This is a genomic window from Crystallibacter degradans, from assembly GCF_012952295.1.
Lineage (GTDB): Bacteria > Actinomycetota > Actinomycetes > Actinomycetales > Micrococcaceae > Crystallibacter > Crystallibacter degradans.
Genome location: NZ_JABBCH010000004.1, coordinates 228,589 through 282,889, shown reverse-complemented (window position 1 = coordinate 282,889; position 54,301 = coordinate 228,589). Strand labels below are relative to the sequence as shown.

The following is a 54,301-nucleotide window of genomic DNA, read 5'->3' as shown; positions in this document are numbered from 1 at the left end:
TGTGGGTGACCATCAGGGTGGTCAACTGGTGCCGTTCCACAACCTCCGCGGTCAAACGGCTCACGAGGTCAGCCCGTTGCGGATCCAGCGCGGCCGTATGCTCATCCAGCAGCAGGATTTTCGGGCTGCTGAAGGTGGCCATGAGCAGTGAGAGCGCCTGGCGCTGCCCTCCGGAGAGGAGGCCCACTTTGGCTTTGAGCCGGTTCTCCAAGCCCAGTTCGAGCGATTTGAGCTCCTCCTGGAAAAATTCCCGCTTCTTCTTCGTGACACCGGGGCCCAGGCCTCGCGTCTTACCGCGCTCGTAAGCCATTGACATGTTCTGTTCGATCGTCATGTCCGGGGAGGTCCCGGCCATTGGATCCTGGAAGACCCGACCAATGAATTTTGCCCGCTGGTGGTCCGCCAGTTTGGTCACATCGTTGCCGTCGATCCTGACCGTACCGGTGTCCGGTCGGAGCTTGCCCGAAGTGATGTTCAGAACCGTCGATTTCCCGGCGCCGTTGCTGCCAATCACCGTGACGAACTCGCCCGGCGTGAGCGAGAGGTTGATCTCCTTCAGCGCCACCCGCTCATTGACGGTGCCGGCGAAAAAGGTCTTGTGCACATTAGTTATATCCAGCATGTCAGCCCTTAGCTCCCGCCCCGGTCAACGACTTCCTCATGTTGGCCAGTCCGCCGATCCGTTTGAAGAACTTCCATTGTGGCAGCACTAAGGCGGTGACCACCAGCACTGCGGAGATCAGCTTCATATCGTTCGGGTTCAGACCCGCCTGGAGGGCAAGCTGGATGACCACGCGGTACAAAACGGAGCCGAGAACTACGGCCAGCGAGGCAATGATGATGAGCCTCGAGCCGAAGATCGCCTGACCGATGATGACTGACGCCAGACCAGCCAGAATCAGGCCGATACCCATGCCGATGTCGGCGAACCCCTGGTACTGGGCAATGAGTGCGCCGCACAGGCCGACCAGCCCGTTGGAAAGCGCGAGACCCAGGATTTTCATCCGGTCGGTGCTCACGCCGAAGCTGCGGATCATTTCTTCGTTGTCACCGGTGGCCTGCATGGCCAGACCGACGTCTGTGTGCAGGAACCAGTCGATGACGAACTTGACCGCCAAGGCAAACAGCGAGAAGACCACCACGGCCATGGCAGTGCCAAGCAGACCGGCGTCGCGCAGGGGCGTAATGAGGGTTTCTTCGCGCAGCAGGGGCAGGTTTGCCCTGCCCATGATGCGCAGATTTATCGAATACAGGGCGATCATGGTCAGAATGCCGGCCAGCAATCCGTTGATCTTGCCCTTGGTATGCAGTATTCCGGTAATCCAGCCCGCAACCAGTCCTGCACCGAAAGCAGCGATGGTGGAGACCACGGGCGAGAAGCCGTTGATGATCATGATCGAGGCGACGGCAGCTCCGGTGGTGAAGCTGCCGTCAACCGTCAGATCGGGAAAATTCAGAATGCGGAAGGTCAGGTAGACCCCCAGGGCCATGATCGCGTAGATCAGGCCCAGCTCAACCGCGACAATCATGTGTCGGTATCCTCAGGTTCTACTCGATGACGCGGTCGGCGGATTCCAGCAGGGAAGCCGGAATCTCGACGCCCATGCGCTCAGCGGCTGCGGGGTTGACGACAACTTCCAGTTCGGAGGCCGTCTGGATCGGCATCGTTGCCGGGTCAGCGCCTTCGAGAACCTCGATGGCCATCATGCCCGTCTGGTAGCCCAGGTCCTCGTAGTTGATGCCCTCGGTAGCGACGGCACCGCCTTCTACGCTGGCGGCATCCGAGGCGACTACCGGAATCTTCTTGGATTCCGCAACGCCGATGAGCGACTTCAGGGCAGAGACAACATTGTTGTCCGTCGGTACATAGAACGCGTCGACATCCAGGGACTGCGCGGCCTGCTGGACCTCGCTGGAGTTGCTGACCGTGGCTTCCTTGATTTCCAGCCCCATCTCGGCGGCGACCTTCTTCGCCAGGTCAACCTGGACCTGTGAGTTCACCTCGCCTGAGCTGTAGACGATGCCCACACTCTTGGCGTCCGGGACCAGTTCCTTCAGCAGGCCCAGCTGTTCCTTGACCGGATTGAGGTCGCTTGTCCCGGTGATGTTGCCGCCGGGTGCCTCAAGTGATTCGACCAGACCAGCCTCGACCGGATCAGTAACGGCGGTGATGAGGATGGGGATGTCCTGGATGGCCTGGGCTGCTGCCTGGGCAGTCGGAGTGGCGATCGCGAGGACAAGGTCCTTCTGGTCGGTAGCGAACTTGCCGGCAATCGAGGTCGCGGTAGCCTGGTCCCCCTGTGCGTTCTGCTCGTCGTAGGTGACATTTTCACCCTCGGTGTAGCCGTTCTCGGCCAGCGCCTTCTTGAAACCCTCCCGCGACGCATCCAGCGAGGGGTGGGAAACAATCTGCGTGATGCCGATTTCGGTCATTTCGCCGGCTGCCCCGCTCTCGCCGGATCCGGCCTCGCCGCCGCCGTTGCCGCACGCTGTCATCAGCAGTGCCGAGGCGAATAGCGAGGCGCCCATGGTTGTGTATGTTGACCGTTTCATGCCAGTGATTCCTTTCAAATCGCAAACGTGCCGGATGCTCCCGGCCCGCTCCCCCAAGTCACATCCGTCCATGCGCTCCACTGTTGCTAACGGTGGAATATGCCACTTGCCGGCGGCGTCATTACCCGGCTGCGGACACGGACAGTCGTTCCCTGCGGAAAGTCCTCTCTGATAGTACCTGTGAACAGCGTCACATTGTCTAATCTTCAGTACAGGCTTAGGACAAGAGTCCACTCATACTGGCTTAAGAATGGACGATCCGTATCGAAATGACAGTTCGTCTGGGGTTCTGTCCATGGATGTGTGGGTGCTTGGGAACCGATAAACTGGTGCGCAATCATGACACTGAAAATCACCTATCCCGAGATGTTGCCGGTTTCGGAACGGCGGGATGACATCATGGCGGCCATTGCCGCCAACCAGGTCACCATCATTGCCGGCGAAACCGGCTCGGGGAAGACCACCCAGATTCCCAAAATGTGCCTTGAGCTGGGGCTCGCGGAGAAGGGCCTGATCGGCCATACCCAGCCTCGCAGGCTCGCCGCCCGCACCGTTGCCGAGCGGATTGCGGAAGAACTTGACGTCAAGCTGGGCGAGGTAGTCGGCTTCCAGGTCCGATTCACCGGTCAAGTCGGCCGCAGCACCCGGATCAAACTCATGACTGACGGCATTCTGCTCGCCGAAATCCAGCATGACAAACTGCTGAAGAAATACAGCACCATCATCATCGACGAGGCGCATGAGCGAAGCCTCAACATCGACTTCATTCTGGGCTACCTCAAGCGGATCCTGCCGCAGCGCCCGGATCTGAAAGTCATCATCACCTCCGCCACCATTGATCCGGAGCGCTTCGCCAAGCATTTCGGCGACGATGAGCCGGCTCCGATCATCGAGGTCTCGGGCCGCACCTACCCCGTGGAAATCAGGTACCGTCCGCTCAACATGCCGGCCGGCACCATCGACTCGGACGACGAACTGGAAGAGGACCGCGATCCCTTGGACGCGGTCTGCGACGCGGTGGACGAACTGGCCGGCGAAGCCCACGGGGACATCCTCGTCTTCTTCTCCGGGGAGCGGGAGATCCGCGACGCCGCGGACGCACTGCGGTCGCGGGTGCAAACCAACCGCCGGTTGGCGGGAACCGAGATCCTGCCGCTCTACGCCCGGCTCTCCCTGGCCGAACAGCACCGGGTCTTTTCGCCCGGTTCCGGCGGCAAGCGGCGGATCGTCCTGGCCACCAACGTCGCGGAAACCTCCCTGACCGTACCGGGGATCAAATACGTCATCGATACCGGCACGGCCCGTATCTCGAGGTATTCGCACCGGACCAAGGTCCAGCGTTTGCCCATCGAGCGGATCTCCCAGGCCTCCGCCAACCAGCGCTCCGGCCGCTGCGGCCGAGTCAGCGACGGCATCGCAATCAGGCTGTATTCGGAAGAGGATTTCGAAGCCCGGCGCGAGTTCACCGATCCCGAAATCCTGCGCACCAACTTGGCCGCCGTCATCCTCCAGATGACAGCCATGGGTGTGGCCCGCAGCCCGAAGGACATCGAGAATTTCCCGTTCGTCGAGCCGCCGGAGACCCGGGCGATTAACGACGGCGTCAACCTCCTCCGCGAGCTCGGCGCCTTGGCTGACCCGGGCAATCCGGCGGACGCGGTCCGCGAACCGCAAGCTTCGGGCCGCGGCGGTGGCCGCGGCCCGCGTCGCGAACCCGGCCTTACCGCCGTCGGGCACCAGCTTGCCCAGTTGCCGGTGGATCCCCGTCTGGGCCGCATGATTGTCGAAGCCGGCAAACGCGGGTGCGTCCGCGAGGTCATGATCCTCGCTGCGGCGCTGACCATCCAGGATCCGCGTGAACGACCGTCTGCGGACAGCGGCAGCAAGCAACAGCAAGCCGCCGAACTGCACAAGCGCTTCGTGGACGAGAACTCGGACTTCACGGGCATCCTGAACCTGTGGCGCTACGTGCAGGACAAACAGAAGGAACTTTCCTCCACCCAGTTCCGCAGGCTGTGCCGCACCGAGTTCATCAACTACCTGCGGATCCGCGAATGGCAGGACCTGTTTGCCCAGCTGAGGCAGCTCGCCAAGCCGCTGGGCATCACGCTCTCTGCCGGCAGCGAAGTAGATCCTGTTGGCAAGCATGACGACATCCACAAGAGCCTGCTGGCTGGTCTCCTTAGCCACATCGGCGCGTACGAGGAGCGCAAACGCGAATACGCCGGTGCCCGTGGCACCCGCTTCGCGATTTTCCCCGGTTCTGCCTTGTTCAAGAAGTCACCGGAATGGGTCATGGCGGCCGAGCTGGTGGAGACGTCCCGGCTGTGGGCCCGGGTAGCTGCCCGGTTCGATCCCGTGTGGGCCGAGGAAATCGCCCCGCAGCTGCTCAAACGGACCTATTCCGAGCCGCACTGGTCCCGTCGCCTGGGTTCCGTTATGGCCTATGAGAAGGTCACGCTCTACGGCGTCCCGATCATCCCGCAACGGCGCATCCAGTACGGCAGGATCGACCGTGAACTTAGCCGGGACCTGTTTATCCGCCATGCCCTGGTTGAAGGTGACTGGCGCACGCACCACAAGTTCTTCCACCGCAACCGCGCCCTGCTGGCCGAGGTCGAAGAGCTGGAAACGCGTACCCGCCGTCGCGGCCTGCGCGTGGATGATGAGACGCTTTTCGAGTTCTACGATCAGCGCATCGGCGAGAACGTGGTCTCCGAGCGCCACTTCGACAAATGGTGGAAGGCGGCACGGCAGGAAAATTCCACGCTGCTGGACTTCGACCCCGATGCGCTTCTGACCGAGGAAGCCGAAGAGCTCGATGCAGGCGCCTTCCCGAAAATTTGGCGCCAAGGCTCCTTCGAGCTGCCGCTGAGCTATGAATTTTCGCCGGTGGCCCCCGGCGGGACACCCAATCCCTCGGACGGTGTCACGGCGGAAGTGCCAGTGCTGTTCCTGAACCAGCTCGATCCGGCGCCCTTCCGCTGGCAGATTCCCGGCCTGCGAGCCGACCTGGTCACGGCCTTGATCAAGTCCCTGCCCAAGCAGGTGCGCAAGAACTTCGTGCCGGCCCCCGATGTGGCCCGTACGGCTGCCGCGGCTCTTGCCGAGGAGTTTGTTCCGGAAGAAGACGAGCTGGAGCCCTCGCTGGAGCTGGTGCTCCGCCGGCTCAAAGGACACGTTGTCCCGCCTGGTTCATGGAACTGGGAGGTAGTGCCGCCGCACCTGCGGATGACGTTCCGTGTGGTGGACTCGCGCGGAAAAGTCCTCGGCGAAGACAAGGACCTGGCCCGGCTGCAGGAAGAACTTGCACCCCAGACCCGCCGCGCCATCGCCGAATCACTCGGTGCCACCCCCAAGACGGCCAAGCCGGCAAAGCAGGCGAAGGCATCGACACCTGCTGCTCCTCAGACCACGGGGATCAGGGAACAGACAGGGCTGACCGAGTGGACGGGCGGCACGCTTGAACGCGAGGTCAAGCGGTTGGTAGCGGGCCACACAGTCACGGGCTATCCGGCATTCGTGGATGAAGGCCAGACGGTCGCGCAGCGGATCTATCCCAATGCCGCGGAGCAGGAGTCCGCCATGCGCTCCGGCGTCATCCGGTTGCTGGCGCTTCGGGTGCCGTCCCCGCAGCGCTACGTGCTGGACCATTTGAACAACACCGAGAAACTCACCTTCAGCCAGAACCCGCACGGCTCCGTCGCCTCGTTGATCGATGACTGTACGCTGGCGGCCATCGACAAGCTGGTGCCGCAGGATCTGCCCTGGTCCAAGGAAGAATTCGACCGCCTGTATGAGGTGGTCCGTGCGGAACTGATCGACACCGTCTTCTCCGTGACCGCCGTCGTCGAAAAGATTCTCTCCAGCAACCGGCGGATCCAGAAATCGCTCAAGTCCAGCACGAGCCTGGCCCTGATCAGCGCGCTGAACGATATCAAGAGCCAACTTGAGCAGCTGGTCTACCCCGGTTTCGTCGCCCGCACGGGCTATGCCCAGCTGAGCCATCTCCCCCGCTATCTGGCCGCGATCGAGCGCAGGCTGGAGAAGCTCCCAACCAACGTGGCGCGGGACGGCCAGCAGATGGCGGCCGTGCAAAAGCTTGAAGACGAGTACGACGACGCCGTGGCGGCTTTGCGTCCCGGCTCGCGGCATCCCGGGGCGCTGCGTAAGGTGCGGTGGATGCTCGAGGAACTGAGGGTCAGCTTCTTCGCCCAGGAACTGGGAACGGCCTATTCCATTTCGGAGAAGCGCGTGCGTGCCGCCCTGAACGAGGCCCTCAGCCAGTGACGCCGGACGAACGGCCCGGCGTCACTGGTTAATCCGCCGGGACGAATTCGCCGTAGCCGGCGTCGCGCAGTCCCGCGCGCAGTTGCCGCGCGTTGTTCTCCATCCGTTCGGGATCCGGGTTCTGCTCTGCCCGCTTGAAATCGAATTCGGCTTCCGAGCTTGCCGGCCACACATGGAGGTGGAGGTGGTCCACCTCGAACCCGGCGATAATCATGCCTGCCCGCGGCACACCGAACACCTCAACCTGTACCTTGCCGATGGTCTGGGCAACGGCCGTCACCTTCTGCCAAAGCTCCGCCGGCGCGTCCGTCCAGCGGTCCACTTCCTTACGCGGAACCACCAGCGTGTGGCCCTCGGCCAGCGGGCCGATGCTGAGGAAAGCAACGACGTCGTCGTCCTTCCACACGAATTTGCCGGGGATCTCACCGTTGATGATTTTCGTGAACAGGGTGCTCATGCTGTCTCCTTCACAGATGCTATATCCAGGACAAACCGGTACTGCACATCACCGGCAACCATGCGGTCGTACGCGTCATTGAGCTGGTCGGCGGTGACCATTTCAATATCGGAAGTGATGTTGTGTTCGGCGCAGAAATCCAGCATCTCCTGGGTCTCTGCGATCCCGCCGATCATGGAGCCGCCGTAGGCGATGCGCTTGCGGATGAGCGCACCAACCGGAACCGGTGGCATGTCATCCGGTGGCAACCCCAGCTGGATCAGCGCGCCATCCCTGCGGATGGTCCGCAGGTAGGGACCGAGATCGTGGGCAGCGGCGACGGTGTCGATGATCAGGTCCATGCTGTCCCGGACGTGCGCCATCGCGGCGCGGTCCGAGGAGAGGACTACCCGGTCTGCCCCCAGTACGCGGGCTGCCTCGGCCTTGCCTTCCGACGTAGTGAACACCGTGACCTCGGCGCCCATGGCCTTGGCGAGCTTAACGGCCATGTGCCCGAGGCCGCCCAGACCCACAACACCCACCGAGTCACCGGCCTCCACGCCGAAGTACCTCATGGGTGAGTAGACGGTGATGCCGGCACACAGCAGCGGGGCGGTGGCCGCCGGGTCGAGGCTCTCCGGAACGCGCAGACAGTAATTTTCGTCGACGACGATCGAGGTGGCGTAGCCGCCCTGGGTAGGCTCGCCACCGTGCCGCCGATCGGGCACACCGTACGTACCGGTGGAACCGTTCTCGCAGTACTGTTCCAGGCCCTCTTCGCAGCTGACGCATTCGCGGCAGGAATCCACCAGACAGCCCACGCCCACCAGATCGCCGATCGCGTGGAGCGTCACGTCCTGTCCAATCCCCGTCACCCGTCCGACGATCTCGTGGCCGGGCACCAGCGGATACCGCGATGGCCGCCACTCGCTGCGCACAGCATGCACATCCGAATGGCACAGTCCGCAGAAGGCAATCGCGATTTCCACGTCGTGGGGTTCGGGCTCACGCCGCTCGATCTGCAGGGGAAGAAGCCCCGACGTCGGCGATGTCGCGGCATAGGCCTGCGCGGTGCTCATGGGTCTCCTTGGATTCGGCGTTGGCAGGGGCTGGCCCAACGGCGGCGGTTGGGGGCGGCCAAGACTCATACAGCGACGCTACCCTGTTGCCGCATCAGCCTGCCAGTTGCGAACGCGGCGCTGTCCCTGGTTCAGGGGTGGCGTCTACCGCGTGCCCGCCCGGCTCGCTTCCCAAAGCCACGGGCAGTTCCGAACGCTGCGACCACTGCGACCAGGAACCGGGGAATAAGGCGGCCTCGAGGCCGGCGTGGGCCAGCGCGGCAACTTCGTGCGCGGCTGTAACGCCTGACCCGCAGTAGACTCCAATCGCCCGGCCGGGCAACACACCCAGCTCGCCGAACCTGGCGGCCAGCCGTTCCGGGGGCAGGAACCTGCCCGCTGCATCCAGATTGGCGCCGGCCGGAGCGTTGATGGCGCAGGGGATATGACCCGCCTTCGGATCCACCGGTTCGTTTTCGCCGCGGTACCGCTCCGGCGCCCTGGCATCCAGCAGCAGCCCGTAGCTCGTAAACCCCGTGACTTCGTCGAGCTCCAGCACGGACATGTGGCCCGGCTTCAAGGTGACGCAGCCGAGGCTTGGCATTTCGTCGCCGCGATCGGTTTCAAAGCCCGCATCCCGCCAGGCTGCCAGTCCGCCGTCGAGCAGGAAGACGTTGTCAAAGCCGCCGTCTTTGAGCAGCCACCACAGCCGCGCGGCGGATAGCCCGCCCACATTGTCATAGGCGACCACAATATCCCCGTTGTTGATTCCCCATTCCCGTGCTGCTTCCACGAAAGCGGCTGCGTCCGGCAGCGGATGGCGCCCGGCCCGCGGGGACGGCGGTGCGGCCAACTGCGTTTCCAGATCGACGTAGATAGCGCCGGGAATGTGCTCGCCAAGATAGTGTTCGCGGCCGTGGGGGTCGCCCAGCGCCCAGCGGACATCGAGTACAACCGTGCGGAGGCCGGAGGTCATCCGGTCCTGCAGGGTCCGTACGTCCATCAGAGTCCTCATGAGATCTCCTCCTGAACTGTTGCCGGCCCCGTTGCCGGCGGATGTGCTGCTGCCCAAGGGTTCGGGCAGCTGGGTTTTCACAATGTGACGCTCTGCCCCGGCTCCAGATGCTCGTAGCGCGTGCCGTACCGTTCGCCGAAGGACTTCACATGTTTTTCGACAATACCCTTGCCCGCACTGTTCAGCAGGCCGTCATGAATCGGAAACGCCCGTTCTGCCCGCATTGCGGTGACAAAATCGATCACCTCGCCGATTTTGGACCAGGGGGCATGGATCGGCACCAGTACCGTTGAAACCTGCAGGCCGTGGGGGACGATGAAGGAATCCCCCGGGTGGTACACCTCGTCATTAATCAGGTAACCGATGTTGGCCACCATGGGAATGTGTGGGTGGATCAGGGCGTGCTGCCCGCCAAACGTGCGGATGTCGAAGCCGGGGATCGAAAACCGGGTTCCGGAGTCCGAAGCATGGATTCGCGCGGCAGCCTCGGGCACCAGCGCACGCAGTTCCTCCGCCACACCTGACGGGGCGTAGACCTCCAGTTCCGGCATGGCAAGGATGGCCGAAGGCAGCCGCTCCCGGTCGACATGGTCCTCATGTTCGTGCGTAATCAGGACGGTGCCGGCACCGTCCAGAGCCTGGTCAACTTCGGAGAGGTTTCCGGGATCGAGGACCAGCACCTGGCCGTCGCGCTCAAGCCTGACGCATGCGTGGGTGTACTTGGTTAGCAGCATGGTCCCAGCCTACCCAGCCGGTGCCATCCGGCAACCGGTCCCGGGCCGGCTGATAGGCTGGAGGTCAGCCTTCAGGCCGCACCACCAGCTGTCAAGGAGACCTCCCACGCAATGTCGACCCCCTCTGCCGATTCCCAGGCACCCCGCCGCGGTTCCGAGCAACGAGTGACCCGGCAGCGGCTCGCCGTCAGTGGCGCACTGGACAGCCTCGACGATTTCGTCAGTACCCAGGAACTGCACCGGCTGCTGCATGGCCGCGGTGACTCCGTCTCGCTGGCTACCACGTATCGGATTCTGCAGTCCATGGCCGAGGACGGGCAGGTGGATGTGCTGCGCAAGGACGACGGCGAGGCCGTGTACCGGCGCTGCGCCGTTGAACACCACCATCACCACCTGCTCTGCAGGGACTGCGGCAAGGCCGTGGAGATCGAGGCGCCGGCAGTGGAACAGTGGGCCTCCCGTGTTGCGGCTGAACACGGCTACACGCAGGTCGCACACACCGTGGAAATGTACGGGCTCTGCCCGGAATGCAGCGCTAAGCGGCAGTAACTTTCACCGCAGCGATGTCCGGGGAAGCGCTTCGACGTGTCCTGCCCAGCTTGTCGCGCCGTGCACCGATCAACCGGCAGACCACGTAGATCAGGAACGAGATCGTGGTGACGTAGGGGCTGATCGGAATCCGCCCACCCAAAGCCAGCAGAATGCCGCCCACCACGGAAACCAACGCGAAGATTACGCTCAGGCCGACCACCAGGCGGGGCGAAGCGGTGACCCGAAGTGCGGCAGCAGACGGTGTGATGACCAACGCCAGCACCAGCAGCGCGCCCACTATCTGGATGGACAGGGCGACCGCCAGGCCCAGCAGGAACATGAACCCGATGGCCAGTTTACCCACGGGCACTCCCCGGGCTTCGGCAAGATCCGGATCCGCGCTGGCAAACGTCAGGGGCCGCCAGATCGCCAGCAGGGCCACGATGACGAACAGCGAGCACCCCAGCATCACATTCAGCTGCACGGTGTCCACCGAGACAATCTGCCCGGTGAGCAGGCCGAACTTATTCGCGGACCTGCCCTCGTACAAGGACAGGAAAAGAATGCCCAGGCCCAGGCCGAACGGCATGATGACCCCGATGATGGAGTTCCTGTCCCGTGCCCGCATGCCCATGACGCCGAGGATGACAGCGGCAACCACGGAGCCCAGCAGCGAGCCGAAAACCACGTTGGCGCCGATGAGCAGCGCGAAAGCGGCGCCGGCGAAAGACAGTTCGGCGATGCCGTGGACGGCGAAGGCCAGATCCCGCATCATGACGAAGGTTCCGATGAGCCCGCCGACCAGTCCGAGCACGGCTCCGGCGATGAGCGAGTTGGTCACCAGCGGAAGCAGCTGGGAGTAGTCTTCGAAATTGAAGACCGCGTTCATGAACTCATTGAGGTCCATGCTCAGTCCTCCTCGCCGTGGTGGTGGGTGGTGGCGTCCGGCAATCCGACCACGATGATGCGGCCCTCGTTATGGATGACTTCGACGTGGCTGTTGTACATGTCCGACAGGACTTCGGTGGTCATAACGTCTTCGGGCGCCCCGACCCGGAACTGGCCGCCCGCCAAATACAGCACCCGGTCCACGTAATCGATGATCGGGTTGATTTCGTGCGTCACGAACACCACGGCGCTGTTCTGCTCATGGCATTGCGTATTGATCAATGCACTGACTGCCTGCTGATGGTGCAGGTCCAGCGACAGCAACGGCTCATCGCACAGCAGCACCTTGGGATCCGTAGCCAGCGCCTGGGCGGCCCGCAGCCGCTGTTGCTCGCCGCCGGAGAGCAAGCCGACCGGAGCCTCAGCATAGGACGAGGCACCCACCAAATCCAGCAGTTCGTCCACGCGCCGACGGTGCCTGCGCCCATTGAGCCGGACACCCCAGCGATGACCGTCCAGGCCGAGACCGACAAGGTCCCTGGCGCGCAGGGGCGTGCCTGAGACAAATGACTTCTGCTGCGGAATGTAGCCGATATCGCGGCTCCCCCGCGCAACCGAACTGCCGTTGATACGCGCACTTCCGTGCGTCAGCGGCTGCAGCCCGAGCAGTACCCGCAGGAAACTCGTCTTGCCGGACCCGTTCGGCCCGAGCACCGCAAAGAACTCGCCCGGATTGATCTCGAGGTCCAGGTCATGCCACAGCACGCGGTTGCCAAAGGAAAGGGAGGCCCCCTGCAGGCTGACGGCGGGTGTTGTCACACGGTTCCTTGTACTCGGTCCGGTTGGCTGGGACAAGTCAATCACAGTAGTGCTGGTCATGGTCGTCACTTAGGCCGCGAGCACGGTGGAAATATTGTCCAGGTTGCTGCCCATCCACGACACATAGTCCTGGCCTTCGGGCAGCGTTTCAGTGAAAACAACGACGGCGACGCCGGCCTCTTCCGCCAAGGCACGCAGCTGCTGTGTCTGGGGGCCTTCTGTCTGCTCGTTGTAGGCCACGAAGCTGACGGTTCCCCCGCTGATCAAGTCCTGGGTTTCCTTGACGGCAACGGGCGCGGCATCGCTGCCCTCTTCGACCGCCTGCAGGAAGTCGGCCGGAGTCTCGTTGTGCAGACCGAGCGCTTCAAGCAAATAATGCGGCACGGGATCGGTGGCCGCCACGTCGGCATTGCCAGCGCGTTTGGCCAGCGCATCGCGCTCCTGCACCAAGGCGTCGATGTCCTCGTTGAAGGCGGCGCTGTTGGTCTCAAACGTCGCGGCATTGGCCGGATCCAACTCGCTGAGCTTCTCGGCGACGACGGCGGCCATCTTGCCCATGGTTTCGAAGTCATACCAGACGTGTTCGTTCAGGCCTTCAACATGTCCGTGGCCTGCGTGCTCGTCGCCGGCTTCCGGCGGGGCAGATTCCCCGGTCTGACCGCCCAAACCGGAGACGTCCACGGCGGTGACGACGTAGTCGTGGTCCTTGTCGGTTTCATCGACCAGACCGTGCAGGAAGGGATCATATCCGCCACCGTTTTCGATGACGACATCCGCTTCGGACACGGCGAGCTTGTCTCTGGCGGTTGCCTCGTAGGAGTGGGGGTCCTGCGAGAGCTTGTTGATGATGGAGGTCACCTCCACCGCCTCCCCGCCGATGGTGGCCGCCAAGTCGCCGTAGACATCGGTGGATGCCACAATCTGGACCTTTCCGGCTTCCCCGCCATCCGTCCCACTGGATTCGGAGCTACCTTGGCCGCAGGCCGAAAGCATCAGTGCGAGTCCGGCGACACCGGAAATAGCAGTCAGACCACGAAACGGCCGCATGGACACCTCGATCTACTCATAATGAGAATCAATACCAACAAGGAACTTTTCCAGTGTAACGTAACGCGAACCGTTCGCATTACCATCGCTGCCTACTGCCTGCTGTCTGCTGCGGCCCGGAGCCGTGACGCTCCGGGCCGGAGTCCCCGGATCAGGCGCCCAGCCGGCGCACACCCTGATTCTGGGTGGTGTCCCGGATTTCCCCCACCAGTTCCTCAAGCACGTCCTCAAGGAAAAGCACTCCGTGGGTCTGGCCGTCCGGCCCAATCACGCGGGCTAGATGGGAACCGGTGCGCTGCATGACAGCCAGGGCGTCCTCGATTTCCTCATCGCGCGACAGGTTGGCCAGCGTGCGCACCTTGGTCACCGGAATGGCTGTCGAATACCGCTCCTCGGGAATCGTCATGATGTCCTTCAGATGCAGGTACCCGGTGAGGTTAGCGTCGCCGTCGGCAACCGCGAAGCGGGAGAAACCTGTCCGGCCCACTACCCGTTCGAACTCCGCAGGCGTGGTGTCTACGCCGATGGTGACCAGCTCACCCAGCGGAACCATGATGCTTTCCGCTGTCTGGCCGGAGAACTCCAGCGAGCTGGAGATCAACCCTGCTTCGTCCTCCACCAGGCCGTGGCGGGTGGATTCCTGCACGATGGACTGGACTTCCTCCAGGGTGAAGGTGGAGGTCACCTCGTCCTTCGGCTCGATGCGGATCGCACGCAGAATGTGGTTCGCGGACCAGTTCAGGACAACGATCACCGGTTTGACGATCTTGCCGACAAAGACCAGCGGCGGGGCCAGCAGCAGGGCCGCCTTATCCGCGGTGGACACCGAGATGTTCTTCGGCACCATCTCGCCGAAGGTCACGTGCAGGAACGTCACCAGCAGGAGGGCGATCACGAACGAAATTCCGTAGGAGACGTCGTGCGGTATCCCGATCCAGCGCTCCAGCGGAATCAGCAGGAGTTCCTTGATGGCCGGCTCGGCGACATTGAGGATGAGCAAGGAACAGACGGTAATGCCCAATTGCGCACAGGCCAGCATCAGGGAAACGTTTTCCATTGCCCACAGCGTGGTTTTGGCCCGCTTCGATCCTGCTTCGGCCAATGGTTCGATCTGGCTCCGCCGGGCCGACATGACTGCAAATTCGGCACCGACAAAGAAGGCATTGCCAAGCAGCAGCACAACAAGCCAGAAGATGCCCATACCCGCGCTCATCGGACGCCACCTTCGGCAGCCGCGGTCCCGGGCGTCGTCGTGCTGCCGCCCTCGCCGGCCACCGGAGCCGGAATGAACCGGACCCGGTCCACCCGGCGTCCGTCCATGCGCTCCACTTCCAGCACGCCGCCGGGTACGTCGACGCGGTCGCCGGCAGCAGCTATGCGGCCCAGCTCGCTCATGATGAATCCGCCGACGGTCTCATAGCCTGCTTCGTCCGGAACAGTGAGCAGCGGGATCTGTTCGGAGACCTCGTCCGGGCGCATCAACCCGGGGAAGTACCAGTTGCCCGCGGCACTCTGCAGCACGCCGGGCTTGACCCGGTCGTGCTCATCGGAGACCTCGCCGACGATTTCTTCCACCAGGTCCTCGAGAGTGACGACTCCCGCTGTGCCACCGTATTCATCGAGAACGACGGCGAACTGCAGGTTTGACGCGCGCAGCTCCGACAGCAGCGAATCCAGGTGCACGGTCTCGGGCACCCGCAGCGCATCGGACATGATCGTTGCGGCGGCCAGCTCCGACCGTTTCCAACGCGGCACTCCAATGGCCTTTTTGATGTGGACAACACCGCGGACATCGTCCGGCGAGTCGCCCAGGATAGGGAACCTTGAAAAGCCGGTTCTCCGGGCAGCCGCCACGATGTCTTCTACGGTGTCGTCGGCGTCGATGAACTCGACGCGGATACGCGGGGTCATCACATCGGCGGCCGAACGGCCGGAAAACCTCAAGGTCCGGGACAGGAAGTTTGCGGTACCGGCATCCAGCGTGCCCATGTCGGCGGATCGGCGCACCAGGGAGGCCAGCTCGGACGGCGTCCGGGCGCCGGAGAGTTCTTCCTTGGCTTCCAGGCCGAACAGATGAAGCACCTTGTTGGAAAAGCCGTTAAGGACGACAATCGCCGGTTTGAATACTGCGGTGAACAGCAACTGCGGCCGGGCAACGGCCTTGCCGACTGCCATGGGCAGGGCGATGGAGGCATTTTTCGGAACCAACTCGCCGATCAGCATCGAGAGCAGGGTTGCCACCGTCATTGCGATGACCACGCCGGCGGTCTGGATGATGGCTTCGGGCAAGGCCAGCATCGCCAGCGGCGCACGAAGCAGGCTGCTGATGGCCGGCTCCAGCAGGAAACCGGTCAGCAAAGTGGTTATGGTAATGCCCAGCTGGCAGCTGGAGAGTTGGGTGGAAAGGGACTTCAGGCACTTCATCACCGCAACGGCGCCCTTGTCGCCCTTGTCAATGGCCCGCTGCACGGTGGCCTGGTCCAGCGCCACGAGGGCGAATTCAACCGCCACGAAGAAGCCGGTTCCGAAGATCAACAGCATGCCGGCGGCAATCTGGATCCACTCCATCAGAGGACCACCACCGCACGCGGTGAAGTTATGAGCGCAGACTGCGCCGGCGGGGGCTTGTCGTCAGAGCCCGGACTGGAAGGCTCCTGTCCGGCCGCCGGGGCGTCAGGAAGTGAATGATGGGCATGTGTACGGGGTCTGCCGGTGCTGTGTGAGCCATCCGATTGCGTTGCCACTGCTGCAATCGTGCCCACGGACCGGCGCCTAGAATAGCTGTCCATTATTCGTTAAGCGTAGCAGGCGCTACCAGCTTTGCGGCAGCGGCCGGCCTTCCTCATAACCGGCCGCGGACTGCACCCCGACGATGGCCCGCTCACGGAATTCGGCCAGATTGGTCGCTCCCGCATAGGTCATGGAACTGCGCAGTCCCGACGTGATTTCGTCCAGCAGGTCTTCGACGCCGGGGCGGGCGGGTTCAAGATACATCTTCGACGAGGAAATGCCTTCCTCAAACAGGCCCTTGCGTGCACGCTCAAACGCCCCTTCGCGCTGCGTCCGGTACTGCACTGCACGCGCGGAGGCCATGCCGAAGCTCTCCTTGTACTGCCGGCCATTGCTGTCGGTCATCAGGTCCCCCGGGCTTTCATAGGTCCCGGCGAACCAGGAACCGATCATGACCTGGCTGGCGCCTGCAGCGAGAGCCAGAGCCACGTCCCGGGGGTAACGGACCCCGCCGTCGGCCCAGACATGGGCGCCGAGCTCACGGGCGGCCGCCGCGCATTCGTACACGGCGGAAAACTGCGGCCGGCCGACGGCGGTCATCATCCGCGTGGTGCACATCGCGCCGGGGCCCACGCCGACCTTGACGATGTCCGCACCTGCTGCGACCAGATCGCGTACCCCTTCCGCGCTGACCACGTTCCCGGCCACCACCGGGACGGCAGGATCCAGCCCCCGTACAGCCCGCAGGGCGTCGAACATCTTCTGCTGGTGCCCGTGGGCAGTGTCGACAACAAGAACGTCGACGCCGGCCTCGAGCAAGGCGGCGGCTTTGGCCTGGACGTCTCCGTTGATCCCGACGGCGGCTGCCACCCGGAGCCGCCCCTCGTCGTCCACGGCAGGGCGATAGATCGTTGAGCGCAGCGCACCGGTGCGGGTCAGCGCCCCGAGGAGGAAGCCCTCGTCGTCGACGACCGGCGCGAAGCCGACCCCGGCGCCGTCGAAAAGCTCGAAGGCCTTCCGAAGCGCAGGCTGGAGTTCACCGGAAAACATCGATGCCTGCAACGTCAGCGGGTGCTCGCGCATGACCGATTCCAGCGAGGCGAACCTGTCCACGCCTTCACATTCGTCAGCCCGGACCACCCCGAGGCAACGCCCTTCGCCGTCGACAATCGCAACGGCTCCATGAGCGCGCTTGTTCATCAGGTGCAGCGCGTCGATGACGGTGTTCGAGGGCTGCAGTTTCAACGGGGTTTCGTAGACCGCATGGCGTGCCTTGACCCAGCCGGTGACTTCGGCCAGCACGTCGAGGGGAACATCCTGGGGCAGGACCGCCAGACCACCGCGGCGGGAAATCGTCTCCACCATCCGGCGACCGGTCACGGCGGTCATGTTCGCCACAACCAGCGGGATCGTGGTCCCTGTGCCGTCCCCCGAGGCCAAGTCCACGTCCAGCCGTGAGACCACTTCCGACCTCGATGGAACCAGAAAAACGTCCGAGTAAGTCAGGTCCGTCTGCGGCTGATTGATGAACTGCATGTTCTGCTCCTGAAATCGACGTGCAGGCAACGACAGCATGAGTCTACGACGCCGGGCCAAATCACCGCCGCACCGCTTCTGAAGGGGACCGTTGGTGCTTCGTCACATTGGTTTCAAAACAATCGTATGAGATTGGCCTGCACAGCGGATGTGTCATTAGACTGGCTAGAGGTCCAGACCCGGTGCGTCCAAACGCACCTCACGCGCCCGTGACGACTGCAGCAGGTTATTCATGGGCCGCAGCGTGTGGTCTGCAGGGCAAGCGGCAACACATGGAAGAGGCGTATAACAAGTGCCAGAGCATCCCAATCTTCGTCTACCCGAGGAATTCGGCGGTAACGAATGGCTCGTCGACGAAATTTACGAGCAGTACCTCCAGGACAAGAATTCGGTGGACAAGAAATGGTGGAGCATTTTCGAGTCGGCCGGCGCCGGCTCAGCTCAAACCGCTAATGGCAATGCGCCGCGCGCCGAAAGGGAGGAAACCGACCCCCAGACGCGCCAACTGCCGGTAGTCAAGGAGCCCAAGGGCACCCCTGCGGCCTCCGCCGAAACCACCGCGGACAACCGCAGGGCGGAAAAGCGCATCCCCGCGGATGCCGAGCCTGCACCCAACACTTCCAAGGACAAGGCAGTGCCCGCCGCCGCTGCCGATGCGGCCAGCAAGTCCGAGCCGAAGACGGCTCCCATCCCGGCCCAGCTGCCGAAGTCTTCGCCCAACTCCCAGACCGAGGATGACAAGGTCACGGTCCTGCGCGGTCCGGCCAAGGCCATCGCCACCAACATGGACCAGAGCCTGACCGTACCGACGGCTACGACGGTGCGCGCTGTACCCGCGAAACTGCTGATCGACAACCGCGTGGTCATCAATTCGAATCTGGCCCGCGCCCGCGGTGGCAAGGTCTCCTTCACCCACCTCATCGGCTATGCAGTCATCAAGGCACTGGGCCAGTTCCCCAGCCAGAACGTGCACTACGACGAGGTCGATGGGAAGCCCGTAGCGGTCCAGCCGGCCCACGTCAACTTCGGCATTGCCATCGACATGCCGAAACCCGACGGTAGCCGCCTCCTTGTTGTTCCCAACATCAAGAAGGCTGAAACCATGAACTTCGCGGAGTTCTGGCATAACTACGAGGACCTCATCAAGCGCGCCCGCGCCGGCAAGCTGACTGCCGACGATTATTCGGGCACCACGTCCTCGCTGACCAACCCGGGTGGCATCGGTACCGTCCACTCCGTGCCCCGCCTGTCCAAGGGCCAGGCGACCATCGTCGGCGTCGGCGCCCTCGAATACCCCGCCGAATTCCGTGGGGCAAGCGAGAAGACCATCGCCGCGCAGGGCGTTGGCAAGATCATCACGCTGACCTCCACGTATGACCACCGCGTCATCCAGGGCGCCGGTTCCGGCGAGTTCCTGAGGCTCGTAGAGTCACTGCTGCTCGGCGAGCAGGACTTCTACGACGAGATCTTCGAAGCCCTGCGGATCCCGTACGAGCCGGTTCGCTGGCGTCCGGATAACCAGGTTGACGTAGAACTGCAGGTCAACAAGATTGCCCGCATCCAACAGCTCATTCACGCTTACCGGGTCCGCGGACACCTCATGGCGGACACCAACCCGCTGGAGTACGTCCAGCGCAAGCACCCTGACCTGGACATCCTCACTTACGGGCTGACCATGTGGGATCTGGACCGCGAGTGGGTCACGGGTGGATTCGGCGGCAAGTCCCGGCTGAAACTGCGCGACATCCTCGGCGTGCTCCGCGATGCCTACTGCCGCACCACCGGCATCGAGTACATGCACATTCAGGATCCTGAAGAACGTAAATGGTTCCAGGACGAGCTGGAGCGCCCGTACGCGAAGCCCAGCCGCGAAGAGCAGCTGCGCGTCCTGGGCAAGCTCAACGCCGCCGAGGCATTCGAAACGTTCCTGCAGACCAAGTTTGTGGGCCAGAAGCGCTTTTCGCTGGAAGGCGGCGAATCCCTGATTCCGCTGCTGGACGCAGTGATCTCTGACGCCGCCGACGACGGGCTGGACGAAGTGGCCATCGGCATGGCCCACCGCGGCCGTTTGAACGTGCTGACCAACATTGCCGGCAAGACCTACGCGCAGGTGTTCCGCGAGTTCGAGGGGACGCAGGATCCGCGCAGCGTTCAGGGCTCGGGTGATGTGAAGTACCACCTGGGCACCGAGGGTACCTTCACTTCCGACAACGGCAATGAGACCAAGGTCTACCTCGCAGCCAACCCCTCCCACCTTGAAGCCGTTGACCCGGTCGTTGAAGGCATCGTGCGTGCCAAGCAGGACCGTCTCGACCAGGGCGACGGTGCGTTCGGTGTGCTCCCCATCATCATCCACGGCGATGCTGCATTCGCAGGCCAGGGCGTGGTTGCGGAGACGCTCAACCTGTCCCAGCTGCGCGGCTACCGCACTGGCGGTACGGTGCATGTCGTCGTCAATAACCAGGTCGGCTTCACCACCTCGCCGCACGCCTCGCGCTCCTCGGTGTACTCCACCGACGTAGCCAAGATGATCCAGGCGCCGGTGTTCCACGTCAACGGGGATGATCCCGAAGCCGTTGTCCGGGTGGCACAGCTTGCGTACGACTACCGCCAGCGTTTCCACAAGGACGTTGTCATCGACATGGTCTGCTACCGTCGGCGCGGTCACAACGAGGGCGACGACCCCTCGATGACCCAGCCGATGATGTACAACCTGATCGAAGCCAAGCGCTCCACCCGCAAGCTGTACACCGAAGCCCTCGTCGGCCGCGGCGACATCACCCAGGACGAGGCGGACCAGGCACTGCGCGACTATCAGGAACGGCTGGAACGGGTCTTCGCCGAAACGCATGCCGCCCAGACCTCGCCGATTCCGGTTGTCACCAAGGACGCGGCCGCCGTCTCGGACATCGAACGCCCGCTGTCCCAGCAGGCCGAAGACGAGGTCCGCGTACCGACCAGCACCGCTGTCAGCACCGAGGTCCTCGCCCAGATCGGCAAGGCGCACGTCAGCATCCCCGAAGGCTTCACCGTGCACCCGAAGCTCAAGGCCCTGCTGGAGAAGCGCGAGCAGATGTCGCGTGAAGGCGGCATCGACTGGGGCTTCGGCGAAATTGCCGCCTTCGGCAGCCTGCTGATGGAAGGCGTACCGGTCCGTCTGGCCGGCCAGGACTCGCGCCGCGGTACATTCGTCCAGCGCCACGCCGTCTTCCATGACCGGTCATCCGGTAAGGAATGGGCACCGCTGACGCAGCTGTCCGAAGACCAGGCGAAGTTCTGGATCTATGACTCGCTGCTCTCCGAATACGCGGCCATGGGCTTCGAATACGGTTACTCGGTGGAGCGGCCGGATGCGCTGGTCATCTGGGAGGCGCAGTTCGGCGACTTCGTCAACGGCGCACAGACCGTAATCGACGAGTTCATCTCCTCGGCCGAACAGAAATGGGGACAGCGTTCCTCGCTGGTCCTCATGCTGCCGCACGGCTATGAAGGCCAGGGGCCGGACCACTCTTCCGCACGCATCGAACGCTTCCTGCAGATGTGCGCTGAAGACAACATGATCGTGGCCAACCCGACCACCCCCGCGTCGCACTTCCATCTGTTGCGGCGCCAGGCTTACAGCCGTCCGCGCAAACCGTTGATCATCTTCACACCCAAGCAGCTGCTGCGCCTCAAGGCTGCCGCCGCCAACGTCGAGGACTTCACGGAGGGCCGCTTCCAGCCGGTCATCCCGGAGGTCCAGGAACTGAACGCAGGGGAAGTCGACCGGGTGGTCCTGGTATCGGGCCGACTGTACTACGATCTGCTGGCTGCCCGTCAGAAGAACGGCGACACCAAGACGGCTCTGGTCCGGGTCGAGCAGCTATACCCGCTGCCAGCCCAGGAAATCGAGGCCGAACTGGCCAAGTATCCGAACGCCGAGGTGGTCTGGGCCCAGGACGAGCCCGCCAACCAGGGACCGTGGCCGGTTATTGGAATGATGCTGCCGCAGAGGGTGGACACAAGCCTTCGTCTGGTTTCGCGTCCCGCGTCCGCCGCTACCTCAACAGGTTCCGCCAAACGGCACGCTGTCGAGCAAGACGTCCTTGTGAAAAAGGTGTTTGAGCGTAAATAAGTAAGATGTTGGGTGGGGTGCACAGACGCCCCACCCACTTCTTTTTTAACCAGACGCCTGCCCTAACCAACCAGAAAGCATCTTGTGGAGCAACGCAAAATCAGGATCGCCGCAGTCGGCGATGAACTCCTTGCCGGTACCGGTGATCAGCGCGCCCTCGGTTGGCTCGGACGGACTCTGGCCCGTACCAATCCCGCGCCGGCCAGCCTCGAATCGTTCACACTGGCATCCCCCAACGAGGGCACAGAGGAGCTTGCCGGACGCTGGCTGCAGGAGGCAGGACGGCGGTTTGATGACGGCTACGAAAACCGGCTCGTTATCGGGCTGTCCGACCGCGACCTGGATCTGGAGCTGACGACGGCCCGGAGCCGGCTGAATCTGGCCAACATTCTTGATGGTGCAGCACAGTTAAGCGTCAAGGCTTTCGTCGTAGGTCCGCCGCCCGGCCTCGATGCAGAGCGCAACCAACGCCTTGCCGAACTGTCGGCCGCATTCGGCGATGTCACGACCCGGCGCAAACATGTCTACGTTGATACCTTCACTCCCCTACTCAACCACGAACAGTGGCGCACCGATCTTGCCGCTAACGGCGGCGCTCCCGGACAGGCCGGCTACGGATTGATCGCTTGGTTGGTCCTCCACCGCGGCTGGTACAGCTGGCTGGAACTGCCCGAGCCCGCCTGACTCCCATCCCCCGGCCGAGGTCCGCCCGTCAAACCGGTTCAGTAGCCGTCACCGGTTAGGCCTGCATGGGCGGATGTGGGAGACTGGTACGCAGTTCTTTTTCATCCAGGTAAGGAGGCAGCTATGAGCAAGCGAGCACGCAAGCGTCGTGACCGTAAGCGCGGCGGCGCAAACCACGGTAAGCGCCCCAACACCTAAGCAACCGGTTTTTCCGGTATGGCTTACGGGTCACCCGCCAGCTGAATAAAGCAGGAACCCCCGCAGACCGTCAGGTTTGCGGGGGTTCCTGCTTTATCTATTCCGGCAGGCAGTTCTAGGCGTCGGCCTGTACCGGGTCAGCGGCTTCGAGATGCCCGATCCGGTCCAGAATCCGTTCCTTCAGTGTCTGCGGTGCAGCCTCTTGGCACGACCTCTTGACCACGCTTCGGATCAGGCACTCCAGGCTGTGTTCCTGGGCGCATTCCTCGCAGCCGTCCAGATGCTGTTTGATCTCGTTGAGGTCCTCGCGGGACAACGCGCCGTCAACGTACTCATAGATCCGCTTCATGCGGTCGTCTTCGCAGTCGCCCAAGCCGTGGCAGTCGCTCATTTGCCGTTCTCCTGTTTTGTCCCCACTGTGGTTTTGTCCGTCTTTTTGCCCATTCCGCGTTCGTGCGCGTAGTCGGCCAGCAGATCGCGCAATAGCTTGCGTCCGCGGTGGAGGCGGGACATAACCGTTCCGATCGGGGTGTTCATGATTTCCGATATTTCTTTGTAGGCAAAGCCTTCTACATCTGAAAAGTAGACGGCCAGCCTGAACTCCTCCGGGATTGCCTGGAGGGCTTCCTTGACGTCCGAATCCGGCAGGTGGTCCAATGCCTCCGCTTCGGCGGAACGAAGCCCCGTCGAGGTGTGTGAAGCTGCTTGGAACATCTGCCAGTCCTCAACCTGGTCCGTGTTGGACTGGAGCGGTTCGCGCTGCCGTTTGCGGTACAGGTTGATGTAGGTGTTGGTCAGGATCCGGTAGAGCCATGCCTTGAGGTTGGTCCCCGGCTTGTACTGATGGAAGGCCGAAAACGCCTTCGTGTACGCCTCCTGGACCAGATCTTCGGCATCGCTGGGGTTGCGGGCCATACGCATGGCAGCTGAGTAGAGCTGGTCCACATACTGCATGGCGTCGCGCTCGAAGCGGGCGCTGCGTTCTTCTGGTGTCTCGGTGTCAGCGGCCGCTGCCGGCGCGGATTCCTCCGCAGCCTCCAGGGGGGCAGCCTCATCGGATTTGTCTGTTGTCATCGGCACCAAGTCTACGCTGGAGGTCTTCCGGGCAGGGCCCAACCGTAGCTGCTGGCCCGCAGCAGGTTGGAGGGTTGCTAATGGCACTGGTTGTCCTTTCGACACGTTGGCGCCGGCGCTATGTTCGAGAACCCGCACCTATTGCTCTTCTTCACAACGATGCAGGCACTGTCCTTATTCCAGCTGCGGTCATCTCGGACGAACGACGTTGCGCACGCAGGATGTACACTGCACGCAAAAGTGCCAGACTAGAGAACAGCGTCACCAGCAGCCCTAGAAACAGCTTCCGCATTGCGGACAGCGCCAGCCAGGAGGTACTTATGACCATCGTTCGCTTTGTTGCCCGCCCGATGCTTGCCGCAACGTTTGTGGCTTCGGGAGTCGATCGTTTGCGAAACGTGCAGGACACCGCGGACCAGCTTCAGCCGGCACTGCGGCAGGTCCAGACCATGGTCCCCTCCGCAGCACCGGTAACAGGCAACGAAAAGCTGGTTGCCCAGGTCATTGGTGCCACTCAGGTTGGGGCCGGCGTTTTGCTGGGGATCGGCAAATTCCCGCGCATCGCGGCACTGCTTCTGGCAGGAACGGCAGCGGCGAACGCACTGGTGGAATTCAACGCCGCGGACGCTACCTCGCCTGAATCCCGCCGGACCCGGCGTAACCAGTTGCTCAAGAACGTGTCCCTCATCGGCGGCGTTCTGCTGGCGGCCGTCGATACCAACGGCCGCCCCGGACTGGTCTGGCGTGCCGAACATCTCGCCTCTGACGCGCGCAAAAACGTGCAGTCCTTCAGCAAGGATGCCCGCAAGAACGCCAGCACCCTGAGCAAGGATGCCCGCAAGCAGCTGCAGAAGGCTGAGCGGACCGTGCGTGCAGCCGCCTCCGATGTGGTGGGTTCCTAGTTTTCATGACTGAGCAAGCAAGCACCGGCAGCAACAGCACTAACTGGCCCGCACCTTTCGCCCAGGGGCCGGTCGATGCCACCGTTTACGTACCGGCCTCGAAATCCCTGACCAACCGCTACCTTGTGCTCGCTGCCCTGGCGGACGGACCGTCGCGGCTGCGGGCACCGCTGCACTCGCGTGATTCGGTTCTCATGATCCAAGCGCTGCGTGCGCTCGGGGCCCGTGTCGAGGAAACGCCGGGCGAGGGCCGGTTCGGTCCCGACCTGCTGGTCACCCCTATTGAGCAGGACCGGGAGCTGGGCGAGACGCGCGTGGATTGCGGGCTGGCCGGTACGGTGATGCGCTTCGTGCCGCCCTTGGCAGCACTGTGCACGGGAACCGTCACCTTCGACGGCGATCCGCAGGCAAGGCAGCGGCCAATGGGCAGCACCATCGACGCTCTGCGTGGCCTCGACGTTCCGCTGGACGACGGCGGCAACCGCTCGCTGCCTTTCACGCTGGCCGCTTCCGGCGACGTCGACGGCGGGCATCTGGTCATCGACTCCGGAGCCTCCTCCCAGTTCGTCTCGGCACTGCTGCTGGTCGGCGCCAGATTCGGCAACGGGCTGCACCTCGAACATGCCGGCCAGAGCGTCCCCAGCCTGGACCACGTTGCCATGACCGTGGCGGTACTGCGCAGCGTCGGAGTGGAGGTGGACGATTCCCGGCAGAACCACTGGGTGGTCCGGCCCGGACGGATCAAGGCCTTCGACCTCACCGTCGAGCAGGACCTTTCCAACGCCGGCCCCTTCCTCGCGGCGGCACTGGCCACGAAGGGAACGGTTCGGATCCCGGGCTGGCCGGCGGAAACCACTCAGGTAGGTGACAAGTGGCGCAGCATCCTGACGCAACTCGGCGCCACCGTCAGCTACGAGAACGGCACTCTCACCGTGACCGGCGGGGCAGAGATCACCGGGGCGCAGCTCGCCGACACCAGCGAGCTTGCCCCCACCACGGCGGCGCTCTGCGCCTTGGCCGGCAGCGAATCCAGACTCACCGGAATTGCCCATTTGCGCGGACATGAAACGGACCGGCTGGCGGCTCTGGTCGCGGAGATCAACGCCCTGGGCGGCGACGCCGAGGAAACCGAGGACGGGTTGATCATCCGTCCGACACCGCTGCATGGCGGGGTCTTCCATACGTATGAGGACCACCGGATGGCTACGGCAGGAGCCATTATCGGGCTGGCAGTCGAGGGCGTGGAAGTCGAAGATATCGGCACCACGGCCAAGACCATGCCCGAGTTCCCCCGGCTTTGGCAGGAGCTGTTCGAAACTTCCGTCCGCCAGTCCGAGGCGGGAGCGCTCTAAGGTGGTGCGCGGCAACCGTACGTGGGACGAGTCCGATGTCCGCATCCGTCCCAACAAGCGCGGCTCGCGTCCGCGCACCAAGGAACGGCCTGCCCACGAAGACGCCGTGATCGGCCGGATCATCACCGTCGACCGCGGCCGCTACACTGCGGTCGTCGATGAAGATACCTCCCAGGAACGGGTGGTTGTCGCCGCCCGTGCCCGGGAGCTTCGGCGCAGTCCGGTAGTGGCCGGCGACTTCGTGGCTCTGGTTGGAGACATCACCGGAGAACCGGACACCTTGGCGCGGCTGGTGCGGATCGAGGAACGCAGGACGCTGCTGCGCCGCAGCGCTGACGACACAGACCCGGTAGAGCGCGTAGTCGTCGCGAATGCGGACCAACTGGTCATCGTTGTGGCCGCCGCCAATCCGGAGCCGCGCACCGGTTTTATCGACCGCGCCCTGGTCGCGGCGTACGACGCCGGTATCAGCCCGCTGCTCTGCGTCACCAAAGCGGATGTGAAGGATCCCGAGGAGCTGCTCTCCAATTACCGGCACCTCGATCTGCCCGTCATCGTCAGCCGGACCGCCGGCACGGAGGGCTTCGGGATTGATGCGCGGTCCGCCGACGGGCTTTCGGCCCGTCTCGACCGTGACGCCGTGGCCGAGCTGAAGGGCTATCTGGACGGAATGGTCAGCGTCATGCTCGGCCATTCCGGCGTCGGCAAGTCCACCATGGTTAATGCGCTCACGGGCGCGGAACGCGCCACGGGCGGCGTCAACGCCGTGACCGGGCGGGGACGGCATACGTCCTCCTCGGCGCTGGCCCTGAAGCTGACCGATGCCCCGGCCGGCAGCTGGATCATCGACACGCCCGGCATCCGTTCTTTCGGACTTGCCCATGTGGACCCGGACCGGATCATTTCCGCCTTTCCCGATCTGGAGCCCGGGACCGCCGACTGCGAGCGGGGCTGCAAGCACGACGACCACGCCGTCAACTGCGGCGTGGACGCGTGGGTGGCTTCCGGGCAGGCCGGCGAATCAGGCCCGGCACGGCTGGCGTCGCTGCGCCGTTTGCTGGGAACGGAAGAACGCGCCCAGGCGAAGGAACTCGGGTTCCAGTAGCGCCGCCGTCGTCGGTTAAGGACTTCACATCCCGCATCCGGCGGCCAAATAAGGATAAGTTGAAGCCTATGACCCGTGACGTTCAAAGCTATAACGACGATCTGCGCCTGGCCCATGTGATGGCCGATTCCGTGGATTCGCAGACCATGGCCCGCTTCAAGGCGCTGGACCTGAAAATCGAGACCAAACCGGATCTCACCCCTGTCACGGATGCGGACCGCGCCGCCGAAGAGGCCATCCGCGGCCAGCTCTCCCGGGCGCGGCCACGCGACGCAGTCCTCGGCGAAGAGTACGGCAGCAGCGGCCACGGCTCCCGCCGCTGGATCATCGATCCCATTGACGGCACGAAGAACTTCGTCCGCGGCGTGCCGGTCTGGGCCACCCTGATCGCACTGGTGGACGAGGACCGGCCCGTTGTCGGGCTGGTGAGCGCGCCCGCCTTGGGCAAGCGGTGGTGGGCCGCGACCGGAACCGGCGCCTACATGGGACGTTCGCTGTCCGCGGCCACCCGGCTCCGGGTATCCGATGTCAACCGGCTCGAGGACGCGTCCCTCTCCTATTCCAGCCTTACCGGCTGGCAGGAACGGGGCAACTTCCCGGAGTTCCTCGGCCTCACCGAGTCCGTCTGGCGCACCCGAGCCTACGGGGACTTCTGGTCCTACTGCATGGTGGCCGAGGGCGCCGTCGACATTGCCTGCGAACCGGAACTCAACCTCTACGACATGGCCGCACTGGTTCCGATCGTCACCGAAGCCGGCGGACGGTTCAGCTCGCTCGAGGGCGAGAACGGCCCGTTCGGCGGCAATGCGCTGGCCACCAACGGCACGCTCCACGACGAGGTGCTCTACCGGCTCAATCCTGCGTTGCGTGGCCAGCGTCCGGCCGCCCATCCGCAGGAGGCGCCCGTGCCGGAAACCGCTCCGGAGGCCTCCGTGGAGGCGGACGGCAGGCGCTGACACTGCCTTTGTGACGAATTACGACGGCGGCCGTCCCCTTTTCCGGGGATGGCCGCCTTTTCGTTCCCGTAACAAAGATGCGGCGGCTCCGGCCGGATAATAATCTCGATGGCAGGTCACGAGTGCCAGCGCTAAACCCCGGTTTGCTGGCCGGCAACCCTCCTACCGCGGCGGGGTGCCCCGGGTGACGACCTGGCCGTTCCGGACTGGTTCGGCAAGCGCGGATCCGCTCTGCCATGGGCACGGATCCCTCACCAGATGAGGTCACATGAGCACCACCGTTATCGAATCCGCCCTGTCCCCCGAACTGTTGGCAGCGGAACAACCGTTCCAGGAAGTTGCGGGCGCAGAACTCGCCGCTCCCCTGCTGGACGGCGGCACCATCCGCTATGCCAATCTGGACTACGCCGCGTCGGCGCCCGCCTTGGCTTCTGTCGCGGCCTATCTGGAACAGCTGCTCCCCTATTACGCGAGCGTCCACCGTGGAGCCGGCTATGCGTCCCAGGTCTCCACCTCCGTTTACGAGCATTCACGCGAGGTCCTGCGTACGTTTGTGGGCGGGCGGACCGATGACCTGGTCATCTTCACCCGTAACACCACCGATTCCCTGAACCTGCTGGCCGGCTGCATCCCGGACAGCGGCGAAGTGCTCTACCTGGACATCGAGCACCACGCCAACCTGCTGCCCTGGCAGGCGGTGCCGCATCGCAGCGTGGTAGCCCGGCCGAGTGTTGCCGCCACACTCGAGGCAATCGAGGCCGAGCTGGCCGGAGGACAGGTGGCGCTCGTAGCCATCACCGGAGCGTCGAATGTTACCGGCGAGATCTTCCCGATTGCCGAAACCGCTCGGCTTGCCCACCGCCATGGTGCCCGGGTAGTGGTGGATGCGGCGCAGCTCGCCCCGCACCGGCGGCTCGACATCGCCCGGGACAACATTGACTATGTGGTCCTCTCCGGGCACAAGCTCTACGCCCCCTTTGGTGCGGGAGCTATCATCGGCCGGGCCGACTGGTTGGATTCCGGCACACCGCATCTGGCTGGCGGCGGCGCGGTGAAACAGGTCCGGCTGGACAGCGTGGTCTGGACAACGGGGCCGGCCCGGCACGAGGCCGGTTCGCCCAACGTGCTCGGTGCGGCCACTTTGGCCCGGGCTGCCGAGCACATTGCACAGCTGGATGAGGCCGCCTGGCAGCAGCATGAGTCAGTGTTGCGTGGGTACCTCACGGAGCGGCTGGAGGCGGTGGACTCGGTCACCGTGCACCGGATCTTCAGCGAGGAGACCACCCCGCTGGATGCCATCGGCGTCGTTAATTTTTCGGTGGCCGGCTACGATGCTGGCCTCGTGGCCGCGTATCTTTCGGCCGAGCACGGCGTCGGTGTGCGGGACGGCAAGTTCTGCGCCCATCCCTTGCTCAACCGCCTCGGGCTGCCGTCCGGTTCGCTCCGTGCCAGCTTCGGACTGGGTTCCCGTCTGGAGGACGCGGCGCGAGTCGCGGACGGCGTGGCAGCACTGGTCCGCGACGGCCTGTGCCACGACTACGTCGTCGAGAGCGGACGCTGGGTTCCAGCGGTTGAAACACGGGCCTTCCCCGAGTGGGCACCGGCGACCCCGGGAACCGCCGGGGCGGCACCGTGCTCCTTGGGTTAGGAACGTATCCCTGCACGCCGGATGGAGCATGATCTAATTGACCCGTCGTTGCGAAGCCGCCTGTTCAGTGGCACAGGCAGCTGGCGGCGTCAATGACAGCGTCAGCGACAGCGACAGATCAGTGACTGAGTGATGTGGGTGCACGAGGAGTGTGGCAGTGGTTCGCGGCGGACCCCGGATGGACGACGAACGGCGCCGGGAGTTCGGCAGCAGCTTCCAGCAGGGTGGCGCGCATTATGACCGGGTCCGTCCCGGCTACCCTGATGACGCCGTCGATTGGCTGGTGCCGCCGTCGGCACGGGACGCCGCGGATGTAGGCGCCGGTACCGGAAAATATACGGCCGCGTTGCTCGCCCGGGGTCTGCGGGTGACCGCCGTGGATCCTTCGGCCGACATGCTGGAGCAACTGGCAACCAATTATCCCGCGGCCCGCATCCTGATGGGAACGGCCGAACACACCGCTATCGCAGATGCCGCCGTCGATCTGGTCACCGTGGCGCAGGCCTGGCACTGGGTGGATCAGGCCGCTGCCAGTGCGGAGGCTGCCCGGATCCTGAGGCCAGGGGGAACGCTGGGGTTGATCTGGAACCAGCTCGATGTCTCCATTCCCTGGGTCCACCGGCTCTCCCGGATCATGCATGCCGGTGACGTCTACAGGCCGGACTTCCGCCCCTTCATCGGCCCTGAGTTCATCCGGCATGAGGGCCACGAAACCCACTGGGCGGATCCGCTCACGCCCGCCGACTTGCTGGAACTGGTCAAGTCGCGCAGCTACTATCTGCGCGCCAACGAACAGACGCGTGCAAAAGTGCTGGGAAACCTTGACTGGTACTTGCATGAACATCTGGGCCATGCCCGGGAAGAGATTATCCGGCTCCCCTACCTGACCCTGACCTGGCGCGCAGTGAAGGCTGACCGCTAGGAAGGCTGACTGCTAGGTTCGGAGTCTTCTGCGTCGACTTGTCGGCATTCTGCGCCCGCTCCGCTCCGTGACTTCCGTGCCGCTCCGCCAGGTAACGTGCAGAAATTTTTGCCGCACCCTATTATTCCGGTGCAGCTTTGCGATAAATTTAGGCATGCCGAAAAAACTGTGGTCCGTGGTGCTGGCCGTCTTGTCGCTGAGCATGCTGACGGCCTGCGGTCCCGTGGGCAACGGTTCGGCCGCCGTACCGGAGCCGTCCGACGAGCGGCCCATGGTGCTCACCACTTTCACGGTGCTTGCGGATCTGGTGCGCCAAGTCGCCGGCGAGCACGTGCGGGTGGAATCGATCACCAAGGTGGGCGCGGAGATCCACGGCTACCAGCCCACTCCTTCGGATCTTGTCGGTGCCCAGGAAGCGGACCTGATTCTCGACAACGGCCTGGGCCTGGAACGTTGGTTCGCGCGGTTTGTGACGGCGGTTCCGGCCCCGCACGCCGTCCTGTCCGAGGGGATCGACCCTGTGGATATCCGCTCCGGAAACTATGAGGGCAAGCCCAATCCGCATGCCTGGATGTCGCCGGAGGCCGCCAAGGTCTATGTCGACAACACCGTGGTTGCCCTGAGCGAACTGGATCCGGTGCATGCCGCGGACTTCCGTGCCAACGGCGAGCGGTACAAGGACCAACTGGACGGTGTCATGCAGGAACTGAAGGACGCGTTCCGTGACACCGGCTCCGTTGCCGCCCTTGTTACGTGCGAGGGCGCTTTCTCCTACCTGGCCAGGGACGCCGGCCTGAAAGAAGCTTTCCTGTGGCCGGTAAACTCCGATGCCGAAGGCACACCCCGGCAGATCAAAGACACGATCGCCTTTGTGCAGCAGAACCAGGTTCCGGCCGTGTTCTGCGAATCCACGGTGAATCCGGGCGCCATGGAACAGGTTGCCGCAGCTACCGGCACCGAGCTCATCACCCCGCTCTACGTGGATTCGCTGTCCGGCCCCGAGGGCCCGGTGCCGAGCCACCTGGACCTTATCCGGCATGACATCGCCCTGATCAAAGAAGGACTGGCCTCATGAGTGTGCATGAACTTCCCACCGGCGCCGACGCCATTACCGTGAGGTCGCTGCACGTGGCGTACAACGAGGTCATAGCGCTGGACGGCGTGACGCTGACCATCCGGCCGCAGACCATTTGTGGGCTGATCGGCGTCAACGGATCCGGCAAGTCCACGCTGTTCAAATCCCTCATGGGCCTCGTCCAGGCGACCAAAGGCGACGTGCGTCTGTTCGGCGTCGAGCCCAAGGACGCGCGGAAGCTCAATGTCGTCTCCTACGTGCCGCAGTCCGAAGATGTGGACTGGACATTTCCCGTATCCGTCCGCGACGTCGTCATGATGGGCCGTTATGGCAGGCTGGGACGGGCCCGCCGCGCGCATCGCGCCGACCGGGAGGCTGTGGCGGCAGCACTGGAACGTGTTGGCCTGTCGGAGCTCCAGCACCGGCAGATCGGCGAGCTCTCGGGCGGTCAGCGGAAGCGGGCCTTCGTGGCGCGGGGAATTGCCCAGGATGCCGGGCTGCTGCTGCTCGATGAGCCGTTTGCCGGTGTCGACAAGGGCTCCGAGAGTGCCCTGATCACCCTGTTCAAGGAGCTGCGGGACGAAGGCCGGACCGTGTTGGTCTCGACCCATGACCTGGCCGGCATCCCCCAGCTCTGCGATGAAGCTGTCTTGCTCCACCAGCGGGTGCTCGCCCACGGCAAACCCGAAGCGGTCCTGACCAACGAGAACCTCGCCCGGGCTTTCGGAACCGCCCTCGCCACCGCCCCGGAAGGAGCGCATCATGGACGTCATTAATTGGGTACTGGAGCCGCTGCAGTACGGCTTCTTGACCCGCGCGCTGCTAGTGACGCTGGCGGCGGCCGTGGTCTCCGCAGTGCTGTCCTGCTGGCTGATCCTGATGGGCTGGTCGCTCATGGGCGACGCCGTATCCCACGCGGTGCTGCCCGGCGTCGCGCTGGCGTACATTGTCGGTCTGCCGTTCTCGCTGGGCGCCTTCATCTTCGGCGCCGGTGCGGTAGCGCTGATCGGCGCCGTCCGGTCCACCACGAAACTCAAAGCGGACACAGCCATCGGCGTCGTTTTTACCGGGCTTTTTGCCCTGGGTCTGGCCATCATTTCCAAGACTCCGAGCCAAACGGATCTGCAGCACATCCTGTTCGGCAACGTCCTCGGTGTGAACACCGCCGAACTGTTCCAGGTCCTCGTCCTGGGCGCCATTACGCTGGCCGTGCTGCTCTACAAACGGCGCGACCTGACGCTGCTCGCGTTCGACCGGATCCATGCCCACGCCATCGGGCTGAACACCCGCTGGCTTTCCGCCCTGATGCTGGGCCTGCTGGCCCTGACCGTTGTGGTGGGCCTGCAAGCGGTCGGCATTATCCTGATGGTGGCCATGCTGATCACACCCGGCGCCACCGCATTCCTGTTGACCCGCAGCTTTGACACGATGCTGCTGATCGCCGCGTCGATAACGGCATCGGCCGCGGTTGCCGGCATCTACGCCAGCTACTACCTGGACATTTCCACCGGCGCCTCCGTGGTCCTGGCCCAGTCCGTGGTCTTCGTCGTCGTCTACCTGTTCGCCCGGCGCAACGGGGTAGTCTGGCAATGGCAGCGGCGGCGCAGCGCCAGGCGCCGGGTCTCCGAACAGCCGAGCATCCCCACGTCCGTCTAGAGAACAAGATGCCTCCTAACAAGCACAGTCCCGCCCTTAGCAGCGGCTCCGCCAGTGTCCAGGACTACGTCAAGGTGATCTACTCCTTCACCGAGTGGCAGGACGAACCCATCAGCTCGTCCCAGCTGGCCAACAGGCTGGGCGTCGCCAACTCCTCGGTGTCGGAGATGGTGCGCAAGCTCGTCGAGCTTGGCCTCGCCATCCACGAGCCGTACAGTGCCGTGGAACTGAGCGACGAGGGCCGCCGGCTTGCTCTGGCCATGGTCCGCCGGCACCGGCTGCTGGAGACTTTCCTGGTCCAGGAACTCGACTATGCCTGGGACGAGGTCCACGACGAGGCCGAACTGCTCGAGCACACCGTTTCGGACACTTTCATCGAGCGGCTGTCAGCCAAACTCGGCTATCCCCACCGCGACCCGCACGGCGATCCGATTCCGGATGCGCACGGCACCGTGGACATCCCGCAGGCGCACCAGCTGGCGATTTTGGATGCTGGCCATACGGGCCGGATCACCCGCATCAGCGACTCGAACCCAGCACTCCTGAGGTTCCTCAGCGCCGAGGACATCGGCCTGGATGACCATGTGGAGGTCATTGGCCGAAAGCCGTTCGGCGGCCCCGTGGTAGTCCGCGTCGGCACCGCCGGGCGGGACCGGGAGCTGGACCTGGGCGATGAGGCCGCATCGGCACTGTGGGTTTTCAGCGACAAACCGCACGCCGGCTGCGCACTCGCCACATGAGAACGACGCCGGGGGCGCACCTCGAGCGGTCGGGGAAACCTCCGCTGCCGCCTGCCACCGCATGGATGGCCGTGGCTGTTGGCGGACTGCTCGGCACCGAGGCGCGCTACGGCCTGGGACTGGTCTTTCCCGAAGACGGCGGCGGTCTCCCCTGGACCACCCTGGCCATCAATATCGCGGGCAGCCTCCTGCTGGGGCTGCTCACCTCCTTCTGGGCGGAACGGGCGGCCGCTCCGTCCTGGCTCCAAGCCGGCCTCGGCCCTGGGCTGCTCGGCTCCTTCACCACCTTTTCGGCAGTGGTCATCGCCATCGACCAACTCGCCGCTGCCGGCAGTCACCATGTGTGGATGGCGTATCTGGGCCTGTCCCTCGCTGCCGGGCTCGCCGCAGCCGTGGCCGGTTTGGTACTCGGCCACGTGCTCGGCAGGCGCTCGGCCGGGTTAGCGGGTGGACAATCGTGACGGCTTTGGCCGCGCTGCTGGTAGGTGTCTTCGGCATGGCAGGGGCGCTGGCAAGATTCGCCGCTGATACCCTGTTCAGCCGTGCCGCTGCCTCCGGGACGGCGCGTACAGCCTGGCCCTGGTCAACCTTGCTGGTCAACGTGGTCGGCTCGTTCATCATCGGGCTGGCCTGTTCAGTGACCGCACAGAATTCGCTGGCGGAGCCATGGAGTACTTCGGTGGCGACTGGACTGGCCGGAGGCCTCACCACGTTCAGCTCCTGGACGGTTGCCACCGTAAGACTGTGGGCAGAACGGCGGCCGGTTGGCGCCGTCGTCAATCTTGCTGCCAACCTGTCCCTGGGTCTGGGAGCGGCGGCACTGGGACTGCTGCTGTTCAGATGAGAGGGCTGTCATCAGCACACTGATTATTTGGGTAAGCTCAAGTTTGTCCGCTTCAGGCCAGGGAAGGGCGCTTAATGGCAACGCTGGGAATTGAGGAAGAGTACCTGCTGCTCAATCCGGTCACGGGACTGCCAGAGGCAGTCGCAGACAAGGTGGCCCAGAACCTGGAGTCCCTGCAGGTGGCCCGCGGGGATATCCAGCGGGAGCTGCTCAATTGCCAAATCGAGACCGCCACGGCCGTTTGCTCAACGCTGACCGAGGCCGAAGAATCGCTGCTGAACTTCCGCCGCCAGCTGGACACCGCAGCACGGAAGGCGGGCGTCCGCGCCGCGGCCACCGGCACTGCTGCACGGATCCGCGAAGACTACCCGGAGGTGACAGACAAGCGGCGCTACCATGACCTCAAGGCCAGCGCCAAGGGGATTGTCGCGGACCAGTTCGTCAACGGCCAACACGTCCATGTCTCCGTCCCCGACAAGGAGTCGGGTGTGCAGGCTCTGAACCGGGTCCGGCCCTGGCTGCCCGTCATCGTGGCACTGAGCGCGAATTCCCCGTTCTGGCTGGACCGCGACAGCGGGTTCGCCAGCTGGCGGATTGTGCACTACCGCCGTTGGCCGGTCCAGGGCTGTCCGCCGCGGTTCGCTGATGCCGCCGATTACGAGCGGCGGATCCAGCGGCTGGTGGACACCGGAGTGGTTATCGATCGCGGCGTCCTTACCTGGCTGGCACGCCTTTCCGACCGCTACCCCACCTTGGAAGTGAGGGCGGCCGACGTACAGCTGGAGGCCCAGGACGCAGTCCTCATCGCCGCCCTGATCCGTGGTCTGGTGGTCACGGCCCTCGCCGAAGCGCAGGCTGGCAAGGACTTTCCCGATCTCGACGCCGAACTGCTCGATGCGGCTGTCTGGCAAGCCGGACGGCAAGGGCTGGCCGATAAGCTGATAGACCCGTTCTCCGGACTCCTCCTGCCCGCACGCGATGTGGTCAACCTGCTGGTTCGGCGCATCCGGCCTGCCCTTGAGGAAGCCGGCGACGCTGAGTGGGTGGACGCTTCCCTGAAGCGTTTATGGACCAACGGCATCGGGGCCGAACGCCAACGGCGGGTCATGGCCGCTGGCGGAATGCCGGCGCTGATGGACCTCTACGCTGATTCGTTGACCGCCGAGGCCTGAACGGCTGTGCTATCCGCGACCCCCGCTCCGCCCTAACTGCTGCTCGCCATCCGATCCCTCCAAAAGCGAACTGATCAAGTCCGAAATGATAGCCGAGGGGGCAACACCGAATTCCTGGCGCAGCCTGATCCGGAAGGACTGGTAGGCCCGCAGGGCTTCCGCATTGTTTCCCTCCGCCAGGTAGCACTGGAGCAGTAACCGCTGTGCACTCTCGCGTAGGGGCTCTATGGTCGTCGCTGCGCGTGCCGCTTCCATCGCCGGATCGATCCTGCCCAACAGCAGAAACTGCTTGGCCAGCCGTTCAAGCACCGACAGCCGCAGTCGCTGCCACCTCTCCTGCTCGGAGATGACCCAGTCTTCGTACCAGCCCGGCAACAATTCAGCATCCTGCACCGCATGCAACAGGCTCTGCTGGAGGCCGGGATTGGCATGTTCCTCCAGGCGGGCTGCCTGCGCCCTGAGATCGCGGACGTCAACGCTGACGTGCTCGTCCAAGTCCAGCGAATCCTGAGTCGATGACAGGAGCTGCGGCAATGTCCGATTAACTAGGAAAACACTCTCCCGAAGACTGCCCGCTGCCTGATGCTCGGAGCTGTCCGGCCACAGCAATCCGGCCAAAAAAGTACGGGACTGCCTGCCGTACATTGCCAAGGCCGCAATAAGGCGCTGCTGGCGCAGTGCTACCTTCACAGGCGGACCCCCGCGATGCAGTTGCCAGCCCCCCACAAGCCGCAAATCCCAAGGTTGATCGGTAGCCATATCGCAGTGATCCCCACAGTCCACTCCCCACAGAGCCAGCCGGACCCTCCGGCCGGCTCTCCTCGCGGGCCCCACCGCTTGGAGTCTTCAGGATCGCTAATGCGCGCGGCAGTGTCAATGAATTGTGCAATCGGTTTCAGGAAAGCCCAAGGTTCCACCCCGGAACGGCGGAGTTTCGTTAGTGCGGCAGTAACGAAAGATTACAGCCGCTGCACTCAACTGAAGCTGTCACCTAGGAGGCGTCATGGAACGACAACCGGCCCTCGGCAAGGCCCATATCGTCGACGTCGACCGGCGGCGGCTCCGCACGGTCCTGCGCCGCGGGGAAATACCCCTTGTGGCTGGTTTCCAGGGCAAGGGACTGAAGTCCAAGGAAACTACGACCTGGGGTCGAGGCGGTTCCGACCTCACCCCCATTGTGCTGGCCGCCGCCCTCGGCGCCAGCGTGTGCGAGATCTACACGGATGTCGACGGCGTGTACAGCGCCGACCTCCGGATCGTGCCGACGCCCGGAAGATCGACGTAATCTCAAGTGCCGAAATGCTGGAACTCGCTGCCTGCGGTGCGAAGGTACTCCAAGCCCGCTGCGCGGAGTGTGCTCGCTTCACCGAGTGCCCGGTTATTTCCGCCGTCGCATACGAAAACAGCACGGCCAGTATCCGGTGGAATCGGTTCCGGAAATTCCGGGCAAGGCCGCCCAGATCATCGCCGCCCAGTCTGCCGTTGGCGCCAGCGCCGACATGGTTGCCCAGAGTGTCGCGGCCGTACCGGCTGCACGGATATGTCCCTGGCGCTGCCGGCGGCCGAGGCGACGGCAGCGTGCAATGCCCTCCCAAGCAGCAGCACAGACCATAGGCTTCAGCCCCCTGCACTGCGACGAGCGTATGGGCATGCTCTCCCCAACCGGCTCTGGGATGCGGCTCGGCCCGGAAATTTCCTACCGGTTCTTCAGAGCACTGGCGGAGGCGGAGATCCCCATCAGCCTCATTCCACCTATGACTTCAAACTGAGCGTGCTGACACGCTCCGAACTGCTCGATGCTGCCGTTCTGGCTATCCGCAGGACTTTCGGCTGGGAAATCCGTAGACGCGGCGCAACGACGCTCAGCTCGGATGTCATGGTCGGAGTGGGCGGTTTCGTGCACTACGGCGTGACCATGCATGACGGTTCCGTATTGGACGCCGACGCGTTCCTCATGAAGAGCAGCAAGGTTCCTGCCGGGGGCCGCTACAGCGGCAACCCTGCCCGGGAAATCGAGATTCCCCACTGCCACCGGCGTATCGTGATCGCTCTGGAACCGACCCTACCGGGATCAGCGTGTTCCGCGGATTGTTTCGAATCGGCGCTAGTGGCGGCGTTGGCCTATTGTTGATGACGATGATTACCAGACGAGATGCAGCCCTGGCCCTTGACATTCCGCTTGAGATGGCGCGGCGGCACGGTATACCTTCGCGGCTTACCGAAGAGGACCTCGCCGAGATTGTGGCAAATCCGCCACAGTGGCTGCTACAGTCCCGCGCCAACCGCACAGGCAAGCGACCGGTATGGGTTGAATTGCGGTGCTATGTCTGCGGCTTTTCGGAGGCAGCACGGCCAAAGAAATGGTGGCCTGAGTTCACCTATGTCATCTGCGAATTCCATGATCCACAAGAGTTGCCCGAACTCGGGGCCGGCATGCGCCGGAGCGAATTCGATGGTGTGGGCAGCCGCTTCATCGGCATAGTCGAGGATCCTGTAGAAGGTTCCTGACGCCGTCCTGATCAGCGGCCAACACGCTTAAACGACAAACAGGCCGGAAGCGTTACGCCTCCGGCCTGTTTCCGTTGGTGGAGATGGGGGGAATTGAACCCCCGTCCGATGTTGCGTTGCCAGGACTTCTCCGGGCGCAGTTTGCTTCGGGATTTCTCGGCCCCAGCCATCCTGCAAACAAGTGGCTGACCCAGGCCCAGCCGTCTAAAAGTCCCGGACACTCCAACGGCGAAAGTGTCCAGCAGTGGCCCTCTAAATGACGCCAGAAGCCGGGTCGAGAGCGTACCCGGGCTGACGGACTATGCCCGCTGCTTAGGCAGCGAGAGCGAAGTCGTGCTGTTTAGAATCAGCAGTTATTTTTTTGCAGAGAGCGTTAACGAGATAGCCCTGCATCCTCGGCCCGCTTCTCCTGGCGCGACTAACATCGTCGAAACCTGTCATCCCCATATTGAATTACCAAACCGGTTCACACCGGACTATCTATTCTAACCACAACATCTGCGAATGTATTCCCCTAGGTCCCTGATGTCATGTGGCCTTCCGGCCGCGGGCAGATTTGCGCTGTATTTAAGCTCGTCAGCGGCCGCCGTGACCGCGTCGGCCGCCTCGCTGAGCCCAGGAGCTTCTCATGCTTGCGTTCGGGATCGAAGAAGAAATTCTGCTGATGGATCCTGCTACAGGACGGCCCCGTCTGGGGGCCACAGATCCGTGCCCGGCTGTCCCTGCGGAGGGACCTGGCAGGGGCCGCTACTCAGCTTGGTTCTTGGCGGCCGGCATCGGATCCACCTTCGATCCGGGCAACACGCCAGCGGTCGTCACAGATACCGAAGCTACCAGGGCACGCTCCCTGATGAACGCCGATCAGGCAGAACGGCGGTTGCGCTCACGCATGACACGCAGCGCTTCGCGCTTGTCCTGCTGTTCGCGCAATGTCTGACGCTTGTCGTAGTCCTTCTTGCCTCGGGCGATCGCAATTTCGACCTTGGCCCGGCCATCATTGAAGTAAAGCTGAAGCGGCACAATTGTGAAGCCGGATTCGCGGATCTTGTGCGAGATCTTGTTCAGCTCTTCGCGGTGCAGCAGGAGTTTCCGCCGACGCCGGGCAGAGTGATTGGTCCAGCTGCCATTGAGATACTCCGGGATATAGACGGCTTCCAGATACAGCTCATCGTTATAGAAAACGCAAAATCCGTCTACTAGGGATGCTCTGCCCTCGCGCAGCGATTTGACCTCGGTACCCATGAGCGCCATGCCGGCCTCAAAGGTATCCATAATGTGATAGTCATGCCGGGCCTTGCGATTGGTGGCCACTACCTTCCGGCCACTTTCCCTGGGCACGGGGCGACTCCTTCTGGTTCAAATCCTCTTAGGTGGAAACATCTAGTATACCGGCGCGGGACAAATCCCTCGTTGGCTACAGCAGACCCATAGGGTTGACCAGCGAGCCGTTCAGGATCGTTTCAAAGTGTAGATGGCATCCGGTCGAGTTGCCGGTTGTTCCAACGTAACCGATGACATCCCCTTGGCTGACCCTCTGGCCAACGGACACCGCGGACCGCGTTAAGTGGAAGTAATTCGTCGCCAAGGCACTGCCGGAAACTACCCCGTGGCTGATCACCACCATGTTTCCGGCGGCACCGCCCCACCCGGATGTCCAAACTTCGCCGCTGGCAGGCGCGCGCACCGGGGTCCCGCAGGCTGACCCATAGTCCAGTCCGGTGTGCATGTAACCGCCGGAACCGCCAAAATCGATCGTCCCTGCCGGTGTAGCCCTCCATCCGTATCCGGAGGTCACCGGACCGGACACCGGCGAGGCCAGACCGAACGAGGACGACTGGCTCGGCGCGGCGGGCGGCGGTTCGACGGTGGGGACAATCTGCGGGACCGGCTGGTTGGCTGCCGCGGCAGCCGCCTTCGCGGCCTTGATCCGCGCTTGTTCCTTCTCCCAGGCCGCTTGGGCCGCCTTACGCTCGGCTTCTTCCTTCTTGCGGCGTTCTTCGGCTTCGCGTCGGAGCCTTTCCTGCCGTTCGGCGATATCGGCCTGCACTTGCTGGTGCTGCTCTTCAACCTCAGCCAGCTGCTGCTGGATCTTCGGTTTCTGGGCCTGCAGTTTATCCGAAAGGGCGGAGGTATCCGCGATCAATGCGTCCACCTTCTCCTTCTCCGCTGCAGCCTCATCGCGGGCTGTCTGCTCGGCAGCCAATGCCTCTTCGGCCTGCTGCTTGAGGTCCCGGATTTCTTCCTCGACCGCCTCAAGACGGGCCTTCGAGTTCACGTTCGTGGCGTTCTGCTGGGAAAGCTTGTTCAATGCAGCGTTCTGGCTGCGCAGGGCCTGGTCCGCCAGACCGATGGTATCGGCCAGGCCAGAGTCGCCCTCCGAGCCAAAGAAGAGGGTCAGGTTAGACGGAACTCCGCCCTGCTTGTAGGCCTGGGTGGCGATCTGACCTATGATCTCCCGGGTTTCCGCGAGCTCTTCCTTGTCGTCATCGAGCTGCTTATTGATGTTGTCCTTGGTCTGCAACGCCATGTCCACGCGTTGGGCCAGAGCGGCGACCTTGTTCGCCGCTTCCTCGACCCGCCCCTGCGCATCTGCCAGTTTCTGCTGGGCCGCGGGCAACTGGCTCTGGTACTCCTTGAGCTGCTTGACCGTCTCTATGATGTCGGCGTCCAGGAACTCCAGGGAATGCTCAACTTCGGCCATTTCCTGCTCGAGCGCTTCTTTGCGATCGTCCAGCTGATCCGCTTGTACCGGACCTGCGGTGCCGAGGGAAAACGCCAAGAAGGCGGCCAGCGCGGCGCTGATAATCCCCTGCGGCAGACACGACTTCCTACCCGCGTGTAAACGGTTCACTGTCCGGTTCCCCAACCTGTTGTTCTGCTCAGTAGACATGATTCTAGACCTTCAAATAGCGTCGGAGGGTAAGAAGAGAGGAAATTCCTGCCAGCACGGTACCGAGCAGGATCAGCGCAGGTGCGATCAGGAGCACCGATCCCTCCGATATGAAGGCCGTATCCGGATATTGCTGTGCAAGCCAGTCGCCGATAAAGAACCGCGCCACTGCCCACAACGTGACCGAGGCCAGCAGCGCGCCGATGACCGCGGCAATGACGCCTTCCAGCACAAACGGCAGCTGGATCACCGCCTTCGAAGCTCCTACCAGACGCATGATGCCCGTCTCGCGACGTCGGCTAAACGCCGAGAGACGGATGGTCGTCGCGATCAGCAGGATTGCACAGACAATCATTATGGCGGCGATACTGACCGCCACGAGTGAGGCTATATTCATCACGCTGAAGACCCGTTCCAGGATCTCCCGCTGGTCTACAACGACTTCGACGCCGGGCAACGAGGAGAAGATCTCGTTAATAACCTCGTACTTTTCCGGGTCCACGAGGCTGACACGGAAGGACTCCGGCAGCTGATCCGCCGTTACGGAATCTACAATCGGCGAGTTTGCGAACTGGTCGCGGAAGTGTCCCAACGCGTCCTCTTGCGACTCGTACAGGTAGGTGTCCACGTACTGAGCGACAGCAGGCGAGTCAAGCGTGTTTTTGATTTCCGCCCGCTGCTCGTCAGTGACCGGCCCGGAGGCGCAGCTGGCCGCCGTCGACGTATCGACGCAAAGGAAGACCGCGACCTGGACCTTGTCGTACCAGTAGCCCTTCATCTGGTTGATCTGTAGCTGGAGCATGCCGGCGGCACCGACGAATGTCAGAGAAATGAAAGTCACCAGGATGACGGAGACGACCATGGAAAGGTTCCGGCGCAACCCCGAACCAATTTCACCGAGAATGAATGCGAGTCTCATTTGCTATCACCTAGGGCGCCGATGTAGATGCCTTCGGCTTCGTCACGGACCAGTACGCCGTCGACCAGTTCGATCACCCGTTTGCGCATGTCGTTCACGATCACATTGTCGTGCGTGGCCATGACCACGGTGGTGCCGTTTTGATTGATGCGGTCCAGGACCTTCATGATGCCCATCGAGGTGGTGGGATCAAGGTTTCCGGTCGGCTCGTCGGCCAGCAGGATACCCGGCTTATTCACGATCGCCCGGGCAATAGCCACACGTTGCTGTTCGCCGCCGGAGAGCTCATGGGGCATCCGGTGGTCCTTGCCTTCCAGACCGACCGTCTTGAGTACTTCGGGAACCGTCTCGCGGATCATCGCCCGGCTCTTGCCGATCACCTGCATGGCGAAGGCTACGTTGCCGGCCACGGTTTTATTCGGCAGCAGCCGGAAATCCTGGAAAACAACGCCGATGCCGCGGCGCAACTTGGGCACCCGCCAGCTGGGAATGTTGGCCACGTTCTGGCCAGCCACGTACACAGAGCCTCGGGTAGCCCGATCCTCCTTGAGGACCAGCCGGATGAAGGTGGACTTCCCAGACCCGGAGGCTCCGACCAGGAACGCAAAATCCCCGCGGTCCACTTCAAGGCTGACCTTGTCCAGAGCGGGTCGCGTGTTCTGGTCGTAAATCTTAGTGACGTTGTCGAATCTAATCATGACTACTTCGTGCCCAAATACAGCTGCCGATGGCTCGGGCCTATGGTTGAAGGAAAAATCATCGGCGTTCTGACTATATGCAGTACGCCTTGGAATTTACCTGCAGGCCCTTACGGGCGTGTCGTTCAGGCAAGGCCATCGGCAGGAAGCCGACAGCGTTCAGCGAGCACCATCGCCCGTCGCGTTCGCCGTCGCTGCAGCAAGGGCGGGCCGGACGGCCGCAGCAACAGCGCCGGCACCTCGCGGTTCCATCACGATTGTATAGTGATTCACGTCATCCACGGTGTGCACCCTCAGCGCCGAAAACCTGCCGGCCCAGGAACGCAGGTAATCCGCTGTGTAGAGGGCGGCATACCATCTATCAGCCCGCAGGAGCTCGCAGGAGCGCTGTGGGAACAGCCAGGTGCTCGAGCGCGGCAGCAGCTCCACTCCACGATTCAGAGTCCGAGGCGTCCTCGCCATGGTGTCATAGCAGGCGGACAATGCGTGCCAGGTCGGGTGATGATCCGCATATCCTTCCAAGCAGGTCACGGACGTACGATCTAAAGCACCGGGAAGCAAGAAAAAACGGGCCGCCACTTGTGGGGCCCGAGTTTCTTAGCGGTAAGTCGTAGTGCGGCCGGACCTATTCCGCCGCGTTTCGCGTGTTCGCGCGCCAGCGGATACCGGCGTCGATAAAGTCATCGATCTCTCCGTCGAATACGGCAGAGGTATTGCCGACTTCGTGTTCCGTACGCAGGTCTTTGACCATCTGGTACGGGTTGAGCACGTAGGAACGCATCTGGTCGCCCCAAGAGGCCTTCACGTCCCCGGCAAGGGCTTTCTTCTCCGCGTTTTGCTGCTCCTTTTTCAGCAGCAGCAGCCGGGATTGCAACACCCGAAGCGCGGCGGCGCGGTTCTGGATCTGTGATTTCTCGTTCTGCATCGAGACGACGATGCCGGTGGGAAGATGCGTCAGCCGCACGGCCGAGTCGGTTGTGTTCACCGATTGCCCGCCCGGCCCGGAGGAGCGGAAAACGTCAACCTTGATCTCGTTGTCCGGAATATCGATGGAGTCCGTCTGCTCGATCAGCGGGATTACCTCGACCGCGGCAAAGGACGTCTGGCGCCGGCCTTGGTTGTCGAAAGGACTGATCCGCACCAGACGATGGGTGCCTGCTTCGACAGATAAGGTACCAAAGGCGTAAGGCGCTTTGACTTCGAACGTCGCCGACTTCAGCCCTGCTTCCTCGGCATAGGAGGTGTCCAGTACCGACGTGGCGTACCCGTGGCGCTCTGCCCAGCGCAGATATAAGCGCATGAGCATTTCCGCGAAATCCGCTGCGTCAACACCGCCGGCACCAGCGCGGATGGTGACAACGGCTTCCCGCTCGTCGTACTCGCCCGAGAGCAAGGTAACGACTTCGAGCTGGGCGAGCGCCTTTTTCAATGCCGCCAGCTCATTGGCTGCCTCCGTCATGGAGTCGGCATCGTCCTCGCCCTGGCCCAGCTCAACGAGCACCTCCAGGTCGTCGATCCTTGCCTCGAGTTTTTCCAGCCGCTCAAGATCGGACTGGCGGTGCGAGAGCTTGGAGGTGATCTGCTGGGCTGCGGCGGGATCGTCCCAGAGATCGGGCACTCCGGCCTGCTCGCTCAGCTCAGCGATGTCCTTGCGGATAGTTTCGACATCGGTGACTGCCTCGATGGAGTCATATGTGGCGCGCAGGGCGCGGATTTCTGCGGGAAAATCGATCTCAGCCATGGTTCTCCAAGCCTACGCCATGGTGGGAACACCCTTGCGCTTCCTGCCGCTAAGCATCCGCCCGGCGCTGGCACCCGCGTCTCAGCGGCGCAACTCCGAACGGGCATCACTGGACACGGTGATCAGCACTCCGTCCGGAACCAGGAAATTCACCATCGGGGGGTGCACTACGGCGGACAGGACAACGTGGGCAGTCCGGCTCTCAGGCGAGCCGGTGCCGGGACTGATGGACAGGCCGGTGAATCTGCCCGCAGCACCGGTGTCCGCAAGGTAGCGTTGGACGGCGCTGTAAACGGTACCGTCGCTCAAGGTCGGAACGGGAGCCCCGGCAGAGCCTTGAACATCAGCCAACGCAAAAGTGTCGGCTGCGGCCAAGGAAGCTCCGTCCGCGACCGAGAGCAACTTTTTCCGCTCTACGTACACGGCGGACGCAGCCATGACCACAGTGAGTATCAGCAGGCTCAGCATCACAAATCCGATGATCAGTACCGCTACCTGCCCGTCATCGTCCCGCGCCTTCCGCCCGATACCGGTCAGGCCGGTTGGTGTAAGGCCCCGGACGGGACGCCGCATGGCTCCCGGCGTTTTCATCCGTAACGCTCGACGATCTGGGTCGCGGTGGAAGTCACCGTGGCGAAGGACAAGTCCAAACCCGACGTCAGCGGCAACGGAACCTCCAGAGAGACGTTTACGGTCACGGTTGAACCGGGATCGAGGCATGCGCCGCCGCCGCAGCTGATGGCCATCCCGAGATCGCCGGGTCCAAAGCCGAAATCCTGTACGGAAAGCAGCGCTGCCTGTTCAGCCTGGCCATGAGCGGCTGCAGGAGTGTCTGCCGCGACGAAAACCTTGGCTGCGTAGTCTGCCGCGCTAACGACGGCGAAGGAACTGCCCTGAACCTGGGCCACTGCGATGACGAAGTAGACCACAGGTACCAGCAGCAGTGCGCCAAGGAAGACGAACTCCACCACAGCGCTGCCCCGCGCCGCAGGATCATCAGGACCCGCCACCGCTGCCAAGCGCCGGCGAAGTTCGGCCAGCCACCTGGACGGCCGGTATTTGCTACCGCGACAGTGCCGCATGGCCCTCCACCTCCAATCGGCCTGCAGGACCCACGAGTCCGACCGCCGGCAACGGAGCCTTCACCGTCACGCGAAGCGTCCTGATTCCACCACGCTGGATCTCTTCCACCTGGACGTCCGCGGCATAGTCAGAGTTAAGGGAACCGGTAATCAGGGACACCGTGCGGCCGCGGGCGTCTTCTGGTCCACGATCTGCCAAAGCGCCGTAGCGGGCACCGGAACCGGCAGCATCGATCAGAGTGTTGCGCACATGCAGAACAAGAGCCAACTGCATGATCGAGACGAAGATCAGCGTCAGGACCCCGCCGACCAGCACGAAGTCCACGGCGGCTGAGCCGCGCTCGGAACGGAGTCTGACCGGAGCGCGCAGCAGCATTATCAGATGGAGCATATCAAGGCTGGCTGACGCGTCCCATGGCATCGTTGAAAAGGCCTTCGAGCGCCGGCTTGGCAATGGCGAGGATCCCGGCCACCAGCACGGCCGACATCAGTGTGATCATGACCCACCCGGGCACATCACCACGCTCGGGGTCCTCGCCGGACACGACCGTCCGGAACCGACCGGCGAGCTGCGCCAGCATCATCGACAGCAGTACAGCAGCTTTCAGAGTGAAGAAATACTTGTTCATTTTCCGCCTTCTTTACCTATGATCCGTTGTTGGAATTCTCATCGCTTGCACCTTCACCAGCCCAGGTTGATCAGGGCTAGCCCCGGATACACTGCGAACAGGACGGTGAGGGGCAAGACACCGAACACGAGCGGAACCATCATGGCGATCTCCTTTTTGCCCGCCGATTCCATGAGACTGCGTTTGGCCATATCCCTGACGTCCTGTGCCTGTGCCCGAAGCACCTCCGCGAGCGGGGTACCCCTTTCAACTGCCACGGTGATCCCGTCCACGAACCGCACCAAGGCCTGCAGCCGGCTCCGCCGCGAAAAGTCCTGCAGCGCCGCCAGCAGCGGAGTCCCCGACCTAGTATCAGCCAGGACAGTCGCGAATTCGTCGGCCAGTTCTCCCTGGGCGCTGCGGCAGATACGTTCGAGCGCACCAGTGGTGCTCTCCCCCGCGCTGACGGCGAGCGCCATCAGTTCTGCCAGACTGGGAAATTCCGCCAGCATCTTGGTTTCCCGGCGCTGTATCTGCACGGTCAACATGTAGTCGCGCAGCAGGAATCCACCCGCGGCGAGACCGATTGTGAGAACGATGCCGGTGACCGGGTCCAGTCCTCCCCCTGCCGCGGACACCAGCGCCAGCAGAATTCCGATAGCAAGTCCGAGGACCGCCCACAGCAGTTGCTCCGCCCTGAAGTCGACGGCTGTTTGGCGGCGGCCGGCCTGCGCCAGGCGTTTGGATAGCACGGTCGTTCCCAAGTTGAATCTTCCGAGCCAGGAAACGGCGTCGAGAAGAACCGGCCGGATGATGCGCTCCAAGGGACCGAACGGAGTCACGTTGACCGGTCCTGCAGCCAGCAGCCTGGACTGGACGTCGACCGATTTCAACTGAGGGGCGATCCTGTCGACGAACCGCGTCCTGCGCATGGATGGGAGCCGCGCCAAGACCAGCCACAACCCGGTGCCCAGCCCTGTACCCGCGAGGACACCCATGGTCATCAACTGGGTCATTGCATCACCCGTTCGTCTTCGGGCAAGGCGCCGATGCGGAGCATGAGCCGGTAACAGACCAGAGACACGACAAGACCGCCGAGCAGCACCATGGCTCCCGCCGTCGAGTTATAGGCGGCAACAGCTTCGGGCCGCGTAGCCAGCAGCATCAAGATAATCCACGGTGCGGCGACGGCCAGCCTGGCTGCGCTGACTGTCCACGACTGGCGGGCCTCCAGTTCGCTGCGGGTACGGGCACTGTCGCGAAGGAAATCAGCCAGCGTACCCAGCAGCCTCCCCAGGTCGGAACCGCCGACCTCCCTGGTCATTCTGAGGGCTTCGATAATCCGATCCGCCACGGGATCCGCAAGCCTGTCCTTCAGCCGCTCCAACGACTGGTCGAAGCGCCCGCCGGCGCGGTAGTCTGCCCCGAAATCAGTGAACGCGGGACGCAGCTCCACCGGCCCCCGGATGCCGAGCTGAACCAGGGCTTCCGGCAACGAGAGTCCGGCACGAATGGCAGAACGTAGGTGATCGACTACGTCCGGCCAGATTTCGCGCATCGCCGCCACGCGGCGCTTTGCCCGCCAGCGCACCAGCACCAACGGCAGCCATCCGCCAAAGAGCGCGAAACAGCCGGCGATCGGAGGCGATTGCGTGATCACCAGGATCAGCAAGAAGGTAAAGACGGCTGTTCCGGCGCAACTGGCGATAAGGCCGTTGACCGAGACTTTCTCAATACCCGATTGGTTGATGACCTCCTGCAGACGGGTGAACCGTGGACCGCAGGGGCGCCTGGGACGGGGTTCCGGCAACTCCCAGCACGACCACCAGATCAGGAATAGACCGAATCCACCTGCAAGACCTGCGGCAGCAGTCATGACATGCCGCCGAGCAACTGCATGACGTTGTACCCGGCACGGGCAAATTTCTCATCTCCCGGACTGGCCGAACCGCTTGCCAGCAGATCTCCGTTCTGCCGGCTGAAGAGCGTGGATGTCTCAATAATGCCGTTTTCGACCCGGCGGCCGAGCGAGACTATTTCGGCAACCTGCCGTTGACCGGAGGCACTGCGCGTGCAGTGGACGACCAGATCAATGCAGGAAGCCACAGTCGGCAGGACGAAGGCACTGGAGATATTCTCGCCAGCCAACAGGGGCAGCGTGCACACCTTTGTAATGGCGTCATGGGCGCTATTAGCGTGGATAGTACACATCCCTGGCAGGCCGCTGTTCAGGGCAATAAGCATGTCCAGGCTTTCGGCTTCGCGGACTTCGCCGACGATCAGGCGGTCCGGCCGCATGCGCAGGGCTTCCTTGACCAGGCGCCGCAGGGGGATTTCACCCTCGCCCTCCAGATTCGGTTGGCGGCATTGCAGGCCCACCACGTCGCGTAACGGCAGCTGAAGCTCGAAAATTTCCTCGACCGTCACCACGCGCTCGCGGCTGCCGATACTTGCCGCAAGGCAATTGAGCATCGTCGTCTTACCCGCTTGCGTTGCTCCGGAGACCAGGATGTTCAGCCCGCTGGCTACCGCGGCGGAGAGGAACCGCGCTGCCTCGGGCGAGAGCGAGCCCAGTTCCACCAAATGGTCCAGTTTCGAGGCCCGGGCAATGAACTTACGGATGTTGACTGCCCAGTGCCGTTTGGTGATGTCAGGGATGACCACGTGCAAGCGGGAACCATCGGGCAAGGACGCGTCAACGAACGGCGACGACAAATCCAACCGCCGGCCGGAGGACTTGAGCATCCGTTCCACCAGGTCCCTTACCTGCTGCTGGCTTAGCGTGACCGAAGTAAGCTCGGACTCTCCCCCGCGTGCCACGTACACTTCGGCCGGGGAGTTGATGTCATATAGGTTTCAAACATCGAAAAGCCCCGGCAGGACGGCAATCCTCCGGGGCATGGCATCCAGTGAAAAGGACCGGATACATGGAAAAGCGTACATCATCGGCCTCTGAGCAGGCTAGTGAATGGGTCAACCTTCAGGCCTCCGTGAGTTACCCGGATGGCGACACTGACAGCATTCACGCAAGCATCCATCCTGGCGGCGACTCCGTGACTGTGAACTATCGCGGCGGGGATCCTCTGGTGATCGAATCAGCGCACATCGGCGCCTTCATCGAACTGTTGCAGCGTACTCGAGACTCCCTTTAGGGCTACGGCCCGATCCTGCCGCGGCGTTTCCCTCCGTGACGGGTTCAGGGTGTATCCCTGCGCGTTCCTGCCCTCCTAGCGCTTCTCAGAGTCGGCGCGGTCAAGATATCCATCCCTAACTGTCTGTACCGCCAGACAGGGCCATGCAGCCTAGCTAGCTGCCGCCAGGGCTATAACAAGTCGTTCCCCATGAGTAGCGGGGGTCTATTTGTTGTGGGCTATTCCGGTGATGCATGGACGGCGCCGGGGCGTTCTTTGGGGTGAGGGACCAAGCAAGGCAATAGCTCCCTTGGGAGTCCGATTCAGTGGAAGGGAAGTACCCATGAAAGCCACCATTCAAACCGTCGTCCGCGGCGTGGCCGGCATCGTCGCCTGTTACGTCTTCGTGGTCATCGTCAGCTTGCCTACAGTCTTCTTTGGGCCTGCCTGAACCATAGTGCTACCCCTGGTGTTGTTTTGTCAGGGGCATTCTTTAGGCTCGGGAGTGTAAACGTTCCACCTAGTAGACACAAAGAAAGCGCCACTCGTTGTGGCGCAACTCATAGTAACGAGATAAGAACGGCCGGGCTGTCATCCGCCAAGAATCCAGCCCAGCCGCATAGCATCCCATCCGGAAGATAGGACCACATCTTATGTACAGCAATGACGCTACAGCGGCAACCTTGGAAAAACCTGAGGTTCATAACTTCGATCCCGTAGTGAACCATTACGCGCTGAAATGGCAGATCACAGAATCCATTGTCATGGGCTCCCCTGTGCAGGCGCTCTGCGGTGAGGACTTCCAGGCGGAGGGCGGCGGCGGTGAAGGCTCGGTGTCCGACGCTGAAGGGGTCGTCTGCCCTCTGTGCGCCGACGTTTACAGCAGTCTCGGTGCATCGAAATGAGCGCGGCGCCGACACAGCGGCTACGTGACCTGATTGACGATGCACGCAACGGGTTTGCAGACAGTGAGGATCTGGAGAATGCCCTCTCCGATCTTGAGCACGTGCTGTCGCTGCCGTTCACCTTGATCGGCGCGCCTAAGCTCTAGCTCAGAAAAAACAAAGACCCCTGCTAGCCATTACGGCCGGCAGGGGTCTTTCCTCGTTCGATAGGTCAGCGTGTCTCTACTGCCACAGCAATCCGTTTCAGGTAGCCGATCACCACGAGCAGCAGCCCGGCAAACACGACGGTGAACGGGACAACAGCTATCCCACCGCTGAAGGTGGTAATCAGAGTGAATGCGAAGAACACGCCGGATAGCACGGTCCCTATCCCTATGAGCGCGTCACCTGGTCGGCGGTTGCTGGCCTTCTTCTTGGTTTCCCCCATTTGTGTCATGGCTTCAGTCAACACCACGGCATGCCTGATTTGGTGAAACGTAGGTAACGAGTGGATAGCGATTGCGAGCCTCAGCTTTCAGTCACCGTAGGCCAGCTTGTCGAGGTCGTCATCCGTAAGCGCGGATCCCGCGGCGGCCGTGTCGAGGATTGCCCACGGTATGCCGGGGCCAAAGGACAGGCTCAGCACGCCGTCTGGCGTGGATATGTTGAACACGTGAGATGCGGTGTCGTTGGACATGGCCCTGAATGCGGCGGCCAGTTCGAGCGCTTCCGTCTTTTCGGGTAGCTCAAAGGTGTGGCCGGCATAGAAGAGCTTGGGCATTTCGGGGTTCCTCTCGGGGTTTTAATTGCTTGGGATCTACGTTAATGTCAGGGCATGAAACGTTTTGGGGGAATCACAGCGGCTGCACTTCTTCTACCAGTTTGCGCCGCGCCGGCTGCACATTCAGCCACTACAACTGTCACTGTTGCTGAAGCTGAGGCCGCTCAGGGCGCCAGACTGCACTTGACCACGATGGGCGATGCGAGCGACACCCAGCTTATCGCCGAGGCTTACGCGGCGTGCGCTTCACTGCTCATCCAAGGTAAGGACGCCTACCGTGAGGCAACGCTCGAGAAGTATGCCGACATTGAGGAAGCGCTCGACCATCTGGTGATCGCTGCCGCTGGCGAGCAGTACCTCTGCCGCTAGGCGGTTGACCTGTACAGTTTCCCGCTGCCGTCCGCGTAAAGGTTCGGCGCGTTCCCTGTGGTGGGAAGGTTGGTTACCCTGACACCATCACCTGCAACGTCCACGCTGTAGGCGCCCGCAAACAGGCTGGCCGTGGTCCCGGCGAGAACGCCCGCGTTCGATGATCCGCGCATGGCCACGGTGCCGCCGTTGCCTCCGACGCCTCCACCTGATTTGAATTCGACGCCGCCGTTCGAGGATGACGGGCTAATGACCGTGTTGCCGGCGGTTATCTTGCCGCCGGCTGTCACGTTCAGATCGTTCTTGAGCGTGGTCACACCTTCTACCGCAAGTGTGCCCTTAGTTGCCATCGGCCCGGTCACATCGAGCTTGCCAGAGATGGTGGCCGGCCCCTTGATCGCCAGGGTTCCCGTGATGTCCGTATTGCCTTCTACGCTGAGCGGGCCTGTGATGTCGGTATCGCCAGTAATCTTCGTGTTGCCGGCTACCGTGAGCGGGCCAGTAATCGAGACTGTGCCGGTGAAGTTGGCTGTGCCCGACATATCGAACGTGCCGCTAATCGTGGCGGTTCCAGTGACTCGCAGAGCGCCATTCTCTACCAGCAGCTCAGAGTTATCGTAGAACCTCATGCGCCCGCGGCCGACAGATGAACTGGACAGCGGCGAGGAGTTCTCCAGCCTGCGGAGTCGGCGCAGAATGTCGCCTAGGTTGCCTGCGGTTAGGTCGTTGAGTTTGCTCATGCCTCCAGTTTGGCCGCTGGCAGCGGTGCTGGGGTTCCGCGTTTCCCCTCTACGGCAACGGCGCGGCTAGGATCGATGCGGTAACCGACACAGCAGGGGGGCAGAGCGTGGCAATGACAAAGCAGCAGCGGCTGAAACTAGCGGGTAATGGGTTCCTGGCGGGGCTGGCTCATTTGGGGGTGGAGGACTTCAATCCTTCTAACCTGGTGTTTGAGTCGGCGTTTCTCCGGGCGTGGAATCAGTGGCAGCCTGGCAAGCCTTCCGGGGTGCTGCCTGCTGTCTCATTCGGTGGCACCAATCAGCCGCGCATGATCCTGTTTAGGGTCCAAGGCTCAGACTCACCGTTCAAAGACTTTCGTTCAGCCGGCATCGATCCTGAGCCCTACGGGTGCACGCCGCTGGAGTTCCTTGAGGATCACTGTGAAGAGCTCCCGCCCGCTGATTGGGTGGAGCTGGCGAGCCTGTATCTCGAGGCGCGGGAACGGCTGGAGAGCAGCCCTAAGCGCTAGCCCCTGGCCTTGCGGCGTTCCTCCATTGCCCTAAGTTCACGGGCCAGCTTCTCCCGCTTGCGCTTTTCTGCGGCGGTTTTCCCTTTCATCTCGCCTTCCAGTAGCTCTGCTATGTCGCCTGGCCAGTCAAAAGCGCTGGCGTCGGGCATCTGACCAAAGGGCCTGTCTGATTCACTCATGGGCACAGTCAACTACAGATGCGGCCGGGCACAGGAAAGCCCCGCCGATAGGGGGCATCAGCGAGGCTCTACAAGTCTACCGGTTCAGACGGCGGCTGCCGTGCTCTCAGACAGGTAGCGGTAGACGGTGGCGCGGGATACTTCCAGCATCTTCGCTATCTCAGGTACCGCTACGCCTTTGCCCTTGAGGTCATGGGCCCGTGCGACTGCGGCGGCGTCAGCCTTGCGGGGGCGCCCGCCGTGGCGGTTGTTCTTGGCTGCCTCAGCGAGCCCGGCGCGGGTGCGCTCTACGATCTGATCCCGTTCGAGCTGTGCAAAGGCGCTCATGATGGTCAGCATGGCCTTACCCATCGGCCCCGTGGTATCGATGCGCTCCGTGAGGGACTCAAAGCCACAGCCCTTGGCTTCGATAGTTTCCACGAGGTCGAGCAGGTTCTTTGTGTTGCGGCCCAGGCGGTCAAACTTCCAGATCACTACAACGTCATCACTGCGGAGGTGGTCAAGCATCTTGTCCAGCTCGGGGCGGCTGGCTTTGGTGCCGCTCACGCCGTTGTCTGTGTAGATGCGGTCACAGCCGGCTTTGTTCAGTGCGTCGAGCTGCAGCGCGGCGTCCTGGTCTGTGGTGCTGACTCGTGCGTAGCCGATGCGTGCCATGATCTGTTCCCCATTCTCATAATGCCGTTGTGCTGATGGATATGACACTAACAGTATTGAGACGGCATTACAAGACAAGTGGAGATGTGAGTCTCTGCGGATGCTGCCAGCTGGCATCGTCGGCGCGGGCTGTCGCAAAGAACCAACGTTTTCGAGACAGCAGAAAGGGCACCTGCCCTAAGACAAGTGCCCTGCTGCTGGTCCCGCTATTCGGCGTCGGGTTCCGGCTTCCGTGCCTCAGCCATGGCCACGGCGTGTAGCGCAGTCACGGCGCCCGCCAGGAATGCCCGGCCCTGCCTGCTGGCCTGAATCTCCTTGGCATCGATCTGCTCAATGATCTGCTCCAGGCTCGTGGCTGTCGTTGCCCAGTTGTAGGCGCCCGGCCGCTCGAAAATACGGGCGGCCAGTTCCCATCCATCCGGTTCGTTCGTTGGTTGGCTCATGGTCCTATGCTCCTACGAAAGACAGGCCGGCGTCACGGGCGGCATAGACGGACTTGGGCAAGCGGTCGCCGTCATGGATGCTGCGG

At 63.1% G+C, this 54,301-nt stretch carries 60 protein-coding genes, 1 other RNA gene, 1 pseudogene and 1 riboswitch (2 of these 63 running past the window's edge); of the genes and pseudogenes, 26 read left to right on the top strand and 36 right to left on the bottom strand.

The features are described 5' to 3' along the window. The 3 genes in view from HGO92_RS09905 to HGO92_RS09895 are tightly spaced (at most 19 nt apart) and all read right to left on the bottom strand, a layout consistent with a single transcriptional unit that may run on beyond the window. Positions 1–622, bottom strand: partial view of an ABC transporter ATP-binding protein gene (locus HGO92_RS09905; RefSeq protein WP_169994276.1) — the 5' portion only. It extends 170 nt beyond the left edge of the window; the window shows 622 of its 792 coding nt (coding positions 1–622); its start codon is at positions 620–622; its stop codon lies off the left edge, out of view. A 1-nt stretch (position 623) separates the two neighbouring features. Then, positions 624–1,529 carry an ABC transporter permease gene (locus HGO92_RS09900; RefSeq protein WP_169994274.1) on the bottom strand — a complete coding sequence of 302 codons (906 nt, stop codon included), beginning with the start codon at positions 1,527–1,529 and terminating at the stop codon, positions 624–626. Positions 1,530–1,548: 19 nt separating this feature from the next. After that, positions 1,549–2,553, bottom strand: coding sequence for an ABC transporter substrate-binding protein (locus tag HGO92_RS09895; RefSeq protein WP_169994273.1), 1,005 nt, complete (start codon positions 2,551–2,553; stop codon positions 1,549–1,551). A gap of 339 nt (positions 2,554–2,892) precedes the next feature. Between HGO92_RS09895 and hrpA the strand changes: the two genes are divergently transcribed. After that, complete coding sequence (hrpA, locus tag HGO92_RS09890; protein ID WP_169994271.1) at positions 2,893–6,843, top strand: ATP-dependent RNA helicase HrpA; 3,951 nt, start codon at positions 2,893–2,895, stop codon at positions 6,841–6,843. Between the two features lie 28 nt (positions 6,844–6,871). Here the strand turns inward: hrpA and HGO92_RS09885 are convergent, their stop codons facing one another. The 4 genes from HGO92_RS09885 to HGO92_RS09870 form a co-directional block, all read right to left on the bottom strand. Next, positions 6,872–7,300 (bottom strand): HIT family protein, encoded by a 429-nt coding sequence (locus HGO92_RS09885; RefSeq protein ID WP_169994269.1) that lies wholly within the window; start codon positions 7,298–7,300, stop codon positions 6,872–6,874. Further along, positions 7,297–8,427 carry an NAD(P)-dependent alcohol dehydrogenase gene (locus tag HGO92_RS09880; RefSeq protein WP_169994267.1) on the bottom strand — a complete coding sequence of 377 codons (1,131 nt, stop codon included), beginning with the start codon at positions 8,425–8,427 and terminating at the stop codon, positions 7,297–7,299. The genes HGO92_RS09885 and HGO92_RS09880 overlap by 4 nt, the downstream gene beginning before the upstream one ends. A 25-nt stretch (positions 8,428–8,452) precedes the next feature. Further along, positions 8,453–9,352, bottom strand: a complete 900-nt coding sequence (locus HGO92_RS09875; RefSeq protein ID WP_169994266.1) for a sulfurtransferase — start codon at positions 9,350–9,352, stop codon at positions 8,453–8,455. Positions 9,353–9,429: 77 nt separating this feature from the next. Further along, complete coding sequence (locus HGO92_RS09870) at positions 9,430–10,086, bottom strand: MBL fold metallo-hydrolase (protein ID WP_169994264.1); 657 nt, start codon at positions 10,084–10,086, stop codon at positions 9,430–9,432. Between the two features lie 111 nt (positions 10,087–10,197). Here HGO92_RS09870 and HGO92_RS09865 point away from each other — a divergent pair, with 111 nt between their 5' ends. Further along, on the top strand, positions 10,198–10,635 hold the full coding sequence (locus HGO92_RS09865; RefSeq protein WP_169994263.1) for a Fur family transcriptional regulator: 438 nt from the start codon (positions 10,198–10,200) through the stop codon (positions 10,633–10,635). Here HGO92_RS09865 and HGO92_RS09860 read toward each other — a convergent pair. The 6 genes from HGO92_RS09860 to guaB1 all read right to left on the bottom strand — a co-directional run bounded on the left by HGO92_RS09860 (position 10,622) and on the right by guaB1 (position 17,637). Beyond that, positions 10,622–11,524, bottom strand: coding sequence for a metal ABC transporter permease (locus HGO92_RS09860; RefSeq protein ID WP_169994261.1), 903 nt, complete (start codon positions 11,522–11,524; stop codon positions 10,622–10,624). The two genes, HGO92_RS09865 and HGO92_RS09860, sit on opposite strands and share 14 nt — an antisense overlap. Before the next feature lie 2 nt (positions 11,525–11,526). Beyond that, positions 11,527–12,324, bottom strand: coding sequence for a metal ABC transporter ATP-binding protein (locus tag HGO92_RS09855; RefSeq protein ID WP_346768908.1), 798 nt, complete (start codon positions 12,322–12,324; stop codon positions 11,527–11,529). 69 nt (positions 12,325–12,393) lie between these two features. Further along, positions 12,394–13,242 (bottom strand): metal ABC transporter solute-binding protein, Zn/Mn family, encoded by an 849-nt coding sequence (locus HGO92_RS09850; protein ID WP_346768907.1) that lies wholly within the window; start codon positions 13,240–13,242, stop codon positions 12,394–12,396. 280 nt (positions 13,243–13,522) lie between these two features. Beyond that, positions 13,523–14,584 carry a hemolysin family protein gene (locus HGO92_RS09845; RefSeq protein WP_169994256.1) on the bottom strand — a complete coding sequence of 354 codons (1,062 nt, stop codon included), beginning with the start codon at positions 14,582–14,584 and terminating at the stop codon, positions 13,523–13,525. Next, positions 14,581–15,939 (bottom strand): hemolysin family protein, encoded by a 1,359-nt coding sequence (locus HGO92_RS09840; protein ID WP_169994255.1) that lies wholly within the window; start codon positions 15,937–15,939, stop codon positions 14,581–14,583. Before HGO92_RS09840 ends, HGO92_RS09845 begins: the two co-directional genes overlap by 4 nt. Positions 15,940–16,182: 243 nt before the next feature. Continuing rightward, positions 16,183–17,637: a GMP reductase gene (guaB1, locus tag HGO92_RS09835; RefSeq protein ID WP_169994253.1), complete on the bottom strand. Its 1,455-nt coding sequence runs from the start codon at positions 17,635–17,637 to the stop codon at positions 16,183–16,185. A 292-nt stretch (positions 17,638–17,929) separates the two neighbouring features. Between guaB1 and HGO92_RS09830 the strand changes: the two genes are divergently transcribed. From HGO92_RS09830 to HGO92_RS24730, 3 genes are all read left to right on the top strand, one after another. Beyond that, complete coding sequence (locus HGO92_RS09830) at positions 17,930–21,751, top strand: multifunctional oxoglutarate decarboxylase/oxoglutarate dehydrogenase thiamine pyrophosphate-binding subunit/dihydrolipoyllysine-residue succinyltransferase subunit (protein ID WP_169994252.1); 3,822 nt, start codon at positions 17,930–17,932, stop codon at positions 21,749–21,751. Positions 21,752–21,835: 84 nt separating this feature from the next. Further along, positions 21,836–22,435: a GDSL-type esterase/lipase family protein gene (locus tag HGO92_RS09825; protein WP_074701639.1), complete on the top strand. Its 600-nt coding sequence runs from the start codon at positions 21,836–21,838 to the stop codon at positions 22,433–22,435. Positions 22,436–22,558: 123 nt separating this feature from the next. Beyond that, positions 22,559–22,633 (top strand): 50S ribosomal protein bL37, encoded by a 75-nt coding sequence (locus HGO92_RS24730; protein WP_369299106.1) that lies wholly within the window; start codon positions 22,559–22,561, stop codon positions 22,631–22,633. A 115-nt stretch (positions 22,634–22,748) separates the two neighbouring features. Here HGO92_RS24730 and rsrA read toward each other — a convergent pair whose 3' ends face one another. Next, positions 22,749–23,024, bottom strand: coding sequence for a mycothiol system anti-sigma-R factor (gene rsrA, locus HGO92_RS09820; RefSeq protein ID WP_169994250.1), 276 nt, complete (start codon positions 23,022–23,024; stop codon positions 22,749–22,751). Beyond that, positions 23,021–23,707 carry a sigma-70 family RNA polymerase sigma factor gene (locus HGO92_RS09815; protein WP_169994249.1) on the bottom strand — a complete coding sequence of 229 codons (687 nt, stop codon included), beginning with the start codon at positions 23,705–23,707 and terminating at the stop codon, positions 23,021–23,023. Before HGO92_RS09815 ends, rsrA begins: the two co-directional genes overlap by 4 nt. Before the next feature lie 320 nt (positions 23,708–24,027). On the opposite strand from HGO92_RS09815, the gene HGO92_RS09810 reads away from it, so the two are divergent. The 13 genes from HGO92_RS09810 to HGO92_RS09750 all read left to right on the top strand — a co-directional run bounded on the left by HGO92_RS09810 (position 24,028) and on the right by HGO92_RS09750 (position 36,079). Continuing rightward, positions 24,028–24,609 carry a DoxX family protein gene (locus HGO92_RS09810; RefSeq protein WP_169994247.1) on the top strand — a complete coding sequence of 194 codons (582 nt, stop codon included), beginning with the start codon at positions 24,028–24,030 and terminating at the stop codon, positions 24,607–24,609. Between the two features lie 5 nt (positions 24,610–24,614). Further along, positions 24,615–25,961: a 3-phosphoshikimate 1-carboxyvinyltransferase gene (gene aroA, locus HGO92_RS09805; RefSeq protein ID WP_169994245.1), complete on the top strand. Its 1,347-nt coding sequence runs from the start codon at positions 24,615–24,617 to the stop codon at positions 25,959–25,961. Between the two features lies 1 nt (position 25,962). Beyond that, positions 25,963–27,066, top strand: a complete 1,104-nt coding sequence (gene rsgA / locus HGO92_RS09800; protein WP_169994244.1) for a GTPase RsgA — start codon at positions 25,963–25,965, stop codon at positions 27,064–27,066. 68 nt (positions 27,067–27,134) lie between these two features. Next, on the top strand, positions 27,135–28,022 hold the full coding sequence (gene hisN, locus HGO92_RS09795) for a histidinol-phosphatase (RefSeq protein WP_169994243.1): 888 nt from the start codon (positions 27,135–27,137) through the stop codon (positions 28,020–28,022). Positions 28,023–28,136: 114 nt separating this feature from the next. Next, positions 28,137–28,249, top strand: a riboswitch (SAM riboswitch). Between the two features lie 41 nt (positions 28,250–28,290). Further along, positions 28,291–29,670 (top strand): aminotransferase class V-fold PLP-dependent enzyme, encoded by a 1,380-nt coding sequence (locus HGO92_RS09790; protein WP_169994240.1) that lies wholly within the window; start codon positions 28,291–28,293, stop codon positions 29,668–29,670. Between the two features lie 157 nt (positions 29,671–29,827). Beyond that, positions 29,828–30,592, top strand: a complete 765-nt coding sequence (locus HGO92_RS09785) for a methyltransferase domain-containing protein (protein ID WP_169994453.1) — start codon at positions 29,828–29,830, stop codon at positions 30,590–30,592. A gap of 154 nt (positions 30,593–30,746) precedes the next feature. Next, a complete protein-coding gene (locus HGO92_RS09780) occupies positions 30,747–31,667 on the top strand; it encodes a metal ABC transporter substrate-binding protein (RefSeq protein WP_205834329.1) in 921 nt (306 codons plus the stop codon). Continuing rightward, complete coding sequence (locus tag HGO92_RS09775) at positions 31,664–32,443, top strand: metal ABC transporter ATP-binding protein (RefSeq protein WP_169994236.1); 780 nt, start codon at positions 31,664–31,666, stop codon at positions 32,441–32,443. Before HGO92_RS09780 ends, HGO92_RS09775 begins: the two co-directional genes overlap by 4 nt. Next, positions 32,430–33,323, top strand: coding sequence for a metal ABC transporter permease (locus tag HGO92_RS09770; RefSeq protein ID WP_169994232.1), 894 nt, complete (start codon positions 32,430–32,432; stop codon positions 33,321–33,323). Before HGO92_RS09775 ends, HGO92_RS09770 begins: the two co-directional genes overlap by 14 nt. 8 nt (positions 33,324–33,331) lie before the next feature. Further along, positions 33,332–34,063 (top strand): metal-dependent transcriptional regulator, encoded by a 732-nt coding sequence (locus tag HGO92_RS09765; RefSeq protein WP_169994230.1) that lies wholly within the window; start codon positions 33,332–33,334, stop codon positions 34,061–34,063. Then, positions 34,060–34,524: a fluoride efflux transporter FluC gene (locus HGO92_RS09760; RefSeq protein WP_169994227.1), complete on the top strand. Its 465-nt coding sequence runs from the start codon at positions 34,060–34,062 to the stop codon at positions 34,522–34,524. Before HGO92_RS09765 ends, HGO92_RS09760 begins: the two co-directional genes overlap by 4 nt. After that, the gene (locus tag HGO92_RS09755; protein WP_346768906.1) at positions 34,521–34,907 is read left to right on the top strand and encodes a fluoride efflux transporter FluC; all 387 of its coding nucleotides are present in this window, start codon (positions 34,521–34,523) and stop codon (positions 34,905–34,907) included. Before HGO92_RS09760 ends, HGO92_RS09755 begins: the two co-directional genes overlap by 4 nt. Positions 34,908–34,981: 74 nt before the next feature. Continuing rightward, complete coding sequence (locus HGO92_RS09750) at positions 34,982–36,079, top strand: carboxylate-amine ligase (RefSeq protein WP_169994224.1); 1,098 nt, start codon at positions 34,982–34,984, stop codon at positions 36,077–36,079. Positions 36,080–36,088: 9 nt separating this feature from the next. On the opposite strand, the gene HGO92_RS09745 is transcribed toward HGO92_RS09750, so the two are convergent. Continuing rightward, entirely contained in the window at positions 36,089–36,574 is a 486-nt protein-coding gene (locus HGO92_RS09745) for an AfsR/SARP family transcriptional regulator (protein ID WP_169994221.1), read from the bottom strand. A gap of 508 nt (positions 36,575–37,082) precedes the next feature. On the opposite strand from HGO92_RS09745, the gene HGO92_RS09740 reads away from it, so the two are divergent. The 3 genes from HGO92_RS09740 (at position 37,083) to HGO92_RS09730 (ending at position 38,587) form a co-directional block, all read left to right on the top strand. After that, positions 37,083–37,364, top strand: coding sequence for an amino acid kinase family protein (locus HGO92_RS09740; RefSeq protein WP_169994218.1), 282 nt, complete (start codon positions 37,083–37,085; stop codon positions 37,362–37,364). A gap of 486 nt (positions 37,365–37,850) precedes the next feature. Beyond that, positions 37,851–38,210 (top strand): hypothetical protein, encoded by a 360-nt coding sequence (locus HGO92_RS09735; protein WP_169993752.1) that lies wholly within the window; start codon positions 37,851–37,853, stop codon positions 38,208–38,210. Between the two features lie 5 nt (positions 38,211–38,215). Continuing rightward, positions 38,216–38,587, top strand: a complete 372-nt coding sequence (locus tag HGO92_RS09730) for a hypothetical protein (RefSeq protein WP_169994447.1) — start codon at positions 38,216–38,218, stop codon at positions 38,585–38,587. A 75-nt stretch (positions 38,588–38,662) separates the two neighbouring features. Here HGO92_RS09730 and ssrA read toward each other — a convergent pair. The 13 genes and pseudogenes from ssrA to HGO92_RS09665 all read right to left on the bottom strand — a co-directional run. Beyond that, positions 38,663–39,032: a transfer-messenger RNA gene (gene ssrA / locus HGO92_RS09725) on the bottom strand. 416 nt (positions 39,033–39,448) lie between these two features. Beyond that, positions 39,449–39,925, bottom strand: a complete 477-nt coding sequence (gene smpB / locus HGO92_RS09720) for an SsrA-binding protein SmpB (protein ID WP_169994215.1) — start codon at positions 39,923–39,925, stop codon at positions 39,449–39,451. 76 nt (positions 39,926–40,001) lie between these two features. Beyond that, on the bottom strand, positions 40,002–41,477 hold the full coding sequence (locus HGO92_RS09715) for a M23 family metallopeptidase (RefSeq protein WP_169994212.1): 1,476 nt from the start codon (positions 41,475–41,477) through the stop codon (positions 40,002–40,004). A gap of 4 nt (positions 41,478–41,481) precedes the next feature. Further along, entirely contained in the window at positions 41,482–42,396 is a 915-nt protein-coding gene (ftsX, locus tag HGO92_RS09710) for a permease-like cell division protein FtsX (RefSeq protein ID WP_169994210.1), read from the bottom strand. Then, positions 42,393–43,094, bottom strand: a complete 702-nt coding sequence (gene ftsE, locus HGO92_RS09705; RefSeq protein ID WP_169994208.1) for a cell division ATP-binding protein FtsE — start codon at positions 43,092–43,094, stop codon at positions 42,393–42,395. The genes ftsX and ftsE overlap by 4 nt, the downstream gene beginning before the upstream one ends. A 625-nt stretch (positions 43,095–43,719) precedes the next feature. After that, positions 43,720–44,835, bottom strand: coding sequence for a peptide chain release factor 2 (gene prfB, locus HGO92_RS09700; RefSeq protein WP_169994205.1), 1,116 nt, complete (start codon positions 44,833–44,835; stop codon positions 43,720–43,722). An 81-nt stretch (positions 44,836–44,916) separates the two neighbouring features. Then, positions 44,917–45,426 (bottom strand): pilus assembly protein TadG-related protein, encoded by a 510-nt coding sequence (locus HGO92_RS09695; protein WP_346768905.1) that lies wholly within the window; start codon positions 45,424–45,426, stop codon positions 44,917–44,919. Continuing rightward, positions 45,423–45,845 carry a hypothetical protein gene (locus HGO92_RS09690; RefSeq protein WP_346768904.1) on the bottom strand — a complete coding sequence of 141 codons (423 nt, stop codon included), beginning with the start codon at positions 45,843–45,845 and terminating at the stop codon, positions 45,423–45,425. Before HGO92_RS09690 ends, HGO92_RS09695 begins: the two co-directional genes overlap by 4 nt. A gap of 52 nt (positions 45,846–45,897) precedes the next feature. Further along, entirely contained in the window at positions 45,898–46,308 is a 411-nt protein-coding gene (locus HGO92_RS09685) for a TadE/TadG family type IV pilus assembly protein (RefSeq protein ID WP_169994199.1), read from the bottom strand. A gap of 1 nt (position 46,309) precedes the next feature. Further along, positions 46,310–46,501 carry a hypothetical protein gene (locus HGO92_RS09680; protein WP_240974549.1) on the bottom strand — a complete coding sequence of 64 codons (192 nt, stop codon included), beginning with the start codon at positions 46,499–46,501 and terminating at the stop codon, positions 46,310–46,312. 98 nt (positions 46,502–46,599) lie between these two features. Beyond that, a complete protein-coding gene (locus tag HGO92_RS09675) occupies positions 46,600–47,541 on the bottom strand; it encodes a type II secretion system F family protein (protein ID WP_169994193.1) in 942 nt (313 codons plus the stop codon). After that, complete coding sequence (locus HGO92_RS09670; protein ID WP_169994191.1) at positions 47,538–48,401, bottom strand: type II secretion system F family protein; 864 nt, start codon at positions 48,399–48,401, stop codon at positions 47,538–47,540. The genes HGO92_RS09675 and HGO92_RS09670 overlap by 4 nt, the downstream gene beginning before the upstream one ends. Continuing rightward, positions 48,398–49,369, bottom strand: a pseudogene (locus tag HGO92_RS09665) (TadA family conjugal transfer-associated ATPase); the annotation flags it as partial. The gene HGO92_RS09670 and the pseudogene HGO92_RS09665, both read right to left, overlap by 4 nt. 83 nt (positions 49,370–49,452) lie before the next feature. On the opposite strand from HGO92_RS09665, the gene HGO92_RS09660 reads away from it, so the two are divergent. The 3 genes from HGO92_RS09660 (at position 49,453) to HGO92_RS09650 (ending at position 50,707) form a co-directional block, all read left to right on the top strand. Then, a complete protein-coding gene (locus HGO92_RS09660; protein ID WP_169994188.1) occupies positions 49,453–49,677 on the top strand; it encodes a hypothetical protein in 225 nt (74 codons plus the stop codon). A 632-nt stretch (positions 49,678–50,309) separates the two neighbouring features. After that, positions 50,310–50,561, top strand: a complete 252-nt coding sequence (locus HGO92_RS09655; protein ID WP_169994185.1) for a DUF3039 domain-containing protein — start codon at positions 50,310–50,312, stop codon at positions 50,559–50,561. Continuing rightward, positions 50,558–50,707, top strand: coding sequence for a hypothetical protein (locus tag HGO92_RS09650; RefSeq protein WP_169994182.1), 150 nt, complete (start codon positions 50,558–50,560; stop codon positions 50,705–50,707). The genes HGO92_RS09655 and HGO92_RS09650 overlap by 4 nt, the downstream gene beginning before the upstream one ends. Positions 50,708–50,772: 65 nt before the next feature. Here HGO92_RS09650 and HGO92_RS09645 read toward each other — a convergent pair whose 3' ends face one another. Next, the gene (locus HGO92_RS09645; protein WP_169994179.1) at positions 50,773–50,997 is read right to left on the bottom strand and encodes a hypothetical protein; all 225 of its coding nucleotides are present in this window, start codon (positions 50,995–50,997) and stop codon (positions 50,773–50,775) included. Positions 50,998–51,075: 78 nt separating this feature from the next. Next, positions 51,076–51,321 (bottom strand): hypothetical protein, encoded by a 246-nt coding sequence (locus HGO92_RS09640; protein ID WP_169994176.1) that lies wholly within the window; start codon positions 51,319–51,321, stop codon positions 51,076–51,078. A 183-nt stretch (positions 51,322–51,504) separates the two neighbouring features. On the opposite strand from HGO92_RS09640, the gene HGO92_RS23465 reads away from it, so the two are divergent. After that, complete coding sequence (locus HGO92_RS23465; RefSeq protein ID WP_205834328.1) at positions 51,505–51,690, top strand: hypothetical protein; 186 nt, start codon at positions 51,505–51,507, stop codon at positions 51,688–51,690. Here HGO92_RS23465 and HGO92_RS09630 read toward each other — a convergent pair. Then, entirely contained in the window at positions 51,687–52,430 is a 744-nt protein-coding gene (locus HGO92_RS09630) for a bactofilin family protein (RefSeq protein ID WP_169994170.1), read from the bottom strand. The genes HGO92_RS23465 and HGO92_RS09630 overlap by 4 nt on opposite strands. Positions 52,431–52,543: 113 nt before the next feature. Between HGO92_RS09630 and HGO92_RS09625 the strand changes: the two genes are divergently transcribed. Further along, on the top strand, positions 52,544–52,939 hold the full coding sequence (locus HGO92_RS09625) for a hypothetical protein (protein WP_169994167.1): 396 nt from the start codon (positions 52,544–52,546) through the stop codon (positions 52,937–52,939). On the opposite strand, the gene HGO92_RS09620 is transcribed toward HGO92_RS09625, so the two are convergent. The 4 genes from HGO92_RS09620 to HGO92_RS09605 form a co-directional block, all read right to left on the bottom strand. After that, positions 52,936–53,118, bottom strand: a complete 183-nt coding sequence (locus HGO92_RS09620) for a hypothetical protein (protein WP_169994164.1) — start codon at positions 53,116–53,118, stop codon at positions 52,936–52,938. The two genes, HGO92_RS09625 and HGO92_RS09620, sit on opposite strands and share 4 nt — an antisense overlap. 84 nt (positions 53,119–53,202) lie before the next feature. Continuing rightward, entirely contained in the window at positions 53,203–53,772 is a 570-nt protein-coding gene (locus HGO92_RS09615) for a recombinase family protein (protein ID WP_169994161.1), read from the bottom strand. 206 nt (positions 53,773–53,978) lie between these two features. After that, positions 53,979–54,215 carry a hypothetical protein gene (locus tag HGO92_RS09610; RefSeq protein ID WP_169994158.1) on the bottom strand — a complete coding sequence of 79 codons (237 nt, stop codon included), beginning with the start codon at positions 54,213–54,215 and terminating at the stop codon, positions 53,979–53,981. Between the two features lie 4 nt (positions 54,216–54,219). Then, positions 54,220–54,301 carry the 3' end of a hypothetical protein gene (locus tag HGO92_RS09605; RefSeq protein WP_169994155.1) on the bottom strand. The gene runs 587 nt beyond the window's last position, so 82 of the gene's 669 nt are visible here — the last part of the coding sequence; its start codon lies off the right edge, out of view — the gene reads right to left on this strand; its stop codon occupies positions 54,220–54,222.

Excerpts from the sequence above, each read along its gene's own strand:
- HGO92_RS09900 (WP_169994274.1), bottom strand. The coding sequence starts at position 1,529 with ATGATTGTCGCGGTTGAGCTGGGCCTGATCTACGCGATCATGGCCCTG.
- HGO92_RS09895 (WP_169994273.1), bottom strand. The coding sequence starts at position 2,553 with ATGAAACGGTCAACATACACAACCATGGGCGCCTCGCTATTCGCCTCG.
- hrpA (WP_169994271.1), top strand. The coding sequence starts at position 2,893 with ATGACACTGAAAATCACCTATCCCGAGATGTTGCCGGTTTCGGAACGG.
- HGO92_RS09885 (WP_169994269.1), bottom strand. The coding sequence starts at position 7,300 with ATGAGCACCCTGTTCACGAAAATCATCAACGGTGAGATCCCCGGCAAA.
- HGO92_RS09880 (WP_169994267.1), bottom strand. The coding sequence starts at position 8,427 with ATGAGTCTTGGCCGCCCCCAACCGCCGCCGTTGGGCCAGCCCCTGCCA.
- HGO92_RS09875 (WP_169994266.1), bottom strand. The coding sequence starts at position 9,352 with ATGAGGACTCTGATGGACGTACGGACCCTGCAGGACCGGATGACCTCC.
- HGO92_RS09870 (WP_169994264.1), bottom strand. The coding sequence starts at position 10,086 with ATGCTGCTAACCAAGTACACCCACGCATGCGTCAGGCTTGAGCGCGAC.
- HGO92_RS09865 (WP_169994263.1), top strand. The coding sequence starts at position 10,198 with ATGTCGACCCCCTCTGCCGATTCCCAGGCACCCCGCCGCGGTTCCGAG.
- HGO92_RS09860 (WP_169994261.1), bottom strand. The coding sequence starts at position 11,524 with ATGGACCTCAATGAGTTCATGAACGCGGTCTTCAATTTCGAAGACTAC.
- HGO92_RS09845 (WP_169994256.1), bottom strand. The coding sequence starts at position 14,584 with ATGAGCGCGGGTATGGGCATCTTCTGGCTTGTTGTGCTGCTGCTTGGC.
- HGO92_RS09840 (WP_169994255.1), bottom strand. The coding sequence starts at position 15,939 with ATGGAGTGGATCCAGATTGCCGCCGGCATGCTGTTGATCTTCGGAACC.
- guaB1 (WP_169994253.1), bottom strand. The coding sequence starts at position 17,637 with ATGCAGTTCATCAATCAGCCGCAGACGGACCTGACTTACTCGGACGTT.
- rsrA (WP_169994250.1), bottom strand. The coding sequence starts at position 23,024 with ATGAGCGACTGCCACGGCTTGGGCGACTGCGAAGACGACCGCATGAAG.
- HGO92_RS09815 (WP_169994249.1), bottom strand. The coding sequence starts at position 23,707 with ATGACAACAGACAAATCCGATGAGGCTGCCCCCCTGGAGGCTGCGGAG.
- HGO92_RS09810 (WP_169994247.1), top strand. The coding sequence starts at position 24,028 with ATGACCATCGTTCGCTTTGTTGCCCGCCCGATGCTTGCCGCAACGTTT.
- aroA (WP_169994245.1), top strand. The coding sequence starts at position 24,615 with ATGACTGAGCAAGCAAGCACCGGCAGCAACAGCACTAACTGGCCCGCA.
- hisN (WP_169994243.1), top strand. The coding sequence starts at position 27,135 with ATGACCCGTGACGTTCAAAGCTATAACGACGATCTGCGCCTGGCCCAT.
- HGO92_RS09790 (WP_169994240.1), top strand. The coding sequence starts at position 28,291 with ATGAGCACCACCGTTATCGAATCCGCCCTGTCCCCCGAACTGTTGGCA.
- HGO92_RS09780 (WP_205834329.1), top strand. The coding sequence starts at position 30,747 with ATGCCGAAAAAACTGTGGTCCGTGGTGCTGGCCGTCTTGTCGCTGAGC.
- HGO92_RS09775 (WP_169994236.1), top strand. The coding sequence starts at position 31,664 with ATGAGTGTGCATGAACTTCCCACCGGCGCCGACGCCATTACCGTGAGG.
- HGO92_RS09770 (WP_169994232.1), top strand. The coding sequence starts at position 32,430 with ATGGACGTCATTAATTGGGTACTGGAGCCGCTGCAGTACGGCTTCTTG.
- HGO92_RS09765 (WP_169994230.1), top strand. The coding sequence starts at position 33,332 with ATGCCTCCTAACAAGCACAGTCCCGCCCTTAGCAGCGGCTCCGCCAGT.
- HGO92_RS09760 (WP_169994227.1), top strand. The coding sequence starts at position 34,060 with ATGAGAACGACGCCGGGGGCGCACCTCGAGCGGTCGGGGAAACCTCCG.
- HGO92_RS09750 (WP_169994224.1), top strand. The coding sequence starts at position 34,982 with ATGGCAACGCTGGGAATTGAGGAAGAGTACCTGCTGCTCAATCCGGTC.
- HGO92_RS09740 (WP_169994218.1), top strand. The coding sequence starts at position 37,083 with ATGGAACGACAACCGGCCCTCGGCAAGGCCCATATCGTCGACGTCGAC.
- HGO92_RS09730 (WP_169994447.1), top strand. The coding sequence starts at position 38,216 with ATGATTACCAGACGAGATGCAGCCCTGGCCCTTGACATTCCGCTTGAG.
- HGO92_RS09715 (WP_169994212.1), bottom strand. The coding sequence starts at position 41,477 with ATGTCTACTGAGCAGAACAACAGGTTGGGGAACCGGACAGTGAACCGT.
- ftsX (WP_169994210.1), bottom strand. The coding sequence starts at position 42,396 with ATGAGACTCGCATTCATTCTCGGTGAAATTGGTTCGGGGTTGCGCCGG.
- ftsE (WP_169994208.1), bottom strand. The coding sequence starts at position 43,094 with ATGATTAGATTCGACAACGTCACTAAGATTTACGACCAGAACACGCGA.
- prfB (WP_169994205.1), bottom strand. The coding sequence starts at position 44,835 with ATGGCTGAGATCGATTTTCCCGCAGAAATCCGCGCCCTGCGCGCCACA.
- HGO92_RS09695 (WP_346768905.1), bottom strand. The coding sequence starts at position 45,426 with ATGAAAACGCCGGGAGCCATGCGGCGTCCCGTCCGGGGCCTTACACCA.
- HGO92_RS09685 (WP_169994199.1), bottom strand. The coding sequence starts at position 46,308 with ATGCTCCATCTGATAATGCTGCTGCGCGCTCCGGTCAGACTCCGTTCC.
- HGO92_RS09680 (WP_240974549.1), bottom strand. The coding sequence starts at position 46,501 with ATGATGCTGGCGCAGCTCGCCGGTCGGTTCCGGACGGTCGTGTCCGGC.
- HGO92_RS09675 (WP_169994193.1), bottom strand. The coding sequence starts at position 47,541 with ATGACCCAGTTGATGACCATGGGTGTCCTCGCGGGTACAGGGCTGGGC.
- HGO92_RS09670 (WP_169994191.1), bottom strand. The coding sequence starts at position 48,401 with ATGACTGCTGCCGCAGGTCTTGCAGGTGGATTCGGTCTATTCCTGATC.
- HGO92_RS09660 (WP_169994188.1), top strand. The coding sequence starts at position 49,453 with ATGGAAAAGCGTACATCATCGGCCTCTGAGCAGGCTAGTGAATGGGTC.
- HGO92_RS09655 (WP_169994185.1), top strand. The coding sequence starts at position 50,310 with ATGTACAGCAATGACGCTACAGCGGCAACCTTGGAAAAACCTGAGGTT.
- HGO92_RS09650 (WP_169994182.1), top strand. The coding sequence starts at position 50,558 with ATGAGCGCGGCGCCGACACAGCGGCTACGTGACCTGATTGACGATGCA.
- HGO92_RS09645 (WP_169994179.1), bottom strand. The coding sequence starts at position 50,997 with ATGACACAAATGGGGGAAACCAAGAAGAAGGCCAGCAACCGCCGACCA.
- HGO92_RS09640 (WP_169994176.1), bottom strand. The coding sequence starts at position 51,321 with ATGCCCAAGCTCTTCTATGCCGGCCACACCTTTGAGCTACCCGAAAAG.
- HGO92_RS09630 (WP_169994170.1), bottom strand. The coding sequence starts at position 52,430 with ATGAGCAAACTCAACGACCTAACCGCAGGCAACCTAGGCGACATTCTG.
- HGO92_RS09625 (WP_169994167.1), top strand. The coding sequence starts at position 52,544 with ATGACAAAGCAGCAGCGGCTGAAACTAGCGGGTAATGGGTTCCTGGCG.
- HGO92_RS09620 (WP_169994164.1), bottom strand. The coding sequence starts at position 53,118 with ATGAGTGAATCAGACAGGCCCTTTGGTCAGATGCCCGACGCCAGCGCT.
- HGO92_RS09615 (WP_169994161.1), bottom strand. The coding sequence starts at position 53,772 with ATGGCACGCATCGGCTACGCACGAGTCAGCACCACAGACCAGGACGCC.
- HGO92_RS09610 (WP_169994158.1), bottom strand. The coding sequence starts at position 54,215 with ATGAGCCAACCAACGAACGAACCGGATGGATGGGAACTGGCCGCCCGT.